Source organism: Paraburkholderia sp. WC7.3g (assembly GCF_050436345.1).
Taxonomy (GTDB): domain Bacteria; phylum Pseudomonadota; class Gammaproteobacteria; order Burkholderiales; family Burkholderiaceae; genus Paraburkholderia; species Paraburkholderia podalyriae.
The window spans coordinates 1,660,249-1,717,033 of record NZ_JBNDMA010000002.1; the positions used below are offsets into that span (position 1 = coordinate 1,660,249).

The following is a 56,785-nucleotide window of genomic DNA, read 5'->3' on the forward strand; positions in this document are numbered from 1 at the left end:
GATGGAAATGCCGCGCGTCCTCTTCGTAGCCGTAGTAGGGCGTCAGGTCCATGCCGCCGCCGAACCAGAACACCGGTTCTTCGCCTTGCCTCGTCGCGATCAGCAGGCGCACGTTCATGTGCACGGTCGGGCAGTGTGGATTGTGCGGATGCAGCACGAGCGACACGCCCATCGCCTCGAATCCGCGCCCGGCCAGTTGCGGCCGCGCGGCGCTCGCCGAGCCTGGCAGCGCGTCGCCCGCGACGTCCGAGAAGCCGATGCCCGCGCGCTCGAAGAACTGCCCGCCTTCGAGAATCCGCGTGACGCCGCCGCCGCGCAGCTTCTCGCCGGGCGCGCGCTGCCACGCGTCGGTCGCGAACGCGGTGCCGTCGAAGGCGCCGAGCGTGTCCGCGATATGCGATTGCAGGCCTTGCAGCCAGCTGCGCACGGCTTGTGCGTCGTAGCTCGAATTGCTCATGAATGCAGGTGCTGGGGGCGGCACGCTTGTCGTGCCGCGGGTTCGTCGAAAGTGGGCGACGGCCGCGTTAGCGTCGGCTGGATGCTGCGCGATCGGACCGCTGATTCGGATTGCGTGGGGGCCGGAGGCGGATCTGGGAGGCGGCTCGCCGCTTCGGCCGATCAGCGGGCTTCGGGCCCGTTCGTCGCGACGAGCGCGAAAGATGCAGTGTAGCGCGCGTCGTTTGGCGTGGCCGCCGCTCGCACGGCGGCCGACGCAAGCGCCGCTTACCTGGCGTCGTGCTTGCGATTGAGCGCGCGATAGCCGATGTCGCGGCGATACTGCATGCCGTCGAACGCGATCTGATTGATCGTTTCATAGGCGGCCGCCTGCGCGGTGCGCACCGAATCCGCCAGACCGACGACGCACAGCACGCGCCCGCCCGAGGTCGTCAGCTTGCCGTCCGTCAGCGTGGTGCCGGCGTGGAACGTGACCGAATCCGCGGTTTCGGCGGGAATGCCGTTGATGCGGTCGCCCTTCCTCGGGGTGTCCGGATAGTTGTGCGCGGCGAGCACGACGCCGAGCGCGGTGCGGCGGTCCCATTCGAGTTCGACGGTGTCCAGCGTGCCGGCGATCGCGTGTTCGACCACCTTCGAATAGTCGCCCTTCAGACGCGCCATGATCGGCTGCGTTTCGGGGTCGCCCATCCGGCAGTTGAATTCGAGCGTCTTCGGGTTGCCTTGCGCGTCGATCATCAGGCCCGCGTACAGGAAGCCGGTGTAGCGGATGCCTTCCTTCTCCATGCCGCGCACGGTCGGCAGGATGATTTCGCGCATCACGCGCGCATGCAGTTGCGGCGTGACGATCGGCGCGGGCGAGTAGGCGCCCATGCCGCCCGTGTTCGGGCCCTGGTCGCCGTCGAGCAAACGCTTGTGATCCTGACTCGACGCGAGCGCGAGCACGTGCTTGCCATCGACCATCACGATGAAGCTCGCTTCCTCGCCGGCGAGGAATTCCTCGATCACGACGCGCGCGCCGGCGTCGCCGAGCTTGTTGTCCGACAGCATCATGTCGACCGCGGCGTGCGCTTCTTCCAGCGTCTGCGCGACCACCACGCCCTTGCCGGCGGCGAGGCCGTCGGCCTTGATCACGATCGGCGCGCCCTTGGCGTCCAGATACGCGTGCGCTGCGGCGACGTCGGCGAAGGTTTCGTATGCCGCGGTCGGGATGCCGTGGCGCTTCATGAACGCTTTGGCGAAATCTTTCGAGCTTTCGAGCTGCGCGGCTTCTTTGGTCGGCCCGAAGATCTTCAGACCGCGCGAGCGGAACAGGTTGACAATGCCTGCCGCGAGCGGCGCTTCCGGCCCGACCAGCGTGAACGCGATCTGTTCCTTTTCGACGAAATCCGCGAGCGCGGCCGGCTCGGTGATGTCGATGTTGAGCAGACGCTCATCCTGAGCGGTGCCGCCGTTGCCCGGCGCGACGTAGACGAGCTGGACCCGCGGCGATTGCGCGAGCTTCCATGCGAGCGCATGTTCGCGACCGCCGGAACCGACGACGAGTAACTTCATGTGAATCCCCGAGACTTAGAAACCATAAACGGCCGAGCGGTGTGCTCGGCCGTGCAATAAACCATCACAGCAAAGGCGAACGGATTCGCGTTCGGCGCGCCATCACTCGTCGGCGATCGACGCGTTTGTATAGACTTCCTGCACGTCGTCCAGATTTTCCAGCGCGTCGAGCAGTTTCTGCATTTTCACCGCGTCGTCGCCGGTGAATTCGACTTCGGTCTGCGGCTTCATCGTGACTTCGGCCAATTCTGCCTTGAAGCCCGCTGCTTCGAGCGCAGCCTTCACCTTCGAAAAATCGTGCGGTGAGCACAGCACTTCGATGCTGCCATCCTCGTTCGTCACGACGTCGTCGGCGCCCGCTTCGAGCGCGGCTTCCATCAGCGCGTCTTCGGCGGTGCCGGGCGCGAACAGGAACTGGCCGATGTGATCGAACATGAACGACACCGAGCCGTCCGTGCCCATGTTGCCGCCGTTCTTCGAGAACGCATGCCGCACTTCCGCGACCGTGCGCGTGCGATTGTCGGTCATCGTGTCGACGATCACCGCCGCGCCGCCGATGCCGTAGCCCTCGTAGCGGATTTCTTCGTAGTTCGCGCCGTCCGCGCCGCCGACGCCGCGCTGGATCGCGCGGTTGATGTTGTCTTTCGGCATGTTGGCGTCGTACGCCTTGTCGACCGCGAGCCGCAGACGCGGGTTCGAGTCGATTTCGCCGCCGCCCAGACGGGCCGCAACCTGGATTTCCTTGATGAGCCGCGTCCAGACCTTGCCGCGCTTGGCGTCGGCCGCTGCTTTCTTATGCTTGATGTTGGCCCATTTCGAATGACCCGCCATACTTTTCTCCGTCGCGCGCGCCAGCGGGGCGCACGCATAGTGCAATTGTCGTTGCGATGTCGGGCGCCTCGCGTATTGCGCCTCGATGTCAAACCGTCAGGCGAAAGGCTGCCGGCCGCTCGTGCTGGCCCGTCGGGGCGGCCACTGCCGCCGCCGATCTCAGCCTCGCCGTTCCCGCGCGTCGTTCCACGCTTGCCCGCCGGTAGGTGTCGGGCCGGTTCTTGCATGACCGGCCGGCCAGACGGGGCCGCGGGGCGGCAGTGCGAGGGGGGGGGCAGCTTGCGCGGCCATCTGCCGCATGACTTGATGCGAAGGCGTGGTGCGTCAGTCGAAATTGCAGGCGGCGTCGCGCGTGATCGTGCGGTCGAGCCGCTCGTCGAACGGATTCGAATTTTATCACGCCGCGCGGGTGCGGCAGAGGGGGCGCGGCGCGTCAGTTCTTGGTACCGAACAACCGGTCGCCCGCGTCGCCCAGGCCCGGCACGATGTACGCATGCTCGTTCAGATGCGAATCGAGCGACGCGACGAACAGCTTGACGTCCGGATGCGCGTCCTGGAACACCTGCACGCCCTCGGGCGCGGCGACGAGCGCGAGGAACATGATGTTCTCGGCGGCGACGTTGCGGCGCTTGAGCACATCGACAGCGTGCACGGCCGAGTAGCCGGTCGCGACCATCGGATCGCAAAGGATGAACACGCGGTCTTCGAGGTCCGGCAGTCGCACCAGGTATTCGACCGGCCGATGATCCTCCGCGCGATACACGCCGATGTGGCCGACGCGCGCCGACGGCACCAGCTCCAGCAGGCCGTCCGACATGCCGACGCCCGCACGCAGCACCGGCACGATCGCGAGCTTCTTGCCGGCGATCACCGGCGCGTCGATTTCGACGAGCGGCGTGGTGATGCGGCGCGTGGTCATCGGCAGGTTGCGGGTGATTTCGTAGCCCATCAGCAGCGTGATTTCGCGCAGCAGTTCGCGGAACGTGCGCGTCGACGTGTCCCGGTCACGCATGTGCGACAGCTTGTGCTGGATCAGCGGGTGATCGAGGATGAAAAGATTGGGGAAACGGCTGTCCTGGGTCATGGCGGGCTCGCGCGCGGCGGCAAGGTGGATCGGTTCGGCGGGCTGCTCCGTTCGTCTCGTCCGCACCCCGGAAGCCGGGCGGAAGGCAGGAAAAGCGCGCCACCGCGCAAGTTTAGCGAAAGAGTGGTGCCCGGCGATACCTGAGATTTCAGCGGCGCGGCACAGTCCGGCAGCGATTCTTCTAGAATCTGGGAAAACTTCGCCACGAGGACGTACACATGGACTTGGGAATCGCAGGACGTACCGCGCTCGTTTGCGCGGCGAGCAAGGGTCTGGGGCGCGGCTGCGCGGAAGCGCTCGCCGCCGAGGGCGTGAACCTGACGATCGTCGCGCGCACCGCCGAAACGCTCGAAGCGACCGCCGAGGCGATCCGCAAGCAGAGTGGCGTCGACGTGAAGACGGTTGCCTGCGACATCACCACGCCCGAAGGGCGCGCCGCCGCGCTGGCCGCGTGCCCGCATCCGGACATCCTCGTCAACAACGCCGGCGGCCCGCCGCCGGGCGATTTCCGCAACTTCACGCACGAGGACTGGATCCGCGCGCTCGAAGCCAACATGCTGACGCCGATCGAGCTAATCCGTCAGACCATCGATACGATGAGCGCGCGCGGCTTCGGGCGCATCGTCAACATCACGAGCTCGGCGGTGAAGGCGCCGATCGACGTGCTCGGTCTGTCGAACGGCGCGCGCTCGGGGCTGACCGGTTTCGTCGCGGGTCTCGCGCGCAAGGTCGCGCCGACCGGCGTGACGATCAACAACCTGCTGCCGGGCCTGTTCGACACCGACCGCATCGCGGTCACGTTCGAGGCGCAGGCGAAAACGCACGGCATTTCGATCGACGAAGCACGCAAGCAGCGCATGAAGACGATCCCCGCAGGGCGCTTCGGCACTCGCGACGAATTCGGCCGCGCCTGCGCGTTCCTGTGCAGCGTGCACGCGGGCTACATCACCGGGCAGAACTGGTTGATCGACGGCGGCGCCTATCCCGGTACGTACTGAGCAGGTACGTACTGAGCTGGCAGGTTCGGAGCCGCCTCGTGCGCGGAGCACGCACCCGAACGACACACGTCACATCACAACAACGATAGTCACAACGGTCTGAGGAGTCTTAAGTCATGAGCACCCGCATTGCGCTGATCGCGCACGATCACAAGAAGGACGACATCGTCAAACTGGCCGGCGAATACGTCGACACGCTCGCGCGCTGCGAGATCGTCGCGACCGGCACGACCGGCGGACGCATCAGCGACGCGCACGGCCTCACGGTCGAGCGCATGCTGTCGGGCCCGCACGGCGGCGACCTGCAGATCGGCGCGCAACTCGCCGAAGGGCGCGTCGACATGGTGATCTTCCTGCGCGATCCGATGACGCCGCAGCCGCACGAGCCCGACATCAACGCGCTCGTGCGTGCGTGCGACGTGCACAACATTCCGTGCGCGACGAACATTTCGACCGCGCGCATGGTGCTCGACGTGCTGACGCTGCGCCTGTCGGGCGACGCGTGAGCGCGCGCGTCGCCGCACCCACATCCGTCCAGATGAAGGAGACATGATGGTCAAGACAATCCGATTCGACAAAACCGGCGGCCCCGAAGTAATGAAATGGGTCGACGTCGACGTGGGCGAGCCCGGCGCGGGCGAGATCCGTATTCGCCAGACGGCGGTCGGCCTGAACTATATCGACGTGTATTTCCGCACCGGTCTGTATCCGCTGCCGCTGCCGGGCGGACTCGGAATGGAAGCGGCCGGCGAAGTCAGCGCGATCGGCTCGGGCGTGAGCGGTCTGAAGGTCGGCGATCGCGTCGCGTACGTCGCGCGGCCGCCCGGCGCGTACGCGCAGGAGCGCTTGCTGCAGGCCGCGCAGGCCGTCAAGCTGCCCGATGCGCTCAGCGACGAGCAGGCCGCGTCGGTGATGCTGCAAGGCTTGACCGCGCAGTATCTGCTGCGCCGTACGTACCGCGTGAAGGCCGGCGACACGATCCTCATTCAGGCCGCGGCGGGCGGTGTCGGCCTGCTGGTGTGCCAGTGGGCGAAAGCGCTCGGCGCGACGGTGATCGGCACGGTCGGTTCGGACGAGAAAGCCGACATCGCGAAAGCGCACGGCTGCGATCACGCGATCGTCTATACGCGTGAGAACTTCACGAAGCGCGTACGCGAGATCACCAACGGCGCGGGCGTGCCGGTCGTCTACGATTCGATCGGCAAGGACACCTTCGAAAAGTCGCTCGACTGCCTCGCGCCGCTCGGCCTGTTCGTGAGCTTCGGCAACGCGTCGGGTCCGCTGCCGCCGATCGATTCGTCGGAGTTCGCGGGACGCGGCTCGCTGTTCTTTACGCGCCCGACGCTCTTCACCTATATGGCGAAACGCAGCGATTACGAGGCGATGTCGGCCGAGCTGTTCGACGTGCTGGCCTCCGGCAAGGTCAAGACGAGCATCAATCAGCGCTATGCGCTGAAGGACGTCGGGCAGGCCCACGCCGACCTCGAGGCCCGCCGCACGACCGGGTCGACGATTCTGTTGCCGTAAAAAGTAACGGCGCGGCCCCAGGCCGCGATCTACGCCATCCATCAAGGCCGTTTCATCGCGAGATGAAACGGCCTTGTGCGTTTACGCCATTTTTACGCGCACCCCGCCATCTTTGACCAGCCCTTTAGGCGGATCGGCATACCGTTGCAGCTATCCAGAATCCGTACATGGGGAACAAAAATGGATGTGCTGTATGTCGGGGGGCTCGTGGTGTTCGCCGCGCTGACCTTTGGGCTGATTGGCGGCTGCGAAAAGCTGATGCAATTCCGCCGCGGGCAGGGAGCGCGCTCATGACCTGGATGCTGTGGCTGGCCGGCGCGTCCACCGTGCTGCTGTTCATTTATCTCGTGTATGCGCTGCTGCGCGCGGAGGACATCGAATGAATGCGAACAATGTCCTGCAGGCGAGCCTTTTTATCGTCGTGCTGTTGGCCGCCGCGGTGCCGGTGGCAAGTTACATCGGCGCCGTGATGGACGGCAGCTCGCGCGTGGTGCGCTTCGGCGCGCCGCTCGAACGGCTGCTTTACCGTATCGCCGGCGTCGATCCATCGCAGGAAATGGGCTGGAAGCACTATGCGATCGCCACGGTCGCGTTCAATGTGCTCGGCGTGGTGTTCCTGTACGTGCTGCTGCGCGTACAGGGCTGGCTGCCGGGCAATCCGCAGCAGTTCGGCGCGATGTCGGTCGACAGCGCGTTCAACACCGCGGTCAGCTTCGTCACCAACACGAACTGGCAGGACTACACGCCCGAGCAAACGGTCAGCTATCTGACGCAGATGCTTGGCATGACCGTGCAGAACTTCCTGTCGGCGGCAACGGGCATCGTCGTCGTGATCGCGCTGATTCGCGGCTTCGCGCGTCATACCGCGCAGACGATCGGCAACTTCTGGGTCGACATCACGCGCGTGACGATGTACGTGCTGCTGCCGATGGCGGCGATCATCGCCGCACTGCTGATGAGCCAGGGCGTGATCCAGAACTTCAAGGCGTATCAGGACGTACCAACGCTGCAGGCCACCACGTACGCCGCGCCGAAGCTCGACGCGCAAGGCAATCCGGTCAAGGACGCGAAGGGCAATCCGGTGACGGTCGACACGCCCGTGAAGACGCAGACCATCGCGATGGGCCCGGTTGCGTCGCAGGAAGCGATCAAGATGCTCGGCACCAACGGCGGCGGCTTCTTCAACGGCAACTCGGCTCATCCGTATGAAAACCCGACACCGTTCTCGAATTTCGTGCAGATCTTGTCGATCCTGATCATACCGGCCGCGCTCGCGCTCGTGTTCGGCCGCGTGATCGGCGACCGTCGGCAAGGCGTGGCCGTGCTCGCGGCGATGACGATCGCGTTCGGTGTCTGCGTGTTCGGTGAAATCGGTGCGGAGCAGAGCGGCAACCCCGCGTTCACCGCGCTCAACGTCGATCAGTCGGCGAACGCGCTGCAGGCGGGCGGCAATGCGGAAGGCAAGGAAACGCGCTTCGGCATCGCGCAGTCGGGCATTTTCACGGTCGCGACGACGGCGGCTTCGTGCGGCGCGGTCGCCAACACGCACGATTCGTTGACGCCGATCGGCGGCCTGTACCCGATGCTGTTGATACAGCTCGGCGAGGTGATCTTCGGCGGTGTCGGTTCAGGCATGTACGGCATGCTCGTATTCGCGCTGCTCGCGGTGTTCGTCGCGGGTCTGATGATCGGACGTACTCCTGAGTATGTCGGCAAGAAGATCGAAGCCTACGAGATGAAGATGGTCTCGATCGTCGTGCTGCTCACGCCGCTGCTCGTGCTCGTGGGCACATCGATCGCGGTGCTCAGCGATGCGGGCAAGGCCGGCATCGCGAACCCTGGCGCGCATGGCTTCTCCGAAATCCTCTACGCGTTCAGTTCGGCCGCGAACAACAACGGCAGCGCATTCGCGGGTCTGTCGGTGAATACGCCGTTCTACAACTGGCTCACCGCGATCGCGATGTGGTTCGGCCGCTTCGGCACGATCGTGCCGGTGCTCGCGATCGCCGGCTCGCTGGCCGGAAAGAAGCGCATCGGCGTGACCGGCGGCACGCTGCCGACGCATGGACCGCTGTTCGTCGTGCTGCTGCTCGGCACGGTGCTGCTGGTCGGCGCGCTGACCTACGTCCCGGCGCTCGCGCTCGGTCCCGGCGTCGAGCATCTGATGATGATCGGCGTGCAGTGACGCGCGGCCGGGAACAACGACCGAACAGGCGCTTGCACGCAGAAACCGAGCAAGCGCACACGGATATTCGAGGATTCGATGACTGAACATAACGCTACGCGGTCCATGTTCGACCCGGCGCTGCTGCGCCCGGCGATCGTGGACTCCTTCAAAAAGCTCACGCCGCGCACGCAGTTTCGCAACCCGGTGATGTTCTGCGTGTACGTCGGCAGCATTCTGACGACCATTCTGTGGATCGCCGCGCTCGGCGGTCAGGCCGAGGCGCCCGCGGGCTTCATTCTCGCGGTCACGCTGTGGCTGTGGTTCACGGTGCTGTTCGCGAACTTCGCGGAGGCGATCGCCGAAGGCCGCTCGAAAGCGCAGGCCGCGTCGCTGCGCAGCGCGAAGAAAGACGTGATGGCCAAGAAGCTCAACGAGCCGCATCCGAAGTCGCCGATTCGCATCACAACCGCGACCGATCTGCGCAAAGGCGACGTCGTGCTGGTCGAGACCGGTGACGTGATTCCGGCCGATGGCGAAGTGATCGACGGCGTCGCGTCGGTCGACGAATCGGCGATCACCGGTGAGTCGGCGCCGGTGATCCGCGAGTCGGGTGGTGACTTTTCGTCGGTGACGGGCGGCACGCGGGTGCTGTCGGACTGGATCGTCGTGCGCGTCACGGCGAATCCGGGCGAGGCGTTTCTCGACCGCATGATCGCGATGGTCGAAGGCGCGAAGCGTCAGAAGACGCCGAACGAAATCGCGCTGACCATCCTGCTGGTCGCGCTGACCATCGTGATGCTGCTCGCCACCGCGACGCTGCTGCCGTTCTCGATGTTCTCCGTCGAAGCGGCGAAGGCCGGTCACGTCGTGACGATCACCGCGCTCGCCGCGCTGCTCGTGTGCCTGATCCCGACGACGATCGGTGGCTTGTTGTCGGCAATCGGCGTGGCCGGCATGAGCCGCATGATGCAGGCGAACGTGATCGCGACCTCGGGCCGCGCCGTTGAAGCGGCCGGCGACGTCGACGTGCTGCTGCTCGACAAGACCGGCACGATCACGCTCGGCAATCGCCAGGCGTCGCAGTTCCTGCCCGCGCCGGGTCTGAGCGAAGAGGCGCTTGCCGATGCCGCGCAGTTGTCGTCGCTGGCCGACGAAACGCCGGAAGGCCGCAGCATCGTCGTGCTCGCGAAGCAGCGCTTCAACATCCGTCAGCGCGACATGGCCTCGCTGCACGCGGTGTTTCTCGCGTTCACCGCGCAGACTCGCATGAGCGGCGTCGATCTGTCCCCCCAGGGGACTTCTTCCGGGACGCCCCGCCGCGAAATCCGCAAGGGCGCGGCCGATGCGGTCAAGCACTACGTCGAAGCGCACGGCGGCCGTTTCCCGAACGAAGTCAGCAACGCGGTCGCCGATGTCGCGCGACGCGGCAGCACGCCGCTCGTGGTCGCCGAGAAGGGCGAGCAGGGCGCGCGCGTGCTCGGCGTGATCGAGCTGAAGGACGTCGTGAAGGGCGGCATCAAAGAGCGCTTCGCCGAGCTGCGCAAGATGGGCATCAAGACCATCATGGTGACGGGCGATAACCGCCTGACCGCCGCCGCGATCGCGGCCGAAGCGGGTGTCGACGACTTCCTCGCCGAAGCAACGCCCGAAACCAAGCTCGCGACGATTCGCGCGCACCAGGCTGAAGGGCGTCTCGTCGCGATGACCGGCGACGGCACCAACGACGCGCCCGCGCTTGCGCAGGCCGACGTCGCGGTCGCGATGAACACCGGCACGCAAGCGGCGAAAGAGGCGGGCAATATGGTCGACCTCGATTCGAATCCGACCAAGCTGATCGAGATCGTCGAGATCGGCAAACAGATGCTGATGACGCGCGGTTCGCTGACCACGTTCTCGATCGCCAACGACGTCGCCAAGTACTTCGCGATCGTTCCGGCCGCGTTCGCATCGACGTATCCGGCGCTCAATGCGCTGAACGTGATGCATCTGGCGACGCCGACCTCGGCGATCATGTCCGCGGTGATCTTCAACGCGCTGATCATCGTGCTGCTGATTCCACTCGCGCTGAAGGGCGTGCGCTATCGCGCGCTCGGCGCGGCGATCCTGCTGCGCCGCAATCTGCTGATCTATGGCCTCGGCGGGATCATCGTGCCGTTCATCGGCATCAAGCTGATCGATATGGTGCTGGCCGCGTTCGATTGGGTTTGAGCGCGAACCGCGTCGCTACGAAGTAACCTGCAGTGATGAAAAGGGAAAGAGACCCATCATGAAAAATCTGTTCCGTCCGTTGATCGTGATCTTCGCGGTGCTGAGCGCGATCACCGGACTCGCTTATCCCGCCGTGATGACCGCGTTCGGCCAGGCGGCCTTCCACCAACAGGCCAACGGCAGCCTGATCGAGCAGAACGGCAAGGTGGTCGGCTCGCAGCTGATCGGCCAGCAGTTCGACGCGCCGCAGTACTTCTGGGGCCGGCTGTCGGCGACGAGCCCGATGCCGTACAACCCGCAGAACTCGGGCGGCTCGAACCTCGGACCGAACAATCCGGCGCTGCTCGACGAGATCAAGGGCCGTCTCGCCGCGCTGAAGGCGGCGGGCACCGACATGTCGAAGCCGGTGCCGGTCGATCTGGTCACGTCGTCGGGCAGCGGCCTCGATCCGGAGATCAGCCCGGCCGCGGCCGCGTATCAGGTCGAGCGTGTCGCGCAGGCGCGTCACCTCGCGTCGAACGACGTGCAGGCGCTCGTCGAGCGCTATACGACGGGGCGTCAGTTCGGCGTGCTCGGCGAGCCACGCGTGAACGTGCTGAAGCTCAATCTCGCGCTCGATGAAATGAAGCGCGGTTGACACCCAAACGCAACGGCAACCCGGCCGCCCTTGCGGTTCATCGATAACTCAGCGGCGTCCGCGTGGCGCCGCGCCGCCATTTGCGGGCCGGCGCGCGCCGTGCCACCATGCAGACACCGCCGCTCACACGACGATCAAAACCACTGAGCATGAACCGCCCCGATCCTGACGAACTGCTCGACAAGCTGCAGCGCGACGAAGAAAAACGTCAGCGCGGCCGGCTGAAAATTTTCTTCGGCGCGTCGGCCGGCGTCGGCAAGACCTATGCGATGCTGCAGGCCGCGCGCCGCCGCGAGGAGGAAGGCATCGACGTGCTGGTCGGCATCGCCGAAACACACGGGCGCGGCGAAACCGCCGCGCTGCTCGCGGGACTCGACGTGCTGCCGCTCGCGCATATCGAGTATCGCGGCCGCAAGCTCGGCGAATTCGATCTCGACGCCGCGCTCGCGCGCAAGCCGCAACTGATCCTCGTCGACGAACTCGCGCATTCGAACGTGCAGGGCGCGCGCCATCTGAAGCGCTGGCAGGACGTCTACGAACTGCTCGATGCGGGCATCGACGTTTATACGACCGTCAACGTGCAGCACCTTGAGAGCCTGAACGATGTGATCGGCCAGATCACCGGCATCCGCGTGTGGGAGACGGTCCCCGATCGCGTGTTCGACCATGCCGACGAAGTCACGCTCGTCGATCTGTCGGCCGAGGAACTGCTCGACCGCATGCGCGACGGCAAGGTGTACATGGCGCAGCAGGCAGAGCGCGCGGTGCGCAACTTCTTTCGCAAGGGCAACCTGATCGCGCTACGCGAACTCGCGCTGCGCCGCACTGCCGATCGTGTCGACGCGCAGATGCGCGAGTACCGCGCCGATCGTTCGATCCAGCGTATCTGGCAGGCGCGCGAGCGGTTGCTGGTGTGCGTGGGTCCCGGTCCGGAGGCGCCGGCGCTGGTGCGCTCGGCGGCGCGCCTCGCCGCTAGCCTGAAAGCCGACTGGCTCGCGGTCTATGTCGAAACGCCCGCGTTGCAGCGTCTACCCGACGCGCGCCGCGAACGCACGTTGAACGCGCTGAAGCTCGCCGGCGAGCTCGGCGCCGAAACCGCGACGCTCGCCGCCACCGATGCGCTCGACGCGCTGATCGGATATGCGCAGGCGCGCAACGTGTCGAAGCTGGTGGCGGGCGCGTCGTCGCGCACCGGCATCAGCCGCTGGCTGCGTCGGCCGGTTGGCGAGCGCATCGCCGAGAAGAGCGGCGATCTCGATCTCACGCTGATTCGTGTGTCGTCGGAGCGCGGCGGCGGCGAGCAGCGGCGTCTGCTGAACACGACCGCGAACGCGTGGCGCGAGGCGTTGAGCGCGGCGCGCGAGCGTCGTTCACCGCCGCGCGCCTACGCGCTCGCGCTCGCGATCGGCACGGCGATCACGCTGCTATCGAGCCAGCTGATCGATCGCATCGATCTGACCAACCTCGTGATGTTGTATCTGCTCGGCGTGATCTTCACGGCGGTGAAGCTCGGGCGCGGGCCGGGTGTCGTGCTGTCGTTCGCGAGCGTCACCGCGTTCGATTTCTTCTTCGTGCCGCCGCGCCTGTCGCTGTCGGTCGCCGATACGCAGTACTTACTGACGTTCTTCGGCATGCTGCTGACGTCGCTCGTGATCAGCAATCTGACTGCGAGCCTGCGCCGCGAGGCGAGCGTCGCGCGACACCGCGAGCAGCGCACCGGCGCGATGTACGAAATGGCGCGCGAGTTGGCCGCGGCGCTGACCACCGAGCAGATCGTCGGGATCGGCAGCCGGCACGTGAGCGAGGTGTTCGGCGCGCGCGTCGCGATCCTGCTGCCCGACAGCGCCGATCAGGTCAAACAGAAGATCGAGGACCCCGATGCGGCGATCACGCTCGAAGGCGACGCGCTCGATCTCGACGTCGGCCAGTGGGTTTACGATCAGCAGAAGCCGGCCGGCCACGGCACCGACACCTTGCCGGCCGCCGCGGCGCTGTATCTGCCGCTGAAGGCGCCGATGCGCACGCGCGGCGTGCTCGCGGTCGTCGTGCGTGACGAGCGCGAGCTGACCGTGCCCGAGCAGCGGCGCATGCTCGATGCGTTCGCCGCGCAGATCGCGCTCGCACTCGAACGTGTGCACTACGTCGATATCGCGCGCGATGCGCTCGTCAACATGGAGTCGGAGCGGCTGCGCAATTCGCTGCTGTCGGCGATTTCACACGATCTGCGTACGCCGCTGACGACGATCGTCGGCTTTTCGTCGATGCTCGCGCAGGGGCGGCAGCAGAGGTCGGCGGGCGAGGAGGAGCGCAGCGACGAACTCGTCGATGCAATCCACGAAGAAGCGCTGCGCATGACCGGCATCGTCACGAACCTGCTCGACATGGCGCGCTTGCAGGCCGGCAGCCTGCAACTGAACCAGCAATGGACGCTGCTCGAGGAAACCGTCGGCGCCGCGCTGCGCGCTTGCAGGCGCGTGCTCGCGGACCATCCGGTACAGGTCACGCTGCCCGCCGATCTGCCGCTCTTGCACCTCGACGCGGTGCTGATGGAGCGGCTGTTCTCGAACCTGTTCGAGAACGCGGCCAAGTACACCCCGTCCGGCACGCCGCTCGCGATCGGCGCGCAGCAGATCGACGCGGACGGCGCGTCGTTCGTGCGCATCACGATCGATGACAACGGCCCGGGCCTGCCCGCCGGCATGGAAGCGCGCGTGTTCGAGAAGTTCACGCGCGGCGAGAAGGAGTCGGCGCAACCGGGGATCGGCCTTGGGCTCGCGATCTGCCGCGCGATCGTCGAGGCGCACGGCGGTACAATCGGCGCGCTCAACCGGATTGCCGCGAACGGCCACGTCGAGGGCGCGCGCTTCTGGTTCACGCTGCCGGTCAAGACGCCGCCCGATGCACCCGATCCGCTCGAAGACGAGGGCGCCGCCACCGACACCGCCGCCGACCTCAACCCGCTCACCCGACCCGCCCATGAGTGACCCGAGCATCACAGTCGTTCTGATCGAAGACGAGAAGCAGATTCGCCGATTCGTGCGCACCGCGCTCGAAGGCGAGGGCATCGCCGTGTACGACGCCGAGACCGGCAAGCAGGGGCTCGTCGAAGCGGCGACGCGCAAGCCCGACCTCGTGATCGTCGATCTCGGCCTGCCCGACACCGACGGCCTCGACGTGATCCGCGAGTTGCGCGGCTGGAGCGAGCTGCCGGTGATCGTGCTGTCGGCACGCACCCAGGAAAGCGAAAAGGTCGCCGCGCTCGACGCCGGCGCCGACGACTACCTGACCAAGCCGTTCGGCGTGTCCGAGTTGCTCGCCCGGATCCGCGCGCATCTGCGGCGGCGCAATCACGGCGGCGCGAACGAATCACCGCAGGTGCGCTTCGGCGCGGTCACCGTCGACCTCGCGCTGCGCCAGGTCACGCGCGACGGCGCCGCGATCCATCTGACGCCGATCGAATATCGGCTGCTCGCGACGCTCGTGCGCCACGCCGGCCGCGTGCTTACACACCGGCAGTTGCTGCGCGACGTGTGGGGGCCGTCGCATGTCGAGAGTCATCACTATTTGCGCATCTACATGGCGCACCTGCGCGGCAAGCTCGAGCGCGATCCGGCGCAGCCCGAGCATATCGTCACGGAGACGGGCGTCGGGTATCGGCTGGTGGGCGCGGTGTGAGCCCGGCCACTATGCCGCACCGGTTATCATTTCCTGAAGTAAGGACGACCTTACGCTTGCATCGATCATCGGGGACGGCCCCATTTTTCATGGAGCTGTTTCGATGTCCTGGTTTCTTCTATTGATCGCCGGTTTGCTCGAAGTCGCGTGGGCGGCCGGTCTCAAAACTTCCGAAGGTTTCACCCGCTTGTGGCCGTCCGTCTTCACGGTCGTGACCGCGCTAGGCAGCTTCGTGCTGCTCGCGCTGGCAATGCGCCAGTTGCCGCTCGGCACTGCGTATGCTGTATGGACGGGAATCGGCGCGGTCGGCGCATTCATCTTCGGTGTCGTGATGATGGGGGAGGCGGTGACGGTCGCACGCGTCGCCAGCGCGTCGCTGATCGTGATCGGCCTCGTCGGACTGAAGCTGTCCTCGGGGCGCTGACCCGGCGGCCATTGCCTGCAAGCCACAGCGAGGCTTCGCCGCTCTGCGTTCTGCGAATTATCGTGACTATAATGAGACGGACGACCTTGAGATTGCCCGCGGCCAGCCTGGCGCGGCCAGGCTGGCGCGGCCGGCCTTGCGAGCCTGACGGCTTTGGCGCGGAACACCCGCTTGTTCCCGCCGCGGCGCCCGGCATGCACAAAGCGCGTGGAGGCGGCCATGCTTGAATCACTTTCGCTTGCAGCGGGCCTTTCATGGGGCAGCGGTCTGCGCCTCTATCTGACGGTCCTGCTGGCCGGCGTGTTCGCACGTCTTGGCCTGATTCACTTGCCGGACACGTTGTCCGCACTGTCATCGCCATGGGTTATCGGCGCGGCGGCCGTGCTGACGCTGGCCGAATTCCTCGCCGACAAGATCCCCGCGTTCGATTCACTGTGGGACGCGATCCACACCTTCATCCGCATTCCGGCCGGCGCCGTGCTGGCCGCCGGCGCGCTCGGCCACACCGATCCGGCGCTGCTGAGCGTTGCGGCGCTTGCGGGCGGCACGCTCGCCGGTACCGCGCATCTCGCGAAGGCAGGCACCCGCGCGCTGATCAATCTGTCGCCGGAGCCGGTGTCGAATGTTGTCGCGTCGACCGCCGAGGACGGCCTCGTGTTCGGCGGGGTACTGCTTGCGCTGTTCGTGCCGCTCGTATTTCTGGTCCTGATGGTAGGCTTCCTGCTGCTCGCGGCGTGGGCGCTGCCGCGCTTGTGGCGTGGCGTGCAGGGCGGTTTTCGCGGCATGGCCACGCACATGGTGTCGCGATTGGTGAGGAGCAGGCACGATTGAGCGAAGCACTACCGGGATCTAACGCGGGTTCAAGCACGCGCGCCGACACGAGGCCGGCGCGGCGGCTTGGTGGCATCGATCTGTGGCGCCAGGCGATACGGATGACGGCGCGCGACTGGCGCGCGGGCGAGCTGACCATGTTGCTGCTCGCGCTCGTGCTGGCGGTCGCGGCGTTGTCGAGCGTCGGGTTTCTCGGCGACCGCCTGCATCAGGGGCTCGAGCGCGACGCGCGGCGCATGATCGCCGCCGACTTCATCGTGCGCGCCGATCATCCGGTTGATCCGCAATTCGCCGCCCACGCGCATGCCCTCGGCCTGCGCACCGCCACCACGGCGATCTTCCCGAGCATGATCAATTCGACCGGCGCGCCACCGGCGTCGCGGCTCGCCGCCGTCAAGGCGGTGTCGCCGGGCTATCCGCTGCGCGGCGCGTTGCGCATTGCGCCGGCGCCGGGTGCGGCCGATCATCCGGCGGCCTCGATTCCGGCGCCGGGCACCGTATGGGTCGACCAGGCGTTGCTCGACGCGCTGAAGCTGAAGATCGGCGATGCGGTGAAGGTCGGCAATCGCAGCTTCACGGTCGGCGCGCTGATCACGCGCGAGCTCGACCGCGGCTTTTCGTTCGTCAACTTTTCACCGCGCCTGATGCTGAACGCCGCTGACGTACCGTCGACCGGCCTGATCACCTATGGCAGCCGCGTCACGTACCGGCTGCTGGTGGCCGGTTCCGACGACGCGGTCGCGCGCTTCGCGCAATTCGCGCATGACCGTGTCGACGGCGGCAAGATGCGCGGTGTCGCGCTCGAGTCGCTGCAAGACGGCCAGCCGCAGGTGCGTCAGACGCTCGATCGCGCGGGCCATTTCCTGACGCTCGTGTCGCTGCTGACCGCGCTGCTCGCGGCCGTCGCGATCGCGATGGCCGCGCACCGCTACATGCGCCGGCATCTCGACGGCTGCGCGGCAATGCGCTGTCTTGGCGTGAGCCAGGCCGCGCTGCGCGCGCTGTTCACGCTCGAATTCGTCGGGCTCGGCGTGATCGGCGGCGTGCTCGGCGTGGCGCTCGGGTATCTCGGGCATCTCGCGCTGCTGACCTGGCTCGGCGGCCTGATCGACGTGGTGCTGCCGCAGCCGACGCTGTGGCCCGCGCTCGAGGGCATCGCGGCCGGACTCGTGCTGCTGCTCGGCTTCGCGCTGCCGCCGCTGTTGCCGCTCACGCGCGTGCCGCCGGTGCGCGTGCTGCGCCGTGAATGGGGCGAGGCGGGACGCACCGCATGGGTCGCCTACGCGTTCGGCATCGTGCTGTTCGCGGGGCTGCTGATTCTCGCCGCCGGGGAATTGAAGCTCGGCGGCATCGTCGCGGGCGGTTTCGCGGGCGGGCTGCTGGTGTTCGCCGGCATCGCGCGGCTCGCGTTGTGGGGCGCCGCGCGGCTGGTACGCAGCGAGCGCGTCAATGCGGGCATCGGCTGGCGCTATGCGCTGGCGTCGCTGGAGCGGCGCAGCAGCACCAGCGCGCTGCAGATCACCGCGCTCGGCATCGGCCTGATGTGCCTGCTGCTGATCGCGATGACGCGCAACGACCTCGTGCAGGGCTGGCGCAAATCGACCCCGCCCGATGCGCCCAATGAGTTCATCATCGACATCCAGCCCGATCAGCGCGACGCGGTCACGCAGTATCTGGACGCGCACGGCATCGCCGCCCCGGCGCTGTCGCCGATGGTGCGCGGGCGGCTCGTCGCGATCAACGGCCGCGCGGTCAACCCGGATTCGTTCAAGGGCGAGGACGCGCGGCGACTGGTGGACCGCGAGTTCAACCTGTCCTACACGACGCATTTACCCGACGACAACCGGATCGCCGCGGGTAGCTGGTTCGGCGAGACGACGAAGCCGCAGATATCGATCGAGCAGGGTCTCGCGAAGCTGATCAACGTGAAGCCCGGCGACGTGTTGCGCTTCGACGTGACCGGCCTCACGGTCGAGGCGCCGGTGACGAGCATGCGCAAGCTCGACTGGGGTTCGTTCAAGGTCAACTTCTTCGTACTGATGCCGCCTGCCGCGTTGCAGGACTTCCCGGCGACGTTCATCACGAGCTTCCATTTACCGCCGAACAAACAGTCGACGATCGACGGGCTGATCGGCGCATATCCGAATCTGACCGCGATCGATACCGGCCCGATCCTCGCCCAGGTGCAGCGCGTCTTGCAGCAGGTGATCGGCGCGGTGCAGTTCCTGTTCGCGTTCACGCTCGCGGCCGGCGTGCTGGTGCTGTACGCGGCGCTCGCCGGCACGCGCGACGAGCGTATGCGAGAATCCGCGCTGCTGCGCGCGTTGGGCGCGTCGCATCGTCAGGTGCGTGCGGTGCAGGTGGCCGAATTCGTCGCGGTCGGCGCGCTTGCCGGCCTGATGGCGGCGCTCGGCGCGCAGATCGTCGGCTCGGTGCTGGCCACCCACGTGTTCGAGTTCTATCTGGACTTCGATCCGTGGCTGCTGCCGGCGGGCGTTGCCGCTGGCATCGCGTGTGCGGGTGTCGGCGGGTGGCTGAGCCTGCGCCATGTGTTGGCGCGGCCGGCGCTGCAATCGCTGCGCGACGCGTGAGTTTTTTTCTGGTGTTTCTTTGCTGTTGAGCAGGGTATGAGCGATTTGAACGATGAGGTGTCCTCGGACAAGCCGACGGCCTTCGAACTGGTGGGCGGCGAGGCGCGCGTTCGCGAACTGGTCGACCGGTTTTACGACCTGATGGATCTCGAAGCGGATTTCGCCGGGATTCGCGCGCTGCATCCGGCGTCGCTCGAGGGTTCGCGCGACAAGCTGTTCTGGTTCCTGTGCGGTTGGCTCGGCGGACCCGATCATTACATCAGCCGCTTCGGTCATCCACGTTTGCGCGCGCGGCATCTGCCGTTCGCGATCGCGTCGAGCGAGCGCGATCAGTGGTTGAGGTGCATGGCGTGGGCGATGGCGGATACCGGTTTGCCGGAGCCGCTGCGCGAGCGCCTGCTCGGCTCGTTCTTCGAAACCGCCGACTGGATGCGCAACCGCAATGGCTGACACGCCGCACCACGCCACCTCGGCGCCGTACTCGTTCGAAGCCGACTATGCGGCGCTTGCGCCGCGGGCGCGCGAGGTTCTCGACTGCTGGTTCGGTGCGCCGGGCACGCCGGAACACGGCACAGAGCGCAAGCTCTGGTTCAAACGCGATGACTCCGTCGATACGATGCTGCGCGAACGGTTCGGTAAGCTGATCGATGCGGCAAACGCGGGTGAGCTCGACGCATGGCAGCTCACGCCGTTGGGCGCGTTGGCGCTCGTCATCGTGCTGGACCAGTTTTCGCGCAACTGCCATCGCAATACGCGGCGCGCCTTCGCGACCGACAACAAGGCGCTGCAATCCGCTCAACGGATGGTCACGAGCGGCGCCGATCGACTGTTGCCGGATGCGCAGCACCGCGCGTTCGCGTATCTGCCGTTCGAGCACGATGAAACGCTCGCGAGCCAGCAGGAGTCGCTGCGTCTGTTCAAGCAGCTCGCGCAGGAGCCGGGCGGTGAGGGCTACTATCAGTACGCGCTGCGCCACGCGAAAGTCATCGAGCGGTTTGGCCGCTTTCCGCACCGCAACGTGTTGCTCGGGCGGCAATCGAGCGACGAGGAGATCGCGTTCCTGCACGAGTCCGGTTCGTCGTTCTGAATCAACGCGCACGCGCGGGCCACGCGGCCGGTGCGACGCGTGGCGCGGCTCTAGTGGCTGCCGTGCAGCTTGCCTGCCACCGGCGTGCGCACGAACACGCGCAATAGCTCATCGGAATCGCCCGGCCGCGCGCCGGACCAGAACAGTCGCCATTCGCCGGCCGGCGGCCGCGCGTTGTCGTGGCGGCTTTCCTCGATCAGCCACGTGCAGGCGGTAGTGCGCGGATCTTCGCTCGGCTGATGCTCGATGCCGGTGTAGTAGTAGAGCATCGGCGCTTCGGATTCGCCGAGTCCGGCGCTCGCCATGCAGTCGCCGTCGTTCCATTCGATATTCATCTTCGCGCCGAGGTCCCGGAACACCGAGCGGTAGCTTTTCGCGTAGTCGAGCCACGGCAGCAACAGCGTGCTGACGAGCCCCCAGACGAGCATCGCGCCCGCGCACCAGCTGAGCGCGCCGCGCCATTTGCCCGCGTGCTTGAACGACGGCAGCAGCCACAGCCAGCCGATCGTCAGCAGCAGCGCGCCGACGATCAGCGCGGGCGAGATCGGCAGCACCCAGTCGAGCGGCAGCCAGCGGCCGAGCAGATGCAGCGACGCATGCGTGCTCGCCGGGCTCGTCATGATCGACCAGGCGATCCACACGAGCGCGGCCGCGCTGCCGAACAGCACTCGGCTCGTCATATCCCAGCCGGTATGCAGCCGCGTCGGCAAGCGCTCGACGCCCTGCATCGCAACCAGCGCGAGTGGCGCGATGAACGGCAGGATGTACAGCTCGCGGACCGTCGCCGAGCTTTGCAGCACCGCGAAACCGATGCCCGAGAACAGCACCGGCAACGCGACGCGCGGATCGCGCCAGCGCCGCCACGCACCGCCGGCGAGCGCGGCCAGCGCGAGCGGCACGACCGGAAAGCCGACGCTCAGCACGGTGCGCAGCACGAACAGGCGGCTCTCGTTTTCCGAGCCGAGCTCGGCAACCGAAAAACCGAAGAAGCGCCCGACGTTGTTATCCCATAGCCACACCTTGAAGAGTGCCTCGGAGCGCAGGTAGAAGCAGATCGGCCAGATCAGCGCGAACGGCGCGCAGATGAGCGCGGCGAGGCCGAGCGCGCCCGCGAAGCGGCGGCTGCGACATGCGGGATAGAGCAGCAGTGCCGCGCAGGTGGTCGCGCCGAACACGAGTGGTACGAATAGTCCCTTCGCCAGCAGCGACACGCCGATGCCCGCACCGAACATCGCCGCGCCGCTGAAGATCGCGTGACGCCGCTCGCGTGCATGGAGCGGTTTGGTCAGCCTCGCGGCCTGCGCATGCATCGGAAAATACGACGCGGCGCGCGGGTCGTCACGCAGATGCACGAGAACGAGTTCGAACAGTCCGCAAAAGCCGAGCGCGGCGCCGGCCATCAGCGCGACATCCGTCATCATGTCGTGCACGTGCTTGACGACGGCGAGCGTGCCGCCGAACAGCGCGAGCGTGCCGATCACGCGCAGGTCGAACCAGCGCGACGCATCGACCGCGCGACGCGCGACGCGCGCTGTGTAGTACACCGTCAGGCCCGCGAACAGCGCGCTCGCGAGCCGTGCCGCATCGTGCAGCGGCAGATAGCGGCCGAACATCCACGCGAGGCCGGCGGCGACCCAGTCGTAGAACGGCGGCTTTTCGACGAAGGGCTGGCCGGCATTGGTCGGCACGACGAGGTCGCCGGTATCGAGCATGTGCTGGACGATGCCGAACGTGTAGGTTTCGTCCTGCTTCCACGGCTCGTGGCCGAGAATGCCTGGGATCAGCCACGCGCACAGGATCGCCAGCGCGACGAGCCACAGCAGCGGACGGATCGCCGCGAGCGCGTGCCAACGCTGCAGGCCGCGCGTCGCGCGGTCGGCGGAAACGGCGGAGCCCGATGCCTGGGCGGTGTCGGCACTGTGCATTGCTGCGGCCGACGCCGCGGGATCCGCAACTGCCGGCTGGGTTTGCGCGCCGGTAAGCGGGTGCGCGGTGCTGGCGGACAGCGCGGCCTCATGCGGGCCGCCAGCTGGCGCGGCCGAGGTCGTCGCGCTGGCATCGTGCGCGCGCCAGCGCGCGGGCTGCTTGTCTTGCATGGAATTCTCTGATCAGCGTACGCGGCGGCGTTGGCCTCGTACTTATGTTTTTGCTTGCGTCGCCTGCGGATGCATACGATCTGGTCGATTGTAGCGCGGCATTATTACTGAAGGTTACAGGTGCAGAGAGCCGCGCGTATTCGACGCGCGGCTGTGTCGGCTTCGCCACAGATCGAAGCGGATTCGTAGCGCCAGAGGGAGGGAGAAACGTGCTGAGAAAGGCGAGGCCGTAGCGGACCGCGCTTTGCGTTTGACGCTTGCGGCCGCTCTCGCGCGGGCCTCGCTCAGCGGCCGCCGGCGACGTCGAACAGCGCGCCCGTCACGTATGAGGCGGCGTCGCTGAGCAGCCACACGATGGCCTCGGCGACTTCGTCCGCTCGGCCGGAGCGGCCGAGCGGCGTGGTCGCGCTCAGTTGCGCGGCGCGCTCGGGCTTGCCGCCGCTCGCATGGATCTCGGTGTCGATCAGGCCCGGACGTACCGCGTTCACGCGCACGCCTTGAGGGCCGAGCTCTTTCGCGAGGCCGAGCGTCATCGTGTCGATGGCGCCTTTCGACCCCGCATAGTCGACGTATTCGTTCGGCGAACCGAGCCGCGCCGCCGCCGACGAAACATTGACGATCGCGCCGCCCGCGCCACCGCGCTGGGTCGACAGGCGACGCGCCGCTTCGCGCGCGCACAGATACGCGCCGAGCACGTTGACGTCGAACATGCGTTTCAGACGCGCGAAGTCCATATCGGCGAGCTGACTCGATGGCGCGACGATGCCGGCGTTGTTGACGAGCGCATCGATGCGGCCGAAGGCTTGCTGCAGTGTATCGAACATGCCGGTCACGTCGGCTTCGTTCGCGACATCGCCGGCGATCGGCACCGCTCGGCCGCCCGCGTGTTCGACCTCGGCGACCGTCTGCTGCGCGGCGGCGAGCTCACGCACGTAGTTCACGCCGACGCACCAGCCGCGCGCGCCAAGCAGACGTGCGGTGGCGCGGCCAATGCCCCGGCTGCCGCCGGTGATCAGAACAGCTTTCGTCATCGCAACCTCATGGAGGGAACGCTGTACGCGCGGCTCGCCTCGCTCGGGTTCGACCAAGCGGGATTCAGACCGCGTCGCTTTGCACCGCCGCCCATTTGTCGCGCGCGGGCGGCGCGTAGCGTTGCAGCTTGCCGATCAGCGCGAGCGGATCGGCGTCGATCTGCAGCATGTCGAGATAGGTCTTGCGCAAGAAGCCTTCGTCCACCGTGTGTTGAAGCAGGCGGATCAGCGGCTCGTAGAAGCCGCCGGTGTTGAGAAGTGCAACCGGTTTGCCGTGGTAGCCGAGCTGTGCCCACGTGAAGACCTCGAACAGCTCCTCGAGCGTGCCCGCGCCGCCGGGCATCGCGACGAACGCATTGGACAGCTCGGCCATCATCTTCTTGCGATGATGCATGTCGGGCACCACGTGCAGGTCGGTCAGGCCGTTATGGCCCACTTCCTTGCTGACCAGCAGTTCGGGAATCACGCCGATCGCGCGGCCGCCTTCGGCCATCACGGTATCGGCGATGACGCCCATCAGCCCCACCTTGCCGCCGCCGTAGACGAGCGCGAGATCGGCCTCGACCAGCGCGCGGCCGAAGGCGCGCGCCGCCTGCGCATACAACGGTTTGGCTCCCATCGAGGAGCCGCAATACACACACACCGACTTCATGCTCAACTGTCCTTCGATTCGTTGCGAGGCGCGGCGCCTTCACGGGGGGGCAGGTAGTCGTAGAACTCGCGCTTGGGCAGCTTGCCCGAGACGAGGTCGTCGAAGAGCTGCCGCGAGCGGCCGCGCAGGTAGGGCGCCATCAGCGAGACGATCTGCACGCTCACCTGATGCAACTCCTCGCGGATCGCTTCCTGCTCGTTGTATTTGCGCGGATTCATCACGAACTGATATGACAGCCAGTACGTGCCGATCACGCCGACGTTGGTCGCGATCACCTCCAATTCCTGCGGCGTCGCGACCATTTCGCCGTCGGCGACGAGCTGCTCGCAGAACTGGCTCGCGAAGCGCACCTTGTGGCTGATGATCTGCTTGAAGTGCGTCTCGAGCGTGCGGTTGCGCGCGAGCAGGTCGTTCAGGTCGCGGTACAGGAAGCGGTAGCGCCACGTGAAATCGACCATGTACTGCAGGTACGACCACATTTCGTCGATGGTCGCGCGATGGTCGTCGGGGAAACGCAGACGCTTCTCGATCTCCTGCTCGAACTGGCTGAAGATGCTGTTGATGATGTCGTCTTTGTTGCGGAAGTGGTAGTACAGGTTGCCTGGACTGATTTCCATTTCCTCGGCGATCGTCGTCGTCGTGACGTTCGGCTCGCCGATTTCGTTGAACAGCTTCAACGACAGTTCGAGAATCCGTTCGCGCGTGCGGCGGGGAGGTTTGGCTTCCATGTCGTCCGGCCCTGGTTATGCCGGGCTGGGCGCGCGGCGGCGTGCCGCTGCTGCGTGCTCCACCCGGACGCGGTTGGTATTTTGAGCGCTCCCGAACCCACCGCCATGCGGCGGGCCCCTCGAAAGGGCAGGATGAGGTCCGACGGTGTTGCGTTGCGCCGGCGCTGTCCTGTGAGACCATCGAACGATTATAAACCGAGCGTTCTAATACCCAACCGGCGGTGCGGATTTCCATTCCGTGGGACGTGGCCGGGCGTGCGCTTTAACCCGCATCGAGCCATCAAAGCCACGCACGAATCCAGCCGACGATAAGCGGCCCGACGATCACCCCCCACGTCATCAGACACATGCCGAGTGCGACCATCACGGCCGCGCTGCCGAGGTCCTTCGCGCGGCGCGACAACTCGTGGCGTTCCAGCGAGATCCGGTCGATCGCCGCTTCGACGCTCGAATTGAGCAGCTCGACGATCAGCACCAGCAGCACCGAGCCGAGCAGCAATACGCGCGACACGGGATCGACAGGCACGACGAGGCCGCACGGAATCAGGATCGCGGCCAGCGTGAGTTCCTGACGAAACGCACTTTCCTCACGAATCGCGACGCGAAAGCCGGCCAGCGAGTTTTTCATCGCATGCCACGCGCGCGTGAGGCCGCGGTTGCCTTTGTAGGGGTTGAAGGGCAGCGGGGCGAGGGGGTCGTCGGGGCTGAGCGGTTCGTGAGGGGCGTCGCGGGTCGAGTCGTGAGTCGTGTCGTGCGTAGCGTTGCGTTGCGCGTCCTCTGCGACGTTCGTGTCGCCCTTGATCGGCTTGTTGGCGCCGTTCACCCGGGGCGTGACATCCGTGTGCCCGGTCACACCCGGCTCGCGTACATCGTCGAACGGTTCGATGCTCGTGGTGTCGCGGGCGGACTCGACGGCGCGTAGCGCGCCGTTCGACGCGCCTTCAGCGCTGGATCGACTGCTTCGCATGAATAGCTCCGCGCGCGCCGCGTCACGCGGCGGCGCTTTCCTCGCGATACGTCGCGCCGCGCAGCGGCTTCAAATGCGTGGCGAATTGCGCGGACGCCGCCGCCCAGGAGAAGCGCTCGGCCCACGCGCGCGCCTCCGCTCGATCGATCTTCAGTGCTTCGAGACAGGCTTCGCGCAGATCCTCATGCATCGCACCCGCGCCGCCGTCGCCGAGCACGTCGATCGGGCCGGTGACCGGATAGGCGGCCACCGGCGTGCCGCATGCGAGCGCTTCGAGCAGCACGAGGCCGAACGTGTCGGTGCGGCTCGGAAACACGAAGACGTCGGCGGCCGCGTAGACTTTCGCGAGTTCGGCTTGCGACAGCACGCCCAGATAGTTGACCTGCGGATAGCGCGACTTCAGCTCGGCCAGTGCCGGACCCTCGCCCGCGACCCACTTCGAGCCGGGCAGATCGAGCTGCAAAAATGCCTCGACGTTTTTCTCGACCGCCACGCGTCCGACGTACAGGAAGATCGGCCGAGCGGTGTTGAGCACCTTCGAGTCCATCGGGCGGAAGATCTCGAGATCGACGCCGCGCGTCCACAGCACGACGTTCGTGAAGCCGAACTTCTCGAGGTCCTGCTTGACGACGGGCGTCGGCGCCATCACCGCGAGCGACCGTTTGTGGAACCAGTGCAGAAATTTGTAGGTTGCCGCGAGCGGGATGCGAAAGCGCGCCTGCACGTATTCGGGAAAGCGCGTGTGATACGCGGTCGTGAACGGCAGCTTATGCTCCAGCGCATACGCGCGCGCGGCCATGCCGAGCGGACCTTCGGTCGCGATGTGCAATGCGTCGGGCGCGAAACGGTCGATGCGCTCGCGCACCCGGCGGCGCGGCAACAGCGACAAGCGTATCTCCGGATAAGTGGGGCACGGGATGGTGCGGAATTCGAGCGGTGTCAGCAGATCGACCTGATGGCCGAGCGCGGTGAGTTCGCGCCGCGTGTTCTTCAGCGTGCGCACGACCCCGTTGACCTGCGGCTCCCATGCGTCGGTGACGATCATGATCTTCATCGCGTTGTTCATCGCTGCGGGCCCTGTGGAAGTAGAGAGTGGACGTGCTCAGGCAGTGGCGCGGGCTTTTTGCGTGCCCGCCTGGGGCGCGCGCAGCGCGGTCCAGAAGATCACCTTGAGCTCGCCTTCATAGGTCTCGACGAGCGCCGACAGACTCTCGACCCAATCGCCATCGTTGCAATAGAGCACGCCGTCGATCTCGCGCATCTCGGCCTTGTGGATGTGCCCGCAGACGACGCCGTCGCAGCCGCGGCGACGCGCTTCGTCGGTCATCACGCGTTCGAACGACGAGATGAAGTTGACGGCGTTCTTGACCTGATGCTTCAGGTATTGCGACAGCGACCAGTAAGGAAAGCCGAGCTTGCTGCGGATCCGGTTGAACCAGCGGTTCAGCACCAGAATCATCGTGTACAGCGTGTCGCCCAGATAGGCGAGCCATTTCGCGTGCTGGATCACGCCGTCGAACAGATCGCCGTGCACGATCCACAGCCGCTTGCCGGCCAGCGTCGTGTGAAACGCTTCGCCGCGCACGTGGATGTCGCCGAACGCGAGATCGCAGAACTGGCGCGCGGCTTCGTCGTGATTGCCGGGCACGTAGATGACCTGGGTGCCTTTGCGCGCCTTGCGCAGCACTTTCTGCACGACGTCGTTGTGCGCCTGCGGCCAGTACCAGCCTTTCTTCAACTGCCAGCCGTCGATGATGTCGCCGACCAGGTACAGGTACTCCGATTCGTTATGGCGCAGAAAGTCGAGCAGATAGCCTGCCTGGCAGCCGCTCGAGCCGAGGTGGATATCCGAAAGCCAGATCGTGCGATAACGGTGCGGATCGTCGTGGCTGTCGTCGGGATGGCCGGCGTGGGCATCGAGTGATGGCGTCGCCGGCAGCGGCAGGCCGTGATGGGTAGAACCCGGGGCGGGCCGGAACGCGACGGGGTCGACGCTCGGGTCGGTTTGACGAAACAGGGAAGTCGCGGACGTATTGGGGTCCATGGCTCACGCGTCGAGTGGCGGTGCCCGTATTGGGCCGGGCGCGCGTGACTGCGGCGTGACAGTCATGAGAAGTTCTTATTACGGCGGGCCTGGCGGGCCTGTTTTTTCGTTGTTCTGGCCAACACCGCAAGGAACAAAGCCAAGAGACGCGCGCTCAGCGCATAACGGCAAACTACCCGCGTCCCCGCAAGCCGATCATGTAAAAACCGCCGCTGCGGATCAAACCGCCCACTTGCCGCCCACACCACGAACCAGACACCCGCAACAGCAAGCGTCTGCGGCACGGGCAACCCAAGCATCGGATGCAACGCCAGCGGCGGCAAAAACCACAACCACGCAAACAAATACCGCCCAATCGCCCGCCCGACCGAAACCGGCGCATCATCAGCGCCGACCACCCGTAACCGCCAGGTTTTCATCGGCAGCGTCTGGCCACCATGCGTCCAGAACCAGACGAAGTACACCCCAACCACGATGCCAATCCAGGCGGCGAGCAGATTGTGATGCGCGAGTCCGTTACGCTGCTGCGTCAGCGTGCTGAACAGATAGCCGGCGAGGAACACGACGCCGAACAGAATGACCGCTTCATAGAGCAGTGCCGCCAGCCGTCGCCGGACGGTGGGCGCCGTGCCGCCGGGTGCGGCGGCGGGCAGGTTCGGAGGGGCAAGCGGCTGGGACACGTAACGGGCTCGAAATCGGAATCAGGAGCCGTGGAAGATTGCCGGCGCTTCTGCCGGCGACACTGGCAGCGGCGTTGCCGGCACGAAGCTGCCCGCCGCCGGAATCGCGGGCGACGCTGGCAGCGGGGCCGCGGCCGGTGCCGAGGCGGCTGGCGCCGGGTTCGCCACCGCGGCACCGCTGGCGCCGGAGGCGTGCTCGCGCGCGTTCACGAGCCGGTCGATGCCCTTGATCTCGTTGCGGCCCGACGGCAGCGCGCTGACGACGCTAGGGCGCCGCTTGTGCTCACTGGCGGCGAGCCGCTCCTTCGTTTCTTCGGGCAACTGTTGGTACGCTTTCCACGCGTTCTGGCGCGCTTCGCGCGGCAACTGCTTCGAAACCTGGTAGTTCTCGCGCGCGACACGGCGCTGATCGGGCGTCATGCGTACCCATTCACTCATGCGCTCATGCAGGCGCTTTTGCGCATCCGGCGACATCTTCGCGTATCGGGATGCGATCTTGATCCATTTGCGCTTGCGTTCGTCGCTAAAGGAATCCCATTGCGATGCGAATGGCGCGAGCGCGGCATGGTCGGCGGCGCTCAGACGCGACCACGCGAGCGGGCTATTGCTACCCGGCAGGCCGGGCAATTCAACGGACAGTTGGGGTGGGGGCGCAGGCGCGGCGACGTTGACACCGGGCGACGGATTGGCTGCCGACGACGGGCTCGGGTGAAAGCGCGGATACGTCGCGGCAAACGACACCAGTGCCGCGATCGTGCATCCGAAAACAACGGCCAGGCCGCGCTTGTAACTCACCCGAGGAATCTCCCGCTCAGTGGGCGCGTGAAAGATACGCGTTGAAGCCGTGGTCGAGATAGGCATTGAGCGGCAGGTCGTCGCTTAGCATGGCGGCATCGATATCGGCGAGTTCGGCGGTGCGCTGGTGGTCTTCCCAGTACGCGATGCCGATCAGGCTCACGACCAGCGCGGCGAGCGGCCACGCGAGCGCGAAGCGGCGCAGCGGCCAGCGCCGGCGCGGCTCCAGACCTCCTTGCGGCAGTCCCGCCATCCGGGGTGGCATGCCGGCGAACGCGGGCACGAACGCCGGTGCACTGACGGCTTCGGGCTTCTTGCGAGCCAGCGCGACGCGACGCGCGGCGGCGAGCCGGTCGACGGTGGCAAGAGGGAGGCTGGCGGTGGTTTCGTCGAGCGCGCGACGCAGTTGACGCGCAAACTCGACTTCTGTGTTTTCGAGGGAGCTCATAGCGTAATTCCTTTCGCCTTGAGCGCTTGCGCCAGCGTGTGGGTGGCCCGCGAGCAGTGCGTTTTCACGCTGCCTTCGGAGCAGCCCATTGCAGCGGCAGTCTCGGCGACATCCATATCCTCCCAATAACGCATGAGAAACGCCTCCCGTTGACGTGCCGGTAATTTCTGGATTTCGTCGTCGATCAACTGCAGGACCTGCTCGCGTTCCAACTTCTGTTCGTTGCTCTCCGCGGCGGTTGAACCCGTCTCGGCCGCAAGGGTTTCCAGCGGATCGAATTCGTCGTCGTCGGCATTGCCGAGCGACGAGAACAGACTAACCCATGTGTTGCGTACTTTGGCACGGCGGAAGTAGTCGTGCGTCGCATTCTGCAGAATACGCTGAAACAATAGCGGTAGCTCGGCAGCCGGACGGTCGCCGTATTTCTCGGCGAGCTTGATCATCGCGTCCTGCACGATGTCGAGGGACGCATCGTCGTCCCGCACGGCGTAGACCGTCTGCTTGAATGCGCGCCTTTCGACGCCCGCCAGAAAATCGGCGAGTTCCTTGTCTGATGCCATCCGTGTGGGGGTCGGCGCAGCAAGCGTGCGCGTAATCGGTCGAAAAATGTCGTAAAACTCGCGGATGCTAACAAACTTTTGCTCCGATAGGGCGAAACCCGCTCGAAGCTTGCATTTGCCTGACGGTCGACGTTCCACCCGGTCGCGGGCTCCGGCGCGCGAGCCACGGCAATATTTGCTTGACCACCAGCGTGGCAGCCGCTATCGTCGCAGGTTCGCAACATAAGTGAGTTGTCTCAATTGAGGTGGGGCCCAAGAAGCCCGCCTGTCAACTGGACGCGCCGCTTGAACCCGAGCCACAAGCCCGGCAGAGAGCACCCGATCAATTTTTTGCCGAAAATTCGAAAGGTCAATCAATGAATATGCCCAGCGCGGAATTCTCCACGTCGGATACGACCCCCCATCACGAAGCAGACTCTATCGGCGCCACCGTGCTCATGAAGGCACTGGCCGACGAAGACGTCGAGTTCATCTGGGGCTATCCCGGCGGCTCGGTACTCTACATTTACGACGAGCTGTACAAGCAGGACAAATTCCAGCATGTGCTCGTGCGCCACGAACAGGCCGCCGTGCATGCTGCCGACGCCTACGCGCGCTCCACCGGCAAGGTCGGCGTGTGCCTCGTGACCTCTGGCCCCGGCGTCACCAATGCAGTGACCGGCATCGCCACCGCCTACATGGATTCGATCCCGTTGGTCGTGATCAGCGGCCAGGTGCCGACTGCCGCGATCGGTCAGGATGCATTCCAGGAATGCGACACGGTCGGGATCACGCGTCCCTGCGTCAAGCACAACTTCCTCGTGAAGGAGGTGCGCGATCTCGCCGCCACCGTCAAGAAAGCTTTCTACATCGCCCGTACCGGCCGTCCCGGCCCAGTGCTGATCGACATTCCGAAGGACGTGTCGAAGACGCCGTGCCAATACGAGCCGATCAAGAGCGTTTCGCTGCGCTCATACAACCCGGTCACGAAGGGCCACTCCGGTCAGATCCGCAAGGCGGTGTCGCTGCTGTTGTCGGCAAAGCGCCCCTATATCTACACCGGCGGCGGCATCGTGCTCGCGGATGCGTCGCGTGAGCTGAACCAGTTCGCCGATCTGCTCGGCTATCCAGTCACCAATACGCTGATGGGTCTGGGCGGCTACCGCTCGAGCGACAAAAAATTCCTCGGCATGCTCGGCATGCACGGCACGTACGAAGCCAATATGGCGATGCAGCACTGCGACGTGCTGATCGCGATCGGCGCGCGCTTCGACGACCGCGTGATCGGCGATCCGAATCACTTCGCGTCGCGGCCGCGCAAGATCATCCATATCGACATCGATCCCTCTTCCATTTCCAAGCGCGTCAAGGTCGACATCCCGATCGTCGGCGACGTGAAGGAAGTGCTGAAGGAACTGATCGAGCAGTTGCAGACGGCCGAGCATGGCCCGGACACCGCGGCGCTCGCCGACTGGTGGAAGGACATCGAAGGCTGGCGCGCGAAAGACTGTCTCAAGTTCGACCGCAAGAGCGACATCATCAAGCCGCAGTATGTGGTCGAAAAGGCGTGGGAGCTGACCGACGGCAACGCGTTCGTGTGCTCCGACGTCGGCCAGCACCAGATGTGGGCCGCGCAGTTCTACAAGTTCAATAAGCCGCGTCGCTGGATCAACTCCGGGGGGCTCGGTACGATGGGCTTCGGCTTACCGGCCGCGATGGGTGTGAAGATGGCCCATCCGGACGACGACGTGCTGTGCATCACGGGCGAAGGTTCAATCCAGATGTGCATCCAGGAGCTGTCGACCTGCAAGCAGTACGAGCTGCCGATCAAGATCATTTCGCTGAATAACCGCTATCTGGGCATGGTGCGCCAGTGGCAGCAGATCGAATACAGCAAGCGCTATTCGCATTCGTACATGGATGCGCTGCCGGACTTCGTGAAGCTCGCCGAAGCGTACGGTCACGTGGGCATGCGCATCGAGCGTACCGCCGATGTCGAACCGGCGCTGAAGGAAGCGCTGCGCCTGAAGGATCGCACGGTGTTTCTCGACTTCCAGACCGATCCGACCGAAAACGTCTGGCCGATGGTCCAGGCCGGCAAGGGCATCACCGAGATGCTCATGGGTTCGGAAGATCTTTAACGACGGGGCGTCTGGATAATTCCAGCGCCGGCTTCGCGATGCGCGCCTTCACAAAAGGCGAGGGCAGGCGAAGCGGCGCCGCTCCGCTCGCGGACATCGACAAAACATCTGGAAGAAGCGAAACATGAGACACATCATTTCCGTCCTGCTGGAAAACGAACCGGGCGCGCTTTCGCGCGTGGTGGGGCTGTTCTCGGCACGCGGCTACAACATTGAAACCTTGACGGTGGCGCCGACCGAAGACCGTTCGCTGTCGCGCATGACCATCGTCTCCGTTGGCTCGGACGACGTGATCGAACAGATCACGAAGCATCTGAACCGCCTGATCGAGGTGGTGAAAGTGGTCGACCTTACCGAGGGCGCCCATATCGAACGCGAGCTGATGCTGATCAAGGTGAGGGCGGTCGGCAAGGAACGTGAGGAGATGAAGCGGATGGCGGACATTTTCCGCGGCCGCATCATCGACGTCACCGAAAAGACCTACACGATCGAATTGACGGGGGCGAGCGACAAGCTCGACGCCTTCATCGACGGGCTCGACTCCACGGCGATTCTCGAGACGGTCCGCACGGGCAGCTCGGGCATCGGTCGCGGCGAGCGCATTCTGAAGGTCTGACGTCGCGTTTCGCAAGGCCGGGCAACGCGGCATCCCCCGGCTCGCAGCACCAATTTCGCCGTACCTGAATTTCTGTGAATCATCGAATCTAGCCAAGGAACCGACATGAAAGTTTTCTACGACAAGGACGCCGATCTCTCCCTCATCAAGGGCAAGCAGGTCACCATCATCGGCTATGGCTCGCAAGGCCATGCGCACGCGCTGAACCTCAAGGAAAGCGGCGTGAATATCACGGTCGGTCTGCGCAAGGGCGGCGCATCGTGGAGCAAGGCTGAAAACGCCGGCCTGCAAGTGAAGGAAGTCGCGGAAGCGGTCAAGGGCGCGGACGTCGTCATGATGCTGCTGCCGGACGAGCAGATCGCCGACGTATACGCGAAGGAAGTCCACGCGAACATCAAGCAGGGCGCAGCGCTCGCGTTCGCGCACGGCTTCAACGTTCATTACGGCCAGGTGATCCCGCGTGCCGACCTCGACGTCATCATGATCGCGCCGAAGGCGCCGGGCCACACGGTTCGCGGCACCTACTCGCAAGGTGGCGGCGTGCCGCACCTGATCGCGGTTGCGCAGGACAAGTCGGGCGCGGCGCGCGACATCGCGCTGTCGTACGCCGCGGCTAACGGCGGCGGCCGTGCCGGCATCATCGAAACGAACTTCCGCGAAGAAACCGAAACCGACCTGTTCGGCGAGCAGGCTGTGCTGTGCGGCGGTACCGTCGACCTGATCAAGGCCGGCTTCGAAACGCTGGTCGAAGCGGGTTACGCGCCGGAAATGGCGTACTTCGAGTGCCTGCACGAACTGAAGCTGATCGTCGATCTGATCTACGAAGGCGGCATCGCGAACATGAACTACTCGATCTCGAACAACGCCGAGTACGGCGAGTACGTGACGGGTCCGCGGATCGTGACCGCTGAAACGAAGAAGGCGATGAAGGCCGTGCTGACCGACATCCAGACCGGCGAGTACGCGAAGAGCTTCATCATCGAGAACAAGGCTGGCGCGCCGACGCTGCAATCGCGTCGCCGTCTGACGGCCGAGCACCAGATCGAGCAGGTTGGCTCGAAGCTGCGCGCGATGATGCCGTGGATCGCGAAGAACAAGCTCGTCGACCAGTCGAAGAACTAAGGGTCTCGACGTAACGAGGTCCGGCGCGGCGCTTTCGGCGCGGCGGCCGGAACAGTCAAAAGGCCGTCCAAGGGTGCTGAACCCTGGGCGGCTTTTGCTATCCTATGGTTTTACAAAAACACAGAAGCCATCCATGAATTACCCTCATCCGATCATCGCGCGAGAAGGCTGGCCGTTCATCGCCATCGCGGCCGTCGTTGCATTACTGGTTCACGCCTTCGCGGGGTTCGGCATTGCGTGGCTCTTCTGGCTGATCCTGATCTTCGTCGTGCAGTTCTTCCGCGACCCGGCGCGTCCCATTCCGACGCAGGCCAACGCGGTGCTATGTCCCGCCGACGGTCGTATCGTCGCGGTCGAAACCGCGCATGACCCTTATGCGAATCGCGAAGCGCTGAAGATCAGTGTGTTCATGAACGTGTTCAACGTGCACTCGCAGCGCTCGCCCGTCGACGGTGCAATCTCGAAGGTCGAATACTTTCCTGGCGCCTATCTGAACGCGGCGGTCGATAAAGCCTCACTCGAGAACGAGCGCAACGCGGTCGTGATCGAAATGGCCGGCGGCCAGACGGTCACGTCGGTGCAGATCGCCGGGCTGATTGCGCGGCGCATTCTTTGCTACGTCCGTGCAGGCGAGCCGCTGACCCGCGGCCAGCGTTACGGATTCATCCGCTTCGGTTCGCGCGTCGACGTGTATCTGCCGGTGGGCAGCCGTCCGCGCGTGTCGATCGGCGAGAAGGTGTCGGCGTCGTCCACGATCCTCGCCGAGCTGTAAAGCGGCATACAGGAGGTTGTCCGAATGGCCGCATTCAAACCGCGTCGACCCCGTAGCAGCGGACCGCTGCCGCGGCCGTTTCGCCGCAACAAGCCGCCGGTGGTCACGGAGTCGCCGGTCGCTGACAGCCGGCGCGCGCAGCGTCAGCAGTTCCTCAGAAAACGCGGCATCTACCTGCTACCGAACGCGTTCACCACGGCCGCGCTGTTCTGCGGCTTCTTCGCTGTCGTGCAAGCGATGAACGTGCGCTTCGAGATCGCGGCGATCGCGATCTTCGTCGCGATGGTGCTCGATGGCATGGACGGCCGCGTCGCGCGCATGACGCATACGCAAAGCGCGTTCGGCGAGCAGTTCGATAGCCTGTCCGACATGGTGTCGTTCGGCGTTGCGCCCGCGCTCGTGATGTACGAGTGGATCCTCAAAGACCTCGGGCGATGGGGCTGGCTCGCCGCGTTCGTCTATTGCTCGGGCGCGGCGCTGCGGCTTGCGCGTTTCAACACGAATATCGGCGTGGTCGACAAGCGTTTTTTCCAAGGCATGCCGAGCCCGGCCGCGGCGGCGCTGATCGCCGGTTTCGTGTGGCTTGCCACCGACAACCGCGTGCCGCTGAAGCTCGTCTGGCTGCCGTGGGTCGCGTTCGTGCTGACCATCTATGCGGGCGTGACGATGGTGTCCAACGCGCCGTTCTACAGCGGCAAGGCACTCGACGTGCGGCATCGCGTGCCGTTCGGCGTGATCCTGCTGGTGGTGGTCGCGTTCGTGCTGGTGTCGTCCGATCCGCCGTTGATGCTGTTCGGTCTGTTCGTGCTGTACGGTCTGTCCGGCTACGTGTTCTGGGCGTATCAGGCAGTGCGCGGCAGGGCCAATCCGGCGCGTTCGATCTCGCATGACCGGTGACGCTCTGAACCATGCTGCATCGCAGCGACGTACGAAAAAAACGGCAGCTCACGAGCTGCCGTTTTTTGTTGATTCTTGCCCTTACGAGGTCGCTTCGGACCGCGCCGCAGGCCGTGCCGGCGCGCATTGCGCGGTCGCTGGAATGCCGCTATAGTCGTCGGATCAGTACGTGAGTGTGGCCGATTTTGCCGGGTCGGCGAGACCGTTCGCTGCGCCGCGCCATCACGCTTCGTTCATGCCCTTATGCTTTTTTGCGTTCCGTCCGCACCGGCGGCGACCATCGCGATCGCCCTACCTCGCCAGCGGCGGCGCCCATCGTCCCATTCCAAAACCAAAGTCCCACATCTGAACGACTTCCGAGGAGGCCCGACATGTCCGACAAACTGATCATTTTCGACACCACGCTGCGCGATGGCGAGCAATCGCCCGGCGCGTCGATGACGAAGGAAGAGAAGATCCGCATCGCCAAGCAACTCGAGCGGATGAAAGTCGACGTGATCGAAGCGGGCTTCGCGGCCAGTTCGAACGGCGACTTCGACGCGATCCATACGATCGCGGGTCTCGTGAAGGACAGCACGATCTGCTCGCTCGCGCGCGCAAACGACAAGGACATTCAGCGGGCCGCCGACGCATTGAAGGCCGCCGAACGTTTCCGCATTCACACGTTCATCGCGACGTCGCCGCTGCACATGGAGAAGAAGCTGCGCATGACGCCCGAGCAGGTATTCGAGCAAGCGAAGCTCGCGGTGCGTTTCGCACGCAAGTTCACCGACGACGTCGAATTCTCACCGGAAGACGGCAGTCGCTCGGATATGGACTTCCTGTGCCGAGTGCTCGAAGCGGTGATCGCCGAAGGCGCGACCACGATCAACATCGCGGACACGGTCGGCTACGGCGTGCCGGAACTCTATGGCCAGCTCGTGAAGACGCTGCGCGAGCGCATTCCGAACTCGCACAAGGCGGTGTTCTCCGTGCATTGCCACAATGACCTCGGCATGGCGGTCGCGAATTCGCTCGCCGGCGTGCAGCTGGGCGGCGCGCGCCAGGTCGAATGCACGATCAACGGTCTCGGCGAGCGCGCGGGCAATACATCGCTCGAAGAAATTGTGATGGCGGTGAAGACCCGCAAGGATTATTTCGGACTCGACGTCGGCCTCGATACGACTCAAATCGTGCCGGCTTCGAAGCTCGTGTCGCAGATCACTGGCTTCGTCGTGCAGCCGAACAAGGCGGTGGTCGGCGCGAACGCATTCGCGCACGCGTCGGGCATCCATCAGGATGGCGTGCTGAAGGCGCGCGATACCTACGAAATCATGCGCGCGGAAGACGTGGGTTGGTCCGCGAACAAGATCGTGCTCGGCAAGCTGTCGGGCCGCAACGCATTCAAGCAGCGGCTGCAGGAGCTCGGCATCGCGCTCGAAAGCGAAGCCGAACTGAACACCGCGTTCGCGCGCTTCAAGGAGCTCGCCGATCGCAAGTCGGAGATTTTCGACGAAGACATCATCGCGATCGTCAACGAGGAATCGGCGGAAGCGCACGAGAAAGAGCACTACAAGTTCCTGTCGATGTCGCAGCATTCGGAAACCGGCGAGCAGCCGCACGCGAAGGTCGTGTTCTCGGTGGAGGGTAAAGAGATCACCGGCGAAGCGCGCGGCAACGGCCCGGTCGACGCCACGCTCAACGCGATCGAAACGGAAGTGGGCAGCGGCTCCGAGTTGCTGCTGTACTCGGTGAACGCGATCACGACTGGCACGCAGGCGCAGGGTGAAGTCACCGTGCGGCTGTCGAAAAGCGGACGCATCGTCAACGGTGTGGGCACCGATCCGGATATCGTCGCGGCATCTGCGAAGGCGTATTTTTCGGCGCTCAACAAGCTGTATTCGAGTGCGGACAAGTTGAATCCGCAGCGCTCGGAGTAACGCGAGCTTGCTGCGCGGGTAGCGCGCAATCTCGAGTGAGAGCGAAGCAGTAGCCCCGCGGTGCCTGGCACGCGGGGCTTTTTTTCGCCGTCACCGCGCGGGCGCGGTGACGCGATATCCAGGAATCACTCCGCCGCCGTGCGTCGCAGGGACCAGCCGCGCGTTGCGCGCGCGTGCTCGCGGACCTGATATTTGACGTCGACGCTGATGCCGCGGCGGGGCGCATCGGCGACGAACGCGTTCAGCAGCTCGCGCACGTCATGATCGACGAAATCGGCGCGCGTCGCGTCGACGATGACGGTGGCGCCATCCGGAATCTGCTGCAGATAGTGCTTGAGCGGCACCTTGCCAAGAAACGACACGTCTTTGCGAAACGACAGCAGGTAGTGATCGCCATGCTGCGCGAGCACGATCGGGCCGCACAGGTTGGCATACAGCGCGAACAGCATGCTGCACAGGATGCCGAGCACGATGCCGATCAGCAGGTCGGTGGCGAGCACACCCACGAGAGTGACGACAAACGGTGCGAACGGCGCGAATCCTTGTCGCGCGAGCCCGGCGAACAACGACGGCTTGGCGAGTTTGAACCCGGTGAAGATCAGGATCGCGGCAAGGCAGGCGAGCGGGATCAGGTTGATCACGCTCGTGAGCGCGAACACGCTGACGAGCAGCAATACGCCATGAACGATCGCCGAGAGCCGGCTTTTTGCGCCGGCATGCACGTTCGCGGAGCTACGCACGATCACCGCAGTGATCGGCAGGCCGCCGATCGCACCTGCGATCAGATTGCCCACGCCCTGCGCCTTGAGTTCGCGATCGGGCGGCGCGCGGCGGCGCTCCGGATCGATCTGCTCGACCGCTTCGAGGCTCAGTAGCGTTTCGAGGCTCGCGAGGATGGCGATCGTGACCGCAACGCGCCATATGTCGAGATTGATGAGATGGGCGAACTGCGGTCCGAAGTCGGCCGACCCGAGGGCGGCCCGCAGTGCCGCAAACGATTCGAGCGACGGCAACGCGACCCGTCGTTCTGCGGCCGGCGCCAGCGATGGCGCGACGAGATCCAGCGCGAGCGTCGCGGCGATGCCGAGAAGCACCACCGCGAGCGCCGCAGGCATGATGCGCACGACAGCGAAGCGGCGCAGCGCGCGCGTTTCCCAGCCGGCGAGGATCGCGAGCGACATTAGCGTGATCAGAACGGCGGTCGGCGAGATCGTGCCGAGCGGCGTTGCGACCGCCGCCGCGGACTGAACGGAGGCACCGGTGCCGGACAGGCCCAGCGCGGCGGGAAACTGCTTGACGATCAACAGTACGCCGATGGCTGCGAGCATCCCCTTGATCACCGGCGACGGCACGTAGGCCGCGAACCGGCCGGCCTTGAGGATGCCGAAGCCGAACTGGATAACGCCCGACAGCAGGACGGCCAGCAGGAAGGCGGAAAAGCCGCCAAGCCGCGCGATGCCGTCGACGACGATCACGACGAGGCCCGCGGCCGGGCCGCTTACGCTCAGGCGCGAGCCGCTCAGCGCGGCGACCACGAGCCCGCCAATGATGCCGGACACCAGCCCCGCAAACGGGTCGACACCCGATGCGTGGGCGATGCCGAGGCAAAGCGGCAGCGCCACCAGAAAAACGGCGGTGCCGGCGAGCACGTCGCGCTGGAGCGCGGCGAAAGAGGTTTGAGGATTCATGTTGTCGAAGAGCGAGAGGTAGGGGCGGCGGGCGATTAACGGGTATGGCTTGATGACGATTCCGCTGTCGGCTCCGTCCGCGGTCGAATGGGGGGCGACGCGCTTCGCTAGGCCGCACTGTGCGCGGCGGTCGTGCAAGTCATCGCGTCGTCGGCGGTATAACCGGATGTGAGAACCTTGATGCGCCCGTCGTCGAGCGCAAAGATCCAGCCGTGCACGAGCGGCGGCGCATCGGCCTCGTGCACGATCGGGCTAGCCCGTAGCTGCCGTACCTGTTCGAGCACGTTCAGCTCGGCGAGGCGGTTGACGCGACCCGACTCGGTCGCCGCGCCGTGCAGTTCAGAGCGATGCGTTTTTGCCAGTGAGCAGAGCGGCGCGATACGCCGGTTCAAATGGGGTAGCGCGGGATCCGGCGGCAGCAGCGCGGCGCGCACGCCGCCGCAGCCGTAGTGGCCGCAGACGATCACATGGCCGACCTTGAGCACCCGCACCGCGTATTCGAGCACGCTCGCGACGTTGTCGTCGTCGGGATAAAACAGATTGGCGATGTTGCGATGGACGAACAGATCGCCGGGCTCGCAATGCGTGATCGTTTCGGCGGGCACGCGGCTGTCCGAGCAGCCGATCCACAGGATGTGTGGATTCTGTCCGCGCAGGAGGTCGCGAAAGAATGCCGGATTGCGCGTCGCGGTTTCATGGGCCCACGCGACGTTGGCGACCAGCAGGTGTTTGGGACGGTTCATCGTAGCAACTCCGTAAGAGAGGCAATTGACCTGGCACCGGACGTCGACAGCAGCCGCGCGGCTGATCGCAAGCCGGCACCCGAACGGGGTTTACAATAACCTTTCCGGCGCAAAATGGTTGACGCAAACAGGATAAAATTCTTCTTTATGCTCAAAGAATAAAAAAGCCGCCTATCGAAGGCGGCTTTTTTGAGGTTTTGGCGCTTCCTACAAAGAGGGCGCTCAGCGCTCAGAACAGGCTGCGGCGATCGGGGTCGTGCAGCGGGTCGGGGGTCTTCTGCGTCAGGCGCAGAATGCCCTGATCGTCGAAGTAGAAGCTGTACAGCATGTACCAGACGTTGTCTTCGAGATAGCGATAGGTCCAGACTTCGCGTTTCATTAGCGGAAAGTACGACGTTTCGACTGGGCGGCCGAAGTTCACCAGCACGTCGCTGCGCGTCCATTTGCCGATTTCGGCGCGGTAGAACTCGTTGGGCTGCAGCACCTGGCGCATGCCGACGAGCTTGCCGGCCGCGTCGATGTCGGCGGCGGTGGTGGTCTCGCCCATCGGTTGGGTCGGCCACATCAGGCGCTTGCCACCGTCAGGCAGATCGTAGGTTTCGCGCGGCGGACCGAGGCGCGCGATGACCGTCGATGCGTCCGCGCCCTGTTGATATTGCTGCCACGGCTGCGCGCAGCCGGCGAGCGCAAGCACGCTGAGGCAAACGAGCGCGGCGCGGCGCAGACCCGCACCGGCCGGGGCGGTGATAGAGGCCGCCGTGCGGTGGTGGCGGTTCGACATGTATTCCTCCGATGGCGTTTGAATAGCGGTTCTTATCATCGAGACGCACTATTTTGACACGCGCTGTGGCGAATGAATGGCGCTGCCTGAACGTGCGTCGCCCCGAAACGGTAACGGATGCGCCGGCTTGCCTATTCCCCGCGCGTCGTCCTATGATCCGCGCTTCGAAGATTCAGGCGGGGCACCATGACGACGATGTGGCAACGGGCGGCGGCGGTTGCGCTGACGGCGATTTCGATGGCGGTGGCGGGAGTCGGCGTGGCGGCGGCGAATCGGGCGGCGATGGCCATGAATCCAGCGTCCGCGCAGGGGACCGTTGCGGCCCCCGGCAAACCTACGGGTACGCCAATCCAGCTCGCGCTAATAGAAGGCATGTCTGGCCCATTCGCGAACGCGGGCGCGGCGGTCGAGCGCAATCTGCGCTTCGGCGTCGAGCAGGTGAACGCGCACGGTGGCGTGAAGCTCGCGGACGGCGCGCATCCGTTCGAACTTGTGGTGCTCGACAGCAAGGGCAGCACCGAGGAAGCGCTGACGCAATTGCGCGCGGCCGCGGATCGCCATATCGGCTACATCCTGCAAGGCAATAGCTCAGCGGTCGCCGCAGCACTGATCGGCGCGATCGACAAGCAGAACAGCCGCGAACCGGAGAACCGCGAACTGTTCCTCAACTACTCGGCCGACGACCTCGCGCTCACCAACGCGGACTGCAGCTTCTGGCACTTCCGCTTCGACGCGCACGCGGGCATGCGCATGGCCGCGCTCGCCGATGTGATCGAGCGCGACAAGGCGGTAAAAAAAGTCTATCTGCTGAACCAGGATTACAGCTTCGGCCACGACGTGAGCAGCCTCGCGCGCTCGGCGCTTGCGGCGAAGCGCCCCGACATCGCGGTGGTCGGCGACGAATTTCATCCGATCGGCCGCGTCAAGGATTTCGCGCCGTATATCGCAAAAATCCGCGCGAGCGGCGCGGACGCCGTGATCACCGGGAACTGGGGCAACGACCTGACGTTGCTCGTGAGGGCGGCGCGCGAGCAGGGCCTCGACACGAAGTTCTGCACGTTCTATGGCAACAGCCTCGGCGCGCCGTCCGCACTCGGCGACGCGGGCGTGGGTCACGTGATCGCGGTGGCAGAGTGGCATCCGAACGTCAGCGGCGCGGCATCCGACGCGTGGTACGCGGCGTTCCGCGCGCGCTTTCCGGCCGCGCAGGACGACTATCCGGTGCTGCGCATGCCACTGATGATCGAAACGCTCGCCGCCGCGATGAACCGCGCCGGCAGCGCCGATCCGACGGCGGTCGCCAAAGCGCTCGAGGGCGTACGCTTCGACAGCGGTTTTCACGCATCGTGGATGCGCGCCGACGATCATCAACTGGTCCAGCCCCTTTACGTGATGCTGATGGATAAGGCCGGCACGCCCGGCGTGCGTTTCGACAACGAAGGCTCCGGGTATGGCTTCCGCACGGTGCTGGCGCTATCGGCCGAGCGCACGGTGTTGCCGACAGTCTGCCGGATGCAGCGCCCCTGAGCCACCGCGAGCGGCCCTCGATCCGCCTTGCCAGCCCGGGGTTCGCGGCCGGAGTCGGCTGTGCTACAATACGCGTCCCGTTGTTGGGCTGAGTTCCGATTCAGTCGATTCAGCCACGAAGGGGCTCAGTAAATTGTGAAACGGGTATCCCACGGCACGGCCTTTCTTCCGTGACCGCCTGTCCAGTTATCAAGGAAATTGACATGTCCGCAGTTGAAGCAAGCAAGAAGTCCGAAGTCGTCGCGCAATTCGCACGCGCAGCCAACGACACCGGCTCTCCCGAAGTTCAGGTCGCGCTGCTCACGACCCGTATTAACGAACTGACCTCCCACTTCAAGGAGCACACGAAGGATCACCACAGCCGCCGCGGACTGCTGCGCATGGTGAGCCGCCGTCGCAAGCTGCTCGACTACCTGAAGGGTAAGGACGCGGATCGTTACCGCAGCCTGATCGAGAAGCTGGGTCTGCGTAAGTAATCGGCCAGTCGTTCAGCAAGATGCCTGTGTCAGTTTCGCTGATACAGGCATTTTGTTTTTGCACGGCACGCTTCGTGTAACGCGTGCCGCCTGTGATCCGCGGCGTATGCCGGTTCGCGCGGCGTCCACGGGCAACGCAGTAGCAGCAGCAAGACAGCAGTAAAGCAGGCAGTAACAGGAATATGGCCGGGCTTCAGGGCAGAGTTTTGTGTCATTCCAGCGGTTCGCGCGCGCGCAGCGCGTGGCTCTCTGGAATGGCATAGCACGACTCTTCCCATGCGGCGCCGGCCCTGGCGTTGCCGCGCCGCTCCGGTCCGCGCGGCATTACGATGAGGAAAAGCAATGACTATGTTTAACAAGATCGTCAAAGAGTTTAAGTGGGGGCAGCACAACGTTCGCCTCGAAACCGGTGAAATCGCTCGCCAGGCGGGCGGCGCGGTGATCGTCGACATCGAAGATACCGTGGTGCTCGCCACCGTGGTCGGCGCGAAGACCGCTAAGCCGGGCCAGGACTTCTTCCCGCTCACCGTCGATTACATCGAAAAGACCTACGCCGCCGGCAAGATCCCGGGCGGCTTCTTCCGCCGCGAAGGCCGTCCGTCGGAAGGCGAGACGCTGATCTCGCGCCTGATCGACCGACCGCTGCGTCCGCTGTTCCCGGAAGGCTTCTACAACGAAGTCCAGGTCGTGATTCACGTGCTGTCGCTGAATCCGGAAATCCCCGCCGACATCCCCGCGCTGATCGGCGCGTCGGCGGCGCTCGCGGTGTCCGGTCTGCCGTTCAACGGACCGGTCGGCGCGGCACGCGTGGCCTACATCAACAACGAATACGTGCTGAACCCGACGCGTCCGCAGATGAAGGAGTCGGCGCTCGACCTCGTCGTCGCCGGTACGGAACGCGCGGTGCTGATGGTCGAATCGGAAGCGCAGCAGCTCAGCGAAGAAGTGATGCTCGGCGCCGTCGTGTTCGGTCATGAGCAAATGCAGACCGCGATCGACGTGATCCACGAACTGGTCCGCGAAGGCGGCAAGCCCGAGTGGGACTGGCAGCCGGCCGCGAAGAACGAAGCGCTGATCGCGCGCGTGACCGAACTCGCGCAAGCCGATCTGCTCGCCGCTTACCAGATTCGCGACAAGCAGGCTCGCTCGACCAAGCTGAAGGAAGTCTACGCTGCGACTTCGACGAAGCTCGAGGAAGAAGCGGCGGCGGCGGGCACCGTGGCGGCCGACAAGGCGTCGGTCGGCAACGTGCTGTTCGACATCGAAGCGAAGATCGTCCGTACGCAGATCCTGAACGGCGAGCCGCGTATCGACGGCCGCGACACGCGCACCGTGCGCCCGATCGAAATTCGCACCGGCGTGCTGCCGCGTACCCACGGCTCGGCGCTGTTCACGCGCGGCGAGACGCAGGCGCTGGTGGTCGCGACGCTCGGCACGAAGGGCGACGAGCAAAACATCGACGCGCTCGAAGGCGAGTACCGCGAACGCTTCATGCTCCACTACAACATGCCTCCGTTCGCGACCGGCGAAACGGGCCGCGTCGGTTCGCCGAAGCGCCGCGAAATCGGTCACGGCCGTCTGGCGAAGCGCGCGCTGGTCGCATGCCTGCCGAGCGCCGACGAATTCGGCTACTCGATCCGCGTCGTGTCGGAAATCACCGAGTCGAACGGTTCGTCCTCGATGGCTTCGGTGTGCGGCGGCTGTCTCGCGCTGATGGACGCTGGCGTGCCGATGAAGGCGCACGTTGCCGGTATCGCGATGGGCCTGATCCTCGAAGGCAACCGCTTCGCGGTGCTGACTGACATTCTCGGCGACGAAGATCACCTCGGCGACATGGACTTCAAGGTCGCGGGTACGGAACTAGGCGTGACCGCGCTGCAGATGGACATCAAGATCCAGGGCATCACGAAGGAAATCATGCAGGTCGCGCTCGCGCAGGCGAAGGAAGGCCGCATCCACATCCTCGGCAAGATGACCTCGGCCGTGGCCGGCGCGAACACGCAGCTGTCGGAGTTCGCACCGCGCATGATCACGATCAAGATCAACCCGGAAAAGATTCGCGACGTGATCGGCAAGGGCGGCTCGGTGATCCGCGCGCTGACCGAAGAAACCGGCACGACGATCGATATTTCGGACGACGGCGTCGTCACGATCGCGAGCACGAACAGCGAAGGCATGGCCGAAGCGAAGCGTCGTATCGAGGCGATCACGATGGAAGTCGAAGTGGGCCAGGTGTACGAAGGCACCGTGCTCAAGCTGCTCGATTTCGGCGCGATCGTGAACATCCTGCCGGGTAAGGACGGTCTGCTGCATATCTCCGAAATCGCCAACGAACGCATCAAGGACATCAATGACTATCTGAAGGATGGCCAGCAGGTGAAGGTCAAGGTCATCCAGACGGACGAAAAGGGTCGTGTGCGTCTGTCGGCGAAAGCATTGCTGAACGACGAGCCGCAAGGCGAACCGACTCCGCAGTAATGCGGTAGCGGACAAACGGCCGGCCGTGTCATGCGCGCCGGCCGTTTTTCATGCAGGATGGATTGCGTTGCGGATTCGAATCGCAGCGCGGCGCTACGGCAGATGGCAGCAACGGTGGGCAACGCAATCCAATCTTGGAGTTGACGCAGATGAAAGCGATCGAAATCACGGAATTCGGTGCGCCGGAAGTCCTTAAGCTGGCGGAGCGTCCGACGCCGCAGCTCAAGGCGGGCGAAGTACTGATCAAAGTGGCGGCATCCGGCGTCAATCGTCCGGACGTGTTTCAGCGCAAGGGCGGTTATGCGCCGCCACCGGGCGCGTCGGATCTGCCAGGGCTGGAGGTGGCGGGCGAGATCGTCGGCGGGACGATCGAAGGGAAGAACAACCCGTTCGGTCTTCAGATCGGCGATCGCGTGTGCGCGCTGCTGGCGGGTGGCGGCTACGCGGAGTATGCGGCCGCGCCGTTGCTGCAGTGCCTGCCGGTGCCGGCGGGGTTGTCGGATATCGAAGCGGCTTCGCTGCCCGAAACCTTTTTCACGGTGTGGAGCAACGTGTTCAATCGCGCGCAGCTCGGTCTGGGCGAAGGCGGCGAGAACGAAACGCTGCTCGTGCAGGGCGGTTCGAGCGGCATCGGCGTGACGGCGATCCAGATTGCGCACGCGCTCGGATTCCGTGTGTTCGCCACCGCGGGTTCGGACGATAAATGCCGCGCGTGCGAAGCGCTCGGTGCCGAACGGGCGATCAACTACAAGACTGAAGATTTCGTCGAAGTCATCAAGTCGCTGACCAACGATCGCGGTGTTGACGTGATCCTCGACATGGTGGCGGGCAGCTACGTGCCGCGGGAACTGTCAGCGCTCGCCGACGGTGGCCGCATCGTGCTAATCGCACTGCTTGGCGGCGCGAAGGCGGAGCTGAACCTGAACGAAGTGTTGCGTCGCCGTCTGACGCTCACCGGTTCGACGCTGCGGCCGCGGCCCATCGAGTTCAAGGCACAGATCGCCGCGCAACTGAAGGAGCGCGTGTGGCCCCATCTCGAAGCTGGGCGCATCAAGCCGGTCGTGCATCGCGTGTTTTCGGCTGCCCAGGCTGCCGACGCGCATGCGCTGATGGAAAGCAGCACGCACGTCGGCAAGATCGTGTTGACGTGGGGTCAGGAGGCTTGACGTCATCGGTTTGACCCGATCCACCCCACGCAGTAAAATTGCGCGTTTTGCGCGCGCCGAATCGATGCGACGGTTGGAGCCTCTGGCGCAGGCAACGAGCCGCAGCGAGGCGCGAGCGGGGTCCGCCGGCACAACAGGCAGGACTGGCAAGACAGGACAATACGAGACGATGTCGAATCAACAACGAGCGAAACTGGTAGTCGGTAACTGGAAGATGCATGGGCGGCTCGCCGCGAACGCCGCGTTGTTGCGGGCGGTCGCCCAGGGCTCCGGTGAGTTGCCGGCCGACGTGCGCGTCGGTGTGTGCGTGCCGAGCCTCTATCTCGCGCAGGCCCAGTCGCTGCTTGAAGGTAGCCCGGTCGTGTGGGGCGTGCAGGACGTGTCCGCGTTCACGCACGGTGCCTATACCGGAGAAGTGGCTGCGCCGATGGTGACGGACTTCGGCGCCACGTTTGCGATCGTCGGGCACTCGGAGCGTCGCGCGTATCACCGCGAAAGCGCCGAACTGGTCGCCGTGAAAACGCAGCGTGCGCTCGAAGCGGGTTTGACGCCGATCGTCTGCGTCGGCGAAACGCTCGAGGAACGCGAAGCTGGTTCGACCGAGCAGGTGGTCGGCGGGCAGCTCGAAGAAGTGCTCGCGAAGCTGTCGGCTCAGGAAGCGAGTGGTCTCGTCGTCGCGTATGAGCCGGTGTGGGCAATTGGCACGGGCAAGAGCGCGTCGTCGCAACAGGCGCAAGCCGTGCATGCGTTCCTGCGCGCGCGCCTCGTGGCAAAGGGCGCGGCGGACGTGCCGTTGCTGTACGGCGGCAGCGTGAAGCCGGACAACGCGGAAGAACTGTTTCGTCAGCTCGATATCGACGGCGGCCTGATCGGAGGCGCGTCGTTGAAAGATCAGGATTTCCTGGCGATCTGCAAGGCGGCCGCAGCGACCAGCGTTGCGAGTTAAGCAGGACGTCTCGGCAAGGATGACTCCATTTCGCGCAACACACTGTGTGCGGCGCGGTTAAATAAAGACTCAGGTGAGTGTGATGCTGTATTTGAAAACATTAATTATCGTCGTTCAGTTGTTGTCGGCGCTCGGGGTCATCGGACTCGTGTTGCTGCAGCACGGCAAAGGTGCCGACATGGGCGCGGCTTTCGGCAGCGGCGCGTCGGGTAGTCTGTTCGGCGCGACGGGTTCGGCGAACTTCCTGTCGCGTACCACGGCGGTGCTCGCAGCGCTGTTCTTTGCCACGACGCTGGCGCTCACTTACCTTGGTGCGTATCGCGTGAAGCCGTCGGCAGGCGTGCTGGGCGCGGCTGTCACTGCGCCGGTCACGGCTTCCGCGCCGGCTGCGGGCTCGGCTCCGGCGGCGGCATCGGCCGCCGCGCCGGCTTCGCCCGCGTCGGTTCCGGCGACGGGCGTACCGAAATAAATTTTCGGCCGAAGCGCTCTTGTGCGTTGAACAATCTGTTTAGACACGTTACAATTCAAGTCTTGAAGCGATTCGCGGGTTTTACAAGTTGTTTTCCCGGATTGCATATAGTGCCGACGTGGTGAAATTGGTAGACACGCTATCTTGAGGGGGTAGTGGCGAAAGCTGTGCGAGTTCGAGTCTCGCCGTCGGCACCAAATGTTATCTAAATGCCAGCCGCTTGCTTCGCTTCGGCTGGCATTTTCACTTCTGGCGTATGGCCGCAGGGCTTACGCCATGCGCGTTGAGGAAGTGATTTCGCGTCAGTGGTGCTATGCTCCTGACGGCACTCAGAACCAACCGATTGAGGATTGTCTTGAACCTCGCAGCCTATTTCCCCGTTTTGTTGTTCCTCATTGTGGGCACCGGTTTAGGCGTAGCACTGGTCAGTATTGGCAAGATCCTCGGTCCAAACAAGCCCGACACCGAGAAAAACGCACCGTATGAGTGCGGCTTCGAAGCGTTCGAAGATGCGCGCATGAAATTCGACGTGCGCTACTACCTCGTCGCCATTCTTTTCATCATTTTCGACCTTGAAACCGCGTTCCTGTTCCCATGGGGTGTGGCATTGCGTGACATCGGCTGGACCGGGTTCGTGGCAATGATGATTTTCCTGCTCGAGTTCCTTCTTGGTTTTGCCTACATCTGGAAGAAGGGTGGCCTCGACTGGGAATGATGGATTAATCGCCGGTTTGCGTGGGTGGCCAGGCTCGCCGCCCCGTCTGGAGTGGAAAGCAAATGAGTATCGAAGGGGTCTTGAAGGAAGGGTTTGTCACCACTACGGCAGACAAACTGATCAACTGGACGCGCACCGGATCGCTGTGGCCGATGACGTTCGGTCTTGCGTGCTGCGCGGTCGAGATGATGCATGCGGGCGCTGCCCGTTATGACCTCGACCGTTTCGGCGTGGTGTTCCGTCCGAGTCCGCGTCAGTCGGACGTGATGATCGTCGCTGGCACGCTGTGCAACAAGATGGCGCCCGCTCTGCGCAAGGTCTACGACCAGATGGCCGAGCCGCGCTGGGTGATCTCGATGGGCTCGTGTGCGAACGGCGGCGGCTATTACCACTACTCGTACTCGGTGGTACGCGGCTGCGACCGGATCGTCCCGGTCGACGTGTACGTGCCGGGTTGTCCGCCCACAGCGGAAGCGCTGGTGTACGGAGTGATCCAGTTGCAAGCCAAGATTCGCCGCACCAACACCATCGCCCGTCAATAAGGCCAACGCCTCTCCACAATATGGCAAGCAAACTCGAGACCCTGAAAGCGAACCTCGAGGCGGCCTTTGGCGGCCTCCTGTCGAGCGTGACCGAGTCGGTCGGTGAATTGACGATCGTCGTCAAGGTAGGCGACTACCTCAACGTGGCAAAGCGTCTGCGCGACGACCGCTCGCTCGGTTTCGAGCAGTGTGTCGACCTGTGCGGCGTCGATTATCAGACCTACGCCGAAGGCGCTTACGACGGTCCGCGTTTTGCGGCCGTGCTGCATCTTCTGTCGGTGCAAAACAACTGGCGTCTGCGTCTGCGCGTGTTCGCACCGGACGACGACATGCCGATCCTGCCGTCCGTCGTCGACATCTGGAATTCGGTCAACTGGTACGAGCGCGAAGCGTTCGACCTGTATGGCATCGTCTTCGAAGGTCACCCGGACCTGCGCCGCATTCTGACCGACTACGGTTTCATCGGTCATCCGTTCCGCAAGGATTTCCCTGTCTCCGGCTACGTCGAGATGCGTTACGACCCGGAAGAGAAGCGCGTCGTCTATCAGCCGGTGACGATCGAGCCGCGGGAAATCACGCCGCGCGTGATCCGCGAGGATCGCTATGGCGGTCTGAAACACTAAGAGAACGTCATGGCAGAGATCAAGAACTACACGCTCAACTTCGGCCCGCAGCACCCGGCAGCGCATGGTGTGCTGCGTCTCGTGCTCGAACTCGACGGCGAAGTGATCCAACGCGCCGATCCGCACATCGGTCTGCTGCATCGCGCGACTGAAAAGCTCGCCGAAAGCAAGACGTTCATCCAGTCGGTGCCGTACATGGATCGTCTCGACTACGTGTCGATGATGGTCAACGAGCACGGCTATGTGCTGGCCATTGAAAAGCTACTCGGCATCGACGTGCCGCTGCGCGCGCAATACATCCGCGTGCTGTTCGACGAAGTCACGCGCGTGTTGAATCACTTGATGTGGATCGGCTCGCACGCGCTCGACGTCGGCGCGATGGCGGTGTTCCTCTACGCGTTCCGCGAGCGCGAAGACCTGATGGACGTGTACGAAGCGGTGTCGGGTGCGCGGATGCACGCGGCTTACTATCGTCCGGGCGGCGTCTATCGCGATCTGCCTGACGCAATGCCGCAATACAAGGCATCGAAGATTCGCAATGCGAAAGCCTTGTCGAAGATGAACGAGAACCGGCAGGGTTCACTGCTCGACTTCATCGACGACTTCTTCACGCGTTTCCCGACGTACGTCGACGAATACGAAACGCTGCTCACCGACAATCGGATCTGGAAGCAGCGTCTGGTCGGCATCGGCGTGGTGAGCCCGGAACGCGCGCTGCAACTCGGCATGACCGGGGCGATGCTGCGCGGCTCTGGCATCGAGTGGGACCTGCGCAAGAAGCAGCCGTACGAAGTTTATGACAAGCTCGACTTCGACATCCCGGTCGGCGTGAATGGTGACTGCTATGACCGCTATCTGGTGCGCGTCGAAGAAATGCGTCAGTCCACGCGTATCGCGAAACAGTGCATTGAGTGGTTGCGCAAAAATCCCGGCCCGGTGATGACGGACAATCACAAGGTTGCGCCGCCGTCGCGCGTCGGCATGAAGTCGAACATGGAAGATCTGATCCATCACTTCAAGCTGTTCACCGAAGGCTTCCACGTACCGGAAGGCGAGGCGTATGCCGCAGTCGAACATCCGAAGGGCGAGTTCGGCATCTATCTGATCTCGGACGGCGCCAACAAGCCGTATCGCCTGAAGATTCGCGCACCGGGCTATGCGCACTTGTCCTCGCTCGATGAAATGGCGCGCGGTCACATGATCGCCGACGCAGTGACGATCATCGGCACGCAGGACATAGTGTTCGGCGAAGTGGATCGCTAGGACGTATTCATCGACGCGTGTCTGCGGTCATCGCACCGCCAGCGCGTCAAGTAAAGGAACGCCGGGTCTGTCGCAGTATGACGTCAGCGACGGGTTTTCGTTCGGTAGGAATTGAAAGAGTCGTGTCTGAAAATGATCTCAGCTGAAGGCCTGAAAGAAATCGATCGTGCGGTCGCAAAGTACCCCGCCGATCAGAAACAGTCCGCCGTGATGTCGGCGTTGGCCACTGCTCAAACGGAGCATGGCTGGCTGTCGCCCGAACTCATGCAGTTCGTCGCGGATTATCTCGGCATGCCGGCAATCGCCGTGCAGGAGGTAGCGACCTTCTACACGATGTACGAGACCTCGCCGGTCGGCAAGTTCAAGATCACGCTCTGTACGAACCTGCCGTGTCAGCTCGGCCCGGACGGCGGTTCCGAAAGCGCCGCTGAATACCTGAAGCAGAAGCTCGGCATCGACTTCGGCGAAACCACGCTCGATGGCAAATTCACGCTGAAAGAAGGTGAGTGCATGGGTTCGTGCGGCGACGCGCCGGTGATGCTGGTGAACAATCAACGCATGTGCAGCTTCATGAGCCGCGAGAAGATCGACCAGCTGCTCGAGGAACTTTCGAAATGACGTCTTTACACGATCGTCACATCAAACCGCTGATTCTCGCCGGCCTGAACGGCGACAACTGGCATCTCGAAGACTACTTGGCGCGCGGCGGTTACGCGCAGCTGCGCCGCATCCTGGAAGAAAAGATCGCGCCCGAGCAGGTAATCGCCGACGTCAAGGCGTCGGGTCTGCGCGGCCGCGGCGGCGCGGGCTTCCCGACCGGTCTGAAGTGGAGCTTCATGCCGCGTCAGTTCCCGGGCCAGAAGTACCTCGTCTGCAATTCGGACGAGGGCGAGCCGGGTACGTTCAAGGATCGCGACATCCTGCGCTTCAATCCGCATTCGCTGATCGAAGGTATGGCGATCGGCGCGTACGCGATGGGCATTACGGTCGGCTACAACTATATTCACGGCGAAATCTGGGAAGTCTATAAGCGCTTTGAAGAAGCGTTAGAAGAAGCTCGTCGCGCCGGGTTCCTCGGCGACAACATCATGGGCTCGGGCTTCTCGTTCCAGTTGCATGCGCACCACGGTTACGGCGCGTACATCTGCGGCGAGGAAACCGCGCTGCTCGAATCGATCGAGGGCAAGAAGGGTCAGCCGCGCTTCAAGCCGCCATTCCCGGCGAGCTTTGGCGTGTACGGCAAGCCAACCACGATCAACAACACCGAAACGTTCGCGGCGGTGCCTTTCCTGCTCGCCATCGGCCCGCAGAATTACCTTGAAATCGGCAAGCCGAACAACGGCGGCACGAAGATTTTCTCGGTGTCGGGCGATGTCGAGCGTCCGGGCAATTACGAAATTCCGCTCGGCACGCCGTTCGCGACGCTGATGGAACTCGCCGGCGGCATGCGCGGCGGCAAGAAGATCAAGGCCGTGATTCCCGGCGGTTCGTCGGCGCCGGTGATTCCGGGCGACATGATGATGCAGACCGACATGGATTACGACTCGATCGCGAAGGCCGGCTCGATGCTCGGCTCGGGCGCGGTGATCGTGATGGACGAGACGCGCTGCATGGTGCGCTCGCTGCTGCGTTTGTCGTACTTCTATTACGAAGAGTCGTGCGGTCAGTGCACGCCTTGCCGGGAAGGTACGGGCTGGCTGTATCGCGTCGTGCATCGTATCGAGCATGGTCTCGGCCGCCAGGAAGATCTGGATCTGCTGAACTCCGTCGCGGACAACATCATGGGCCGCACGATCTGCGCGCTCGGCGACGCGGCCGCGATGCCGGTTCGGGGCATGCTGAAGCACTACTGGGACGAATTCGAATATCACGTCGCCCACAAGCATTGCCTCGTCGGCGGTCATGCTGGCATGGCGGCGGCGCCCGAAACAGTGGCTGCATGACGGTGGCTGCCTGAGTCCGGCCAACAGGCAGCTCACGGATAACCACCAGACGAATACCTCAACCACAGGATTCATCGTCCGAAGCGGGCGATGAACTGGCGAACGATTGAGCGGTAACAGGTTAAGGAAGATTGACCATCATGGTTGAACTCGAAATAGACGGCAAGAAAGTCGAGGTGCCTGAAGGCAGCATGGTGATTCAGGCTGCGCATAAGGTCGACACCTACATTCCTCACTTCTGCTATCACAAGAAGCTGTCGATTGCGGCCAATTGCCGGATGTGTCTGGTCGATGTCGAGAAGATGCCGAAGGCCGTGCCCGCGTGTGCGACCCCGGTGTCGGCCGGCATGATCGTGCGCACCATGTCGGACAAGGCGGTGAAGGGTCAGCAAGCCGTGATGGAATTCCTGCTGATCAACCATCCGCTGGATTGCCCGATCTGTGACCAGGGCGGCGAATGTCAGTTGCAGGATCTGGCCGTTGGTTACGGCAAGTCGTCGTCGCGCTATAGCGAAGAAAAGCGCGTGGTGTTCCACAAGAACGTGGGCCCGCTGATCTCGATGGAAGAGATGTCGCGCTGCATTCACTGCACGCGTTGCGTTCGCTTCGGCCAGGAAATCGCCGGCGTGATGGAGCTCGGCATGCTGGGCCGCGGCGAGCATGCGGAAATCACGTCGTTCGTCGGCAAAACAGTCGATTCCGAACTGTCGGGCAACATGATCGACCTGTGCCCGGTCGGCGCGCTCACGAGCAAGCCGTTCCGCTACAGCGCCCGTACATGGGAGCTGTCGCGCCGTAAGTCCGTGAGCCCGCACGATTCCGTCGGCGCGAACCTCATCGTGCAGGTTAAGAACAACCGCGTGATGCGCGTTCTGCCGTTCGAAAACGAAGCGATCAACGAGTGCTGGATTTCGGACAAGGACCGCTTCTCGTACGAAGGCCTCAACAGCCCCGAGCGTCTGACGAAACCGATGCTCAAGCAGGGCGGCCAGTGGGTCGAAACCGACTGGCAGACCGCGCTCGAATACGTGGTCAAAGGGCTGAACGGCATCAAGGGTGACCACGGCGCGAACGCGCTGGCGGCGCTGTCGAGCGCACACAGCACGGTCGAAGAATTGTTCCTGTTGAAGCAGATCGCACAAGCGGTCGGCACGCCGAACGTCGACTTCCGTCTGCGTCAGTCTGATTTCTCGGCGCCCGTTACCGGCGCGCCGTGGCTCGGCAGCACGATCGCCGATCTGTCGAACGTCGACGCCGCGCTCGTGATCGGCTCGGATCTGCGCCGCGATCATCCGCTGTTCGCCGCACGTCTGCGCCAGGTCGCTCGCGGCGGCTCGGCGCTCACGCTGATCCAGTCCACCAACGACGACGCGTTGATCCCGCAGGCGCACCGCGTGGTCGCGGCGCCGTCGGCATGGCTCGACGCGCTCGCGGGTGTCGCCGGTGCAGTGGGCGAAGCGAAGGGCGTCGCGCTGCCGGAAGCATTCGCGGGCACGCAGCCGAACGACGCACACAAGCAGATCGCGAAATCGCTGACTACCGGCGAGCATCGTGTCGTGCTGCTCGGCAACGAAGCGGTCCGTCATCCGGACTTCGCGGCGATCCACTCCGCGGCGCAATGGATTGCCGAGGCAACCGGCGCAACGCTCGGTTTCCTTACCGAAGCGGCCAACACGGTCGGCGCGCACCTCGTGAATGCGCTGCCGGGCGATGGCGGTCTGAATGCGCGCGAAGTGTTCGAGCAGCCGCGCAAGGGCTATCTGCTGCTGAACCTCGAGCCGGAATTCGACACGGCCTATCCGGCGCGGGCGCTTGCCGCGCTGAAGCAGGCCGACATGGTCGTCGTGATGTCGCCGTTCCAGACGGGCGCCGACTACGCCGACGTGCTGCTGCCGATCGCGCCGTTCACGGAAACGGCCGGCGCCTTCGTCAACGCGGAAGGCACGGTGCAGGCGTTCAACGGCGTCGTGCGTCCGCTCGGCGACACGCGTCCGGCCTGGAAGGTGTTGCGCGTGCTGGGCAGCCTGCTCGGCGCGCCGGGCTTCGAATACGACACGGTCGAAGAAGTGCGCACGGCCGCGCTCGGCGACGGCGAACTGAAGTCGCGTCTATCGAACCGCACCGGCGTCGCGGTGACGCGCGGCAAGGCCGTGAAGGCGGCGGAAGGCAAGTTCGAGCGTCTCGCGAACGTGCCGATCTATCATGCCGATGCGCTGGTGCGTCGCGCGGAGTCGCTGCATCTGACCGCGGCGGCCCGTGCGGCGAACTCGGTCGGCCTGCCGGCTGCGCTGTTCGACAGACTGGGTTTGAAAGAGGGCGACGCGGTGCGCGTTCGTCAGGGCGAGCAAGCGGTGCAGTTGCCGGCCGTGCGCGATGCGAATCTTGCGGAGACGGTCGTCCGCGTATCGGCGGCTACGCCTGCCGGTGCAGCGCTGGGCAGCCTGTTCGGTGAACTGGTGGTGGAGAAGGCGTAAATGAGCTTGTTCGATACGATCAACTCGGGCGGCGCCCAACTTCTCGGTGTGGCATGGCCCACGGTGTGGGCGCTCGTGCGCATCCTGGTGGTGGCCGTTGTGATCCTGCTGTGCGTCGCTTATCTGATCCTGTGGGAGCGTAAGCTGATCGGCTGGATGCACGTGCGTCTCGGTCCGAACCGCGTGGGCCCCGCCGGGCTCTTGCAGCCGATCGCCGACGTGCTGAAACTACTTCTGAAGGAAGTGATCCAGCCCGCCCAGGCAAGTCGCTGGATCTACATGATCGCGCCGATCATGGTGGTGGTGCCGGCCTTCGCGGTCTGGGCGGTGATTCCGTTCCAGGCGGGCGCGGTGCTGGGCGACATCAACGCGGGTCTGTTGTACGCGATGGCGATCTCGTCGATCGGCGTGTATGGCGTGATTCTGGCCGGCTGGGCGTCGAACTCGAAATACGCGTTCCTCGGCGCGATGCGCGCCGCCGCGCAGATGGTCTCGTATGAAATCTCGATGGGCTTCGCGCTGGTGGTCGTGCTGATGACGGCCGGCACGCTGAACCTGTCGGGCATCGTCGGCTCGCAGGAGCAGGGCTTCTTCGCCTCGCACGGCCTGAACTTCCTGTCCTGGAACTGGCTGCCGCTGCTGCCGATGTTCGTCGTGTACTTCATCTCGGGCATCGCCGAAACGAACCGCCACCCGTTCGACGTGGTGGAGGGCGAATCGGAAATCGTCGCGGGCCACATGATCGATTACTCGGGTATGGCGTTCGCGCTGTTCTTCCTCGCCGAGTACATCAACATGATAGTGATCTCGGCATTGGCTGCAACACTGTTCCTCGGCGGCTGGAGCGCCCCGTTCGGGTTCCTGTCGTTCATCCCGGGCATCGTCTGGCTCGTCGCCAAGGTTTTCTTCCTGTTGTCGGTGTTCATCTGGGCGCGTGCCACGTTCCCGCGCTATCGCTATGACCAGATCATGCGTCTCGGCTGGAAGATTTTCATTCCGGTCTGCGTGGTGTGGCTCGTGGTGGTCGGCTTCTGGATCATGTCGCCGTTGAACATCTGGAAATAAAGGGCGGACGAACCTATGACCGCAATCCAAAACTTCTTCAAGACTTTCTTCCTCACGGAACTGCTGAAAGGCCTCGCGCTGACCGGACGCTACACGTTCCAGCGCAAGATCACCGTCCAGTTCCCGGAAGAGAAGACTCCGATCTCGCCGCGTTTCCGCGGTCTGCATGCGTTGCGCCGCTATGAAAACGGCGAAGAGCGCTGCATCGCGTGCAAGCTTTGCGAAGCAGTGTGTCCGGCGCTCGCGATCACCATCGAATCGGAGACGCGCGCGGACAACACACGCCGCACGACGCGCTACGACATCGACCTGACCAAGTGCATCTTCTGCGGTTTCTGCGAAGAGAGCTGCCCGGTCGACTCGATCGTCGAG

53 protein-coding genes, 1 tRNA gene and 1 pseudogene (2 of these 55 running past the window's edge) are annotated in these 56,785 nt (G+C 64.6%); 37 read left to right on the forward strand and 18 right to left on the reverse strand.

Annotated features, from left to right (window positions below):
• The 4 genes from hemF to upp all read right to left on the reverse strand — a co-directional run.
• A protein-coding gene (gene hemF, locus OKW43_RS19145) for an oxygen-dependent coproporphyrinogen oxidase (RefSeq protein WP_429449103.1) crosses the window boundary here: on the reverse strand, positions 1–457 show its start. The gene continues 467 nt to the left of window position 1, outside the view; 457 of the gene's 924 nt are visible here — the first part of the coding sequence; the start codon lies at positions 455–457; the stop codon falls past the left edge of the window.
• Positions 458–723: 266 nt separating this feature from the next.
• The gene (purD, locus tag OKW43_RS19150) at positions 724–2,007 is read right to left on the reverse strand and encodes a phosphoribosylamine--glycine ligase (RefSeq protein WP_187635037.1); all 1,284 of its coding nucleotides are present in this window, start codon (positions 2,005–2,007) and stop codon (positions 724–726) included.
• A 102-nt stretch (positions 2,008–2,109) separates the two neighbouring features.
• The gene (locus OKW43_RS19155) at positions 2,110–2,838 is read right to left on the reverse strand and encodes a YebC/PmpR family DNA-binding transcriptional regulator (protein WP_187635036.1); all 729 of its coding nucleotides are present in this window, start codon (positions 2,836–2,838) and stop codon (positions 2,110–2,112) included.
• Between the two features lie 433 nt (positions 2,839–3,271).
• Positions 3,272–3,922 carry a uracil phosphoribosyltransferase gene (gene upp / locus OKW43_RS19160; protein ID WP_062126416.1) on the reverse strand — a complete coding sequence of 217 codons (651 nt, stop codon included), beginning with the start codon at positions 3,920–3,922 and terminating at the stop codon, positions 3,272–3,274.
• 218 nt (positions 3,923–4,140) lie between these two features.
• Between upp and OKW43_RS19165 the strand changes: the two genes are divergently transcribed.
• The 15 genes from OKW43_RS19165 (at position 4,141) to OKW43_RS19235 (ending at position 20,067) form a co-directional block, all read left to right on the forward strand.
• Positions 4,141–4,920: an SDR family oxidoreductase gene (locus tag OKW43_RS19165; protein WP_429449106.1), complete on the forward strand. Its 780-nt coding sequence runs from the start codon at positions 4,141–4,143 to the stop codon at positions 4,918–4,920.
• A gap of 116 nt (positions 4,921–5,036) precedes the next feature.
• Positions 5,037–5,426: a methylglyoxal synthase gene (locus tag OKW43_RS19170; RefSeq protein ID WP_187635034.1), complete on the forward strand. Its 390-nt coding sequence runs from the start codon at positions 5,037–5,039 to the stop codon at positions 5,424–5,426.
• Positions 5,427–5,472: 46 nt separating this feature from the next.
• Positions 5,473–6,447: a quinone oxidoreductase family protein gene (locus OKW43_RS19175; RefSeq protein ID WP_187635033.1), complete on the forward strand. Its 975-nt coding sequence runs from the start codon at positions 5,473–5,475 to the stop codon at positions 6,445–6,447.
• A gap of 180 nt (positions 6,448–6,627) precedes the next feature.
• Positions 6,628–6,741, forward strand: a complete 114-nt coding sequence (locus tag OKW43_RS19180) for a potassium ABC transporter ATPase (protein ID WP_429449109.1) — start codon at positions 6,628–6,630, stop codon at positions 6,739–6,741.
• Positions 6,738–6,830, forward strand: coding sequence for a K(+)-transporting ATPase subunit F (gene kdpF / locus OKW43_RS19185; protein ID WP_187635031.1), 93 nt, complete (start codon positions 6,738–6,740; stop codon positions 6,828–6,830). The genes OKW43_RS19180 and kdpF overlap by 4 nt, the downstream gene beginning before the upstream one ends.
• Positions 6,827–8,632, forward strand: coding sequence for a potassium-transporting ATPase subunit KdpA (gene kdpA / locus OKW43_RS19190; RefSeq protein ID WP_429449111.1), 1,806 nt, complete (start codon positions 6,827–6,829; stop codon positions 8,630–8,632). The genes kdpF and kdpA overlap by 4 nt, the downstream gene beginning before the upstream one ends.
• 78 nt (positions 8,633–8,710) lie before the next feature.
• Positions 8,711–10,822 carry a potassium-transporting ATPase subunit KdpB gene (gene kdpB / locus OKW43_RS19195; protein ID WP_187635029.1) on the forward strand — a complete coding sequence of 704 codons (2,112 nt, stop codon included), beginning with the start codon at positions 8,711–8,713 and terminating at the stop codon, positions 10,820–10,822.
• Positions 10,823–10,880: 58 nt separating this feature from the next.
• Positions 10,881–11,459: a potassium-transporting ATPase subunit KdpC gene (kdpC, locus tag OKW43_RS19200; RefSeq protein WP_187635028.1), complete on the forward strand. Its 579-nt coding sequence runs from the start codon at positions 10,881–10,883 to the stop codon at positions 11,457–11,459.
• Positions 11,460–11,608: 149 nt separating this feature from the next.
• Positions 11,609–14,443, forward strand: coding sequence for a DUF4118 domain-containing protein (locus OKW43_RS19205; RefSeq protein WP_187635027.1), 2,835 nt, complete (start codon positions 11,609–11,611; stop codon positions 14,441–14,443).
• Positions 14,436–15,134 carry a two-component system response regulator KdpE gene (kdpE, locus tag OKW43_RS19210; protein ID WP_187635026.1) on the forward strand — a complete coding sequence of 233 codons (699 nt, stop codon included), beginning with the start codon at positions 14,436–14,438 and terminating at the stop codon, positions 15,132–15,134. The genes OKW43_RS19205 and kdpE overlap by 8 nt, the downstream gene beginning before the upstream one ends.
• 103 nt (positions 15,135–15,237) lie before the next feature.
• The gene (gene sugE / locus OKW43_RS19215; protein WP_429449115.1) at positions 15,238–15,558 is read left to right on the forward strand and encodes a quaternary ammonium compound efflux SMR transporter SugE; all 321 of its coding nucleotides are present in this window, start codon (positions 15,238–15,240) and stop codon (positions 15,556–15,558) included.
• 219 nt (positions 15,559–15,777) lie between these two features.
• Positions 15,778–16,389: a DUF4126 domain-containing protein gene (locus tag OKW43_RS19220; RefSeq protein ID WP_429449117.1), complete on the forward strand. Its 612-nt coding sequence runs from the start codon at positions 15,778–15,780 to the stop codon at positions 16,387–16,389.
• Between the two features lie 101 nt (positions 16,390–16,490).
• The gene (locus tag OKW43_RS19225) at positions 16,491–18,980 is read left to right on the forward strand and encodes an ABC transporter permease (protein ID WP_429451730.1); all 2,490 of its coding nucleotides are present in this window, start codon (positions 16,491–16,493) and stop codon (positions 18,978–18,980) included.
• A 36-nt stretch (positions 18,981–19,016) separates the two neighbouring features.
• A complete protein-coding gene (locus OKW43_RS19230) occupies positions 19,017–19,430 on the forward strand; it encodes a group II truncated hemoglobin (protein WP_429449119.1) in 414 nt (137 codons plus the stop codon).
• Positions 19,423–20,067, forward strand: coding sequence for a DUF924 family protein (locus tag OKW43_RS19235; protein ID WP_187635022.1), 645 nt, complete (start codon positions 19,423–19,425; stop codon positions 20,065–20,067). The genes OKW43_RS19230 and OKW43_RS19235 overlap by 8 nt, the downstream gene beginning before the upstream one ends.
• 50 nt (positions 20,068–20,117) lie before the next feature.
• On the opposite strand, the gene OKW43_RS19240 is transcribed toward OKW43_RS19235, so the two are convergent.
• From OKW43_RS19240 to OKW43_RS19290, 11 genes and pseudogenes are all read right to left on the reverse strand, one after another.
• Complete coding sequence (locus tag OKW43_RS19240) at positions 20,118–22,163, reverse strand: ArnT family glycosyltransferase (RefSeq protein WP_429449121.1); 2,046 nt, start codon at positions 22,161–22,163, stop codon at positions 20,118–20,120.
• A 284-nt stretch (positions 22,164–22,447) separates the two neighbouring features.
• Positions 22,448–23,194 carry an SDR family oxidoreductase gene (locus OKW43_RS19245; RefSeq protein ID WP_429449123.1) on the reverse strand — a complete coding sequence of 249 codons (747 nt, stop codon included), beginning with the start codon at positions 23,192–23,194 and terminating at the stop codon, positions 22,448–22,450.
• Positions 23,195–23,258: 64 nt separating this feature from the next.
• On the reverse strand, positions 23,259–23,846 hold the full coding sequence (locus OKW43_RS19250; protein WP_429449125.1) for a TIGR00730 family Rossman fold protein: 588 nt from the start codon (positions 23,844–23,846) through the stop codon (positions 23,259–23,261).
• 2 nt (positions 23,847–23,848) lie between these two features.
• Positions 23,849–24,574, reverse strand: a complete 726-nt coding sequence (locus OKW43_RS19255) for a TetR/AcrR family transcriptional regulator (RefSeq protein WP_187635018.1) — start codon at positions 24,572–24,574, stop codon at positions 23,849–23,851.
• Positions 24,575–24,854: 280 nt separating this feature from the next.
• Positions 24,855–25,541: a diacylglycerol kinase gene (locus OKW43_RS19260; RefSeq protein ID WP_429449128.1), complete on the reverse strand. Its 687-nt coding sequence runs from the start codon at positions 25,539–25,541 to the stop codon at positions 24,855–24,857.
• A 22-nt stretch (positions 25,542–25,563) separates the two neighbouring features.
• A complete protein-coding gene (locus OKW43_RS19265) occupies positions 25,564–26,595 on the reverse strand; it encodes a glycosyltransferase family 4 protein (RefSeq protein ID WP_429449130.1) in 1,032 nt (343 codons plus the stop codon).
• A 48-nt stretch (positions 26,596–26,643) separates the two neighbouring features.
• Entirely contained in the window at positions 26,644–27,585 is a 942-nt protein-coding gene (locus OKW43_RS19270) for a UDP-2,3-diacylglucosamine diphosphatase (RefSeq protein WP_187635016.1), read from the reverse strand.
• Between the two features lie 170 nt (positions 27,586–27,755).
• A pseudogene (locus OKW43_RS19275) lies at positions 27,756–28,265 on the reverse strand (RDD family protein); the annotation flags it as partial.
• 21 nt (positions 28,266–28,286) lie between these two features.
• Positions 28,287–29,060, reverse strand: coding sequence for a DUF3106 domain-containing protein (locus OKW43_RS19280; protein WP_429449133.1), 774 nt, complete (start codon positions 29,058–29,060; stop codon positions 28,287–28,289).
• 16 nt (positions 29,061–29,076) lie between these two features.
• On the reverse strand, positions 29,077–29,508 hold the full coding sequence (locus tag OKW43_RS19285) for a DUF3619 family protein (RefSeq protein WP_429449135.1): 432 nt from the start codon (positions 29,506–29,508) through the stop codon (positions 29,077–29,079).
• Positions 29,505–30,068: an RNA polymerase sigma factor gene (locus OKW43_RS19290; RefSeq protein ID WP_187635148.1), complete on the reverse strand. Its 564-nt coding sequence runs from the start codon at positions 30,066–30,068 to the stop codon at positions 29,505–29,507. The genes OKW43_RS19285 and OKW43_RS19290 overlap by 4 nt, the downstream gene beginning before the upstream one ends.
• 356 nt (positions 30,069–30,424) lie before the next feature.
• Here OKW43_RS19290 and OKW43_RS19295 point away from each other — a divergent pair, with 356 nt between their 5' ends.
• The 6 genes from OKW43_RS19295 to OKW43_RS19320 all read left to right on the forward strand — a co-directional run bounded on the left by OKW43_RS19295 (position 30,425) and on the right by OKW43_RS19320 (position 37,514).
• Entirely contained in the window at positions 30,425–32,188 is a 1,764-nt protein-coding gene (locus OKW43_RS19295) for an acetolactate synthase 3 catalytic subunit (RefSeq protein ID WP_429449137.1), read from the forward strand.
• A 124-nt stretch (positions 32,189–32,312) separates the two neighbouring features.
• Entirely contained in the window at positions 32,313–32,804 is a 492-nt protein-coding gene (gene ilvN, locus OKW43_RS19300; protein ID WP_027197202.1) for an acetolactate synthase small subunit, read from the forward strand.
• A 105-nt stretch (positions 32,805–32,909) separates the two neighbouring features.
• On the forward strand, positions 32,910–33,926 hold the full coding sequence (ilvC, locus tag OKW43_RS19305; RefSeq protein ID WP_008920617.1) for a ketol-acid reductoisomerase: 1,017 nt from the start codon (positions 32,910–32,912) through the stop codon (positions 33,924–33,926).
• 133 nt (positions 33,927–34,059) lie between these two features.
• Positions 34,060–34,698 carry a phosphatidylserine decarboxylase gene (locus OKW43_RS19310; RefSeq protein ID WP_129959634.1) on the forward strand — a complete coding sequence of 213 codons (639 nt, stop codon included), beginning with the start codon at positions 34,060–34,062 and terminating at the stop codon, positions 34,696–34,698.
• A gap of 24 nt (positions 34,699–34,722) precedes the next feature.
• A complete protein-coding gene (gene pssA, locus OKW43_RS19315; RefSeq protein ID WP_184059340.1) occupies positions 34,723–35,595 on the forward strand; it encodes a CDP-diacylglycerol--serine O-phosphatidyltransferase in 873 nt (290 codons plus the stop codon).
• Positions 35,596–35,966: 371 nt separating this feature from the next.
• The gene (locus OKW43_RS19320) at positions 35,967–37,514 is read left to right on the forward strand and encodes a 2-isopropylmalate synthase (protein ID WP_429449140.1); all 1,548 of its coding nucleotides are present in this window, start codon (positions 35,967–35,969) and stop codon (positions 37,512–37,514) included.
• 125 nt (positions 37,515–37,639) lie between these two features.
• Here the strand turns inward: OKW43_RS19320 and OKW43_RS19325 are convergent, their stop codons facing one another.
• The 3 genes from OKW43_RS19325 to OKW43_RS19335 form a co-directional block, all read right to left on the reverse strand.
• Entirely contained in the window at positions 37,640–39,202 is a 1,563-nt protein-coding gene (locus OKW43_RS19325) for a SulP family inorganic anion transporter (RefSeq protein ID WP_429449142.1), read from the reverse strand.
• Between the two features lie 107 nt (positions 39,203–39,309).
• Entirely contained in the window at positions 39,310–39,945 is a 636-nt protein-coding gene (locus OKW43_RS19330; protein WP_429449144.1) for a carbonic anhydrase, read from the reverse strand.
• Positions 39,946–40,174: 229 nt separating this feature from the next.
• The gene (locus OKW43_RS19335) at positions 40,175–40,726 is read right to left on the reverse strand and encodes a hypothetical protein (RefSeq protein ID WP_429449146.1); all 552 of its coding nucleotides are present in this window, start codon (positions 40,724–40,726) and stop codon (positions 40,175–40,177) included.
• 186 nt (positions 40,727–40,912) lie between these two features.
• Between OKW43_RS19335 and OKW43_RS19340 the strand changes: the two genes are divergently transcribed.
• From OKW43_RS19340 to nuoI, 16 genes are all read left to right on the forward strand, one after another.
• On the forward strand, positions 40,913–42,253 hold the full coding sequence (locus tag OKW43_RS19340; RefSeq protein WP_429449148.1) for a branched-chain amino acid ABC transporter substrate-binding protein: 1,341 nt from the start codon (positions 40,913–40,915) through the stop codon (positions 42,251–42,253).
• A 203-nt stretch (positions 42,254–42,456) separates the two neighbouring features.
• Complete coding sequence (gene rpsO, locus OKW43_RS19345) at positions 42,457–42,729, forward strand: 30S ribosomal protein S15 (RefSeq protein ID WP_008920609.1); 273 nt, start codon at positions 42,457–42,459, stop codon at positions 42,727–42,729.
• Between the two features lie 342 nt (positions 42,730–43,071).
• A complete protein-coding gene (pnp, locus tag OKW43_RS19350) occupies positions 43,072–45,207 on the forward strand; it encodes a polyribonucleotide nucleotidyltransferase (RefSeq protein WP_187635007.1) in 2,136 nt (711 codons plus the stop codon).
• 149 nt (positions 45,208–45,356) lie between these two features.
• On the forward strand, positions 45,357–46,373 hold the full coding sequence (locus OKW43_RS19355) for an NAD(P)H-quinone oxidoreductase (protein ID WP_187635006.1): 1,017 nt from the start codon (positions 45,357–45,359) through the stop codon (positions 46,371–46,373).
• Between the two features lie 169 nt (positions 46,374–46,542).
• Entirely contained in the window at positions 46,543–47,319 is a 777-nt protein-coding gene (gene tpiA, locus OKW43_RS19360; protein WP_187635005.1) for a triose-phosphate isomerase, read from the forward strand.
• Positions 47,320–47,401: 82 nt separating this feature from the next.
• Complete coding sequence (secG, locus tag OKW43_RS19365; protein ID WP_187635004.1) at positions 47,402–47,788, forward strand: preprotein translocase subunit SecG; 387 nt, start codon at positions 47,402–47,404, stop codon at positions 47,786–47,788.
• 112 nt (positions 47,789–47,900) lie between these two features.
• Positions 47,901–47,985: transfer RNA gene (locus tag OKW43_RS19370), tRNA-Leu, on the forward strand.
• Between the two features lie 158 nt (positions 47,986–48,143).
• Positions 48,144–48,503 carry an NADH-quinone oxidoreductase subunit A gene (locus OKW43_RS19375; RefSeq protein WP_187635003.1) on the forward strand — a complete coding sequence of 120 codons (360 nt, stop codon included), beginning with the start codon at positions 48,144–48,146 and terminating at the stop codon, positions 48,501–48,503.
• A gap of 62 nt (positions 48,504–48,565) precedes the next feature.
• Positions 48,566–49,045 carry a NuoB/complex I 20 kDa subunit family protein gene (locus OKW43_RS19380; RefSeq protein WP_006052903.1) on the forward strand — a complete coding sequence of 160 codons (480 nt, stop codon included), beginning with the start codon at positions 48,566–48,568 and terminating at the stop codon, positions 49,043–49,045.
• A 20-nt stretch (positions 49,046–49,065) separates the two neighbouring features.
• Positions 49,066–49,668 (forward strand): NADH-quinone oxidoreductase subunit C, encoded by a 603-nt coding sequence (locus OKW43_RS19385; protein WP_187635002.1) that lies wholly within the window; start codon positions 49,066–49,068, stop codon positions 49,666–49,668.
• A gap of 9 nt (positions 49,669–49,677) precedes the next feature.
• Positions 49,678–50,931: an NADH-quinone oxidoreductase subunit D gene (locus OKW43_RS19390; RefSeq protein ID WP_187635001.1), complete on the forward strand. Its 1,254-nt coding sequence runs from the start codon at positions 49,678–49,680 to the stop codon at positions 50,929–50,931.
• A 132-nt stretch (positions 50,932–51,063) separates the two neighbouring features.
• Positions 51,064–51,549, forward strand: coding sequence for an NADH-quinone oxidoreductase subunit NuoE (gene nuoE, locus OKW43_RS19395; protein WP_187635000.1), 486 nt, complete (start codon positions 51,064–51,066; stop codon positions 51,547–51,549).
• Complete coding sequence (gene nuoF / locus OKW43_RS19400; RefSeq protein ID WP_187634999.1) at positions 51,546–52,874, forward strand: NADH-quinone oxidoreductase subunit NuoF; 1,329 nt, start codon at positions 51,546–51,548, stop codon at positions 52,872–52,874. The genes nuoE and nuoF overlap by 4 nt, the downstream gene beginning before the upstream one ends.
• Positions 52,875–53,014: 140 nt before the next feature.
• Complete coding sequence (gene nuoG / locus OKW43_RS19405) at positions 53,015–55,348, forward strand: NADH-quinone oxidoreductase subunit NuoG (RefSeq protein ID WP_429449153.1); 2,334 nt, start codon at positions 53,015–53,017, stop codon at positions 55,346–55,348.
• Positions 55,349–56,413 (forward strand): NADH-quinone oxidoreductase subunit NuoH, encoded by a 1,065-nt coding sequence (nuoH, locus tag OKW43_RS19410; protein ID WP_187634997.1) that lies wholly within the window; start codon positions 55,349–55,351, stop codon positions 56,411–56,413. It begins immediately after the preceding gene.
• 15 nt (positions 56,414–56,428) lie between these two features.
• On the forward strand, positions 56,429–56,785 hold the 5' portion of the coding sequence (gene nuoI / locus OKW43_RS19415) for an NADH-quinone oxidoreductase subunit NuoI (protein ID WP_429449155.1). 132 nt of this gene lie beyond the right edge of the window; only the first 357 of its 489 coding nucleotides appear in the window; the start codon lies at positions 56,429–56,431; its stop codon lies beyond the right edge, outside the window.

Excerpts from the sequence above, each read along its gene's own strand:
- purD (WP_187635037.1), bottom strand. The coding sequence starts at position 2,007 with ATGAAGTTACTCGTCGTCGGTTCCGGCGGTCGCGAACATGCGCTCGCA.
- OKW43_RS19155 (WP_187635036.1), bottom strand. The coding sequence starts at position 2,838 with ATGGCGGGTCATTCGAAATGGGCCAACATCAAGCATAAGAAAGCAGCG.
- upp (WP_062126416.1), bottom strand. The coding sequence starts at position 3,922 with ATGACCCAGGACAGCCGTTTCCCCAATCTTTTCATCCTCGATCACCCG.
- OKW43_RS19165 (WP_429449106.1), top strand. The coding sequence starts at position 4,141 with ATGGACTTGGGAATCGCAGGACGTACCGCGCTCGTTTGCGCGGCGAGC.
- OKW43_RS19170 (WP_187635034.1), top strand. The coding sequence starts at position 5,037 with ATGAGCACCCGCATTGCGCTGATCGCGCACGATCACAAGAAGGACGAC.
- OKW43_RS19175 (WP_187635033.1), top strand. The coding sequence starts at position 5,473 with ATGGTCAAGACAATCCGATTCGACAAAACCGGCGGCCCCGAAGTAATG.
- OKW43_RS19180 (WP_429449109.1), top strand. The coding sequence starts at position 6,628 with ATGGATGTGCTGTATGTCGGGGGGCTCGTGGTGTTCGCCGCGCTGACC.
- kdpF (WP_187635031.1), top strand. The coding sequence starts at position 6,738 with ATGACCTGGATGCTGTGGCTGGCCGGCGCGTCCACCGTGCTGCTGTTC.
- kdpA (WP_429449111.1), top strand. The coding sequence starts at position 6,827 with ATGAATGCGAACAATGTCCTGCAGGCGAGCCTTTTTATCGTCGTGCTG.
- kdpB (WP_187635029.1), top strand. The coding sequence starts at position 8,711 with ATGACTGAACATAACGCTACGCGGTCCATGTTCGACCCGGCGCTGCTG.
- kdpC (WP_187635028.1), top strand. The coding sequence starts at position 10,881 with ATGAAAAATCTGTTCCGTCCGTTGATCGTGATCTTCGCGGTGCTGAGC.
- OKW43_RS19205 (WP_187635027.1), top strand. The coding sequence starts at position 11,609 with ATGAACCGCCCCGATCCTGACGAACTGCTCGACAAGCTGCAGCGCGAC.
- kdpE (WP_187635026.1), top strand. The coding sequence starts at position 14,436 with ATGAGTGACCCGAGCATCACAGTCGTTCTGATCGAAGACGAGAAGCAG.
- sugE (WP_429449115.1), top strand. The coding sequence starts at position 15,238 with ATGTCCTGGTTTCTTCTATTGATCGCCGGTTTGCTCGAAGTCGCGTGG.
- OKW43_RS19220 (WP_429449117.1), top strand. The coding sequence starts at position 15,778 with ATGCTTGAATCACTTTCGCTTGCAGCGGGCCTTTCATGGGGCAGCGGT.
- OKW43_RS19225 (WP_429451730.1), top strand. The coding sequence starts at position 16,491 with ATGACGGCGCGCGACTGGCGCGCGGGCGAGCTGACCATGTTGCTGCTC.
- OKW43_RS19230 (WP_429449119.1), top strand. The coding sequence starts at position 19,017 with ATGAGCGATTTGAACGATGAGGTGTCCTCGGACAAGCCGACGGCCTTC.
- OKW43_RS19235 (WP_187635022.1), top strand. The coding sequence starts at position 19,423 with ATGGCTGACACGCCGCACCACGCCACCTCGGCGCCGTACTCGTTCGAA.
- OKW43_RS19240 (WP_429449121.1), bottom strand. The coding sequence starts at position 22,163 with ATGCAAGACAAGCAGCCCGCGCGCTGGCGCGCGCACGATGCCAGCGCG.
- OKW43_RS19245 (WP_429449123.1), bottom strand. The coding sequence starts at position 23,194 with ATGACGAAAGCTGTTCTGATCACCGGCGGCAGCCGGGGCATTGGCCGC.
- OKW43_RS19250 (WP_429449125.1), bottom strand. The coding sequence starts at position 23,846 with ATGAAGTCGGTGTGTGTGTATTGCGGCTCCTCGATGGGAGCCAAACCG.
- OKW43_RS19255 (WP_187635018.1), bottom strand. The coding sequence starts at position 24,574 with ATGGAAGCCAAACCTCCCCGCCGCACGCGCGAACGGATTCTCGAACTG.
- OKW43_RS19260 (WP_429449128.1), bottom strand. The coding sequence starts at position 25,541 with ATGCGAAGCAGTCGATCCAGCGCTGAAGGCGCGTCGAACGGCGCGCTA.
- OKW43_RS19265 (WP_429449130.1), bottom strand. The coding sequence starts at position 26,595 with ATGAAGATCATGATCGTCACCGACGCATGGGAGCCGCAGGTCAACGGG.
- OKW43_RS19270 (WP_187635016.1), bottom strand. The coding sequence starts at position 27,585 with ATGGACCCCAATACGTCCGCGACTTCCCTGTTTCGTCAAACCGACCCG.
- OKW43_RS19285 (WP_429449135.1), bottom strand. The coding sequence starts at position 29,508 with ATGAGCTCCCTCGAAAACACAGAAGTCGAGTTTGCGCGTCAACTGCGT.
- OKW43_RS19290 (WP_187635148.1), bottom strand. The coding sequence starts at position 30,068 with ATGGCATCAGACAAGGAACTCGCCGATTTTCTGGCGGGCGTCGAAAGG.
- OKW43_RS19295 (WP_429449137.1), top strand. The coding sequence starts at position 30,425 with ATGAATATGCCCAGCGCGGAATTCTCCACGTCGGATACGACCCCCCAT.
- ilvN (WP_027197202.1), top strand. The coding sequence starts at position 32,313 with ATGAGACACATCATTTCCGTCCTGCTGGAAAACGAACCGGGCGCGCTT.
- ilvC (WP_008920617.1), top strand. The coding sequence starts at position 32,910 with ATGAAAGTTTTCTACGACAAGGACGCCGATCTCTCCCTCATCAAGGGC.
- OKW43_RS19310 (WP_129959634.1), top strand. The coding sequence starts at position 34,060 with ATGAATTACCCTCATCCGATCATCGCGCGAGAAGGCTGGCCGTTCATC.
- pssA (WP_184059340.1), top strand. The coding sequence starts at position 34,723 with ATGGCCGCATTCAAACCGCGTCGACCCCGTAGCAGCGGACCGCTGCCG.
- OKW43_RS19320 (WP_429449140.1), top strand. The coding sequence starts at position 35,967 with ATGTCCGACAAACTGATCATTTTCGACACCACGCTGCGCGATGGCGAG.
- OKW43_RS19325 (WP_429449142.1), bottom strand. The coding sequence starts at position 39,202 with ATGAATCCTCAAACCTCTTTCGCCGCGCTCCAGCGCGACGTGCTCGCC.
- OKW43_RS19330 (WP_429449144.1), bottom strand. The coding sequence starts at position 39,945 with ATGAACCGTCCCAAACACCTGCTGGTCGCCAACGTCGCGTGGGCCCAT.
- OKW43_RS19335 (WP_429449146.1), bottom strand. The coding sequence starts at position 40,726 with ATGTCGAACCGCCACCACCGCACGGCGGCCTCTATCACCGCCCCGGCC.
- OKW43_RS19340 (WP_429449148.1), top strand. The coding sequence starts at position 40,913 with ATGACGACGATGTGGCAACGGGCGGCGGCGGTTGCGCTGACGGCGATT.
- rpsO (WP_008920609.1), top strand. The coding sequence starts at position 42,457 with ATGTCCGCAGTTGAAGCAAGCAAGAAGTCCGAAGTCGTCGCGCAATTC.
- pnp (WP_187635007.1), top strand. The coding sequence starts at position 43,072 with ATGACTATGTTTAACAAGATCGTCAAAGAGTTTAAGTGGGGGCAGCAC.
- OKW43_RS19355 (WP_187635006.1), top strand. The coding sequence starts at position 45,357 with ATGAAAGCGATCGAAATCACGGAATTCGGTGCGCCGGAAGTCCTTAAG.
- tpiA (WP_187635005.1), top strand. The coding sequence starts at position 46,543 with ATGTCGAATCAACAACGAGCGAAACTGGTAGTCGGTAACTGGAAGATG.
- secG (WP_187635004.1), top strand. The coding sequence starts at position 47,402 with ATGCTGTATTTGAAAACATTAATTATCGTCGTTCAGTTGTTGTCGGCG.
- OKW43_RS19380 (WP_006052903.1), top strand. The coding sequence starts at position 48,566 with ATGAGTATCGAAGGGGTCTTGAAGGAAGGGTTTGTCACCACTACGGCA.
- OKW43_RS19385 (WP_187635002.1), top strand. The coding sequence starts at position 49,066 with ATGGCAAGCAAACTCGAGACCCTGAAAGCGAACCTCGAGGCGGCCTTT.
- OKW43_RS19390 (WP_187635001.1), top strand. The coding sequence starts at position 49,678 with ATGGCAGAGATCAAGAACTACACGCTCAACTTCGGCCCGCAGCACCCG.
- nuoE (WP_187635000.1), top strand. The coding sequence starts at position 51,064 with ATGATCTCAGCTGAAGGCCTGAAAGAAATCGATCGTGCGGTCGCAAAG.
- nuoF (WP_187634999.1), top strand. The coding sequence starts at position 51,546 with ATGACGTCTTTACACGATCGTCACATCAAACCGCTGATTCTCGCCGGC.
- nuoG (WP_429449153.1), top strand. The coding sequence starts at position 53,015 with ATGGTTGAACTCGAAATAGACGGCAAGAAAGTCGAGGTGCCTGAAGGC.
- nuoH (WP_187634997.1), top strand. The coding sequence starts at position 55,349 with ATGAGCTTGTTCGATACGATCAACTCGGGCGGCGCCCAACTTCTCGGT.